Source organism: Actinocorallia sp. A-T 12471 (assembly GCF_033875155.1).
Taxonomy (GTDB): domain Bacteria; phylum Actinomycetota; class Actinomycetes; order Streptosporangiales; family Streptosporangiaceae; genus Actinocorallia.
In genome coordinates this window covers 54,012-110,908 of record NZ_JAWZTE010000005.1, presented here as the reverse complement: position 1 = coordinate 110,908, position 56,897 = coordinate 54,012, and the positions used below count along the sequence as shown (strand labels likewise).

The window sequence follows — 56,897 nt, the reverse complement described above, 5'->3', positions numbered from 1 at the left end:
AGGCGCTCGTCGGCGAGCGCGCGCTGGTCGCGCGGCTGAACGAGGTACGCGACACGCTGCCGGACCTCACCCACGTCCTCCTGCTCGAGGACGGGTCCGACGCCGAGGTCCCCGGAGCGCGCTCCTACGCCGACGACGTCGCCGCGGCCTCCCCCGAACGGGTCACGGTCGAGCGGTCCGGCGACGACCTGTTCATGCTCTACACCGGCGGCACGACCGGCCTGCCCAAGGGCGTCGTGTGGCGCGCGGAGGACATGTTCTTCACCGCGATGGGCGGCGGCAGGATGATCGGCGACCCCGTCACCCGCCCCGAGGAGGTCGGCGAGAACGCCGCGGCGGGCGGGCTGACGATCATGGTCAACGCCCCGCTCATGCACGCGGCGGGCGTCTGGATCTGCTGGGCGGCGCTCACCAGCGGCTCCAAACTCGTCGTGTGGTCCGAGCGCAGCTTCGACCCGGCAGGGGTCCTCGGCGTCGCGGCGGCCGAGGGCGCCCAGGTGATGTCCCTGGTCGGCGACGCCATGGCACGGCCGATCGCCGACCTGCTCACCGCCGACCCCAAGGCGTTCGACCTCACCTCGCTGCTGGTCCTGGCCTGCGGCGGCTCGGCGACGTCCCCCGACGTGAAGGCGCGGCTGCACGCCGCGCTGCCGACCCTGATGACGATCCTCGACGCGATGGGCGGCTCGGAGACCGGCGTCGCCGCGGCGGGCGTCGAGCCCGACGAGTTCGGCAACGCCCGCTTCGCCCCGCGTGAGGGCATGGCGGTGCTCGATGAGAACCTTCGCCCGATCACCCCGGGATCAGATGACATCGGGGTCTTCGCCCGCAAGGGCAGGATTCCAATCGGGTACTGGAACGACCCGGTGAAGACCGCCGCCACGTTCGTCACCGACGCCGACGGGGTGCGCTGGGCGATCCAGGGCGACATGGCCAAGGTCGACGCCGACGGCAACATGGTGCTGCTCGGCAGGGGCTCCACGGTGGTCAACACCGGGGGCGAGAAGGTCTACGCCGAGGAGGTCGAAACCGCCGTGAAAGCGCATCCTTCGGTCTATGACGCGCTCGTCGTGGGCGTTCCGGACGAAAGGTTCGGCCAGCGGGTCGCCGCGGTGGTCTCCACGAGCGGCGAGGTGACCGCCGAGGAGCTGCGGGAGCACTGCCGCAAGACCCTCGCCGGGTACAAGGTGCCGCGTGATGTCCACTTCGTCCCGGAAGTTCAGCGGACGCCGACGGGCAAGGCTGACTACAAGTGGGCGAAAGCCGCGGCCCTGGAAGCAGGCGCATGACGGACGCCGCTGCGTCACAATGATCTCCCAAAGGGCGATTTCCAAAGGGGCGATCTCCCGGAGAGCGGGTGGGGCAGTTGGACGACCTGCGGCTGTGGTGGCTCGCGCTTTCGGCGATCCAGGTCGAGTGGGGCGGCGGCGGCCATGACGCGCTGCGCATGGACGACGGCTCCCCCGACGCCTACCGTCGCGCGCTGAACGACAACTGGGGGATCACCTCGACGGCGGCGCTGCTCGACATGGCCCGATGGCTGACCACGTCGGGGCACGCGCGCGAGTACGAGCGGCATCTGGGCCGCGCCCCGTTCGCCTGGGACGCGGCCCGGCTCGTGTTCCTGGTCCGGGCCGCGCACGCGGCGGGGCTGCTGCCCGAGGAGGAGGCGGCCTGGGACCTGTGCGAGCGCCTGACGGTCCCTGTCCTGTGCCGCTACTCCTCCTGGGACGAGTACGCCGAGGACTTCCTGGCGGCCCGCAGGATCTGGGTGGGCGACGGGGTGCACGACCCCGAGCAGGCGGCGCGGCAGGAGGAGTTCGAGGGGGCGGCGGCGCGGCTGCTCGATCCGGCGAACGCCGACAGTCCCTGGCGGCGGGTACCCTTCGCCGCACCCGCCCCCTACCTCGTCGTCCGCAGGCCGGGGAGGCGCGCGGCCGCCGCATCCGTCGCGGAGAGCCCGCGCGAGGACCGCAACGCCGCGCTGCGCCGTGGTTTTGAGGTGCCCCTGCACTGACCGCTTCCTTGCGCGACACGAAATTTTGCGTATCGCGAAGATTTTCACCCTATAAATGATTGCGCACCGCGCAACAACATGGGTACGTTGTCCGGCGTGAACGAGGGACTCCGCGCGCGCAAGAAGCAGGCCACGCGCCGCGCGCTAGGCGAGGCGGCGCTACGCCTCGCACTGGAACACGGCCCCCAGAACGTCAGGGTCGAGGACATCGCCATGGCGGCCGGGGTCTCCACCCGCACCTACAACAACTACTTCGGCAGCCGCGAGGCCGCGATCTGCTCCGTCGCGGCGGACCGCGCGATCTGGCTCGCCGAGGCGCTGCGGGACCGGCCCGCCGACGAACCGCTCGCCGCGGCCTGCGTCAACGCCTTCCTCGACTACTTCCGTGGGCAGGAAGAGCCGGACCGCAAGGCGATGCTGATGATCTTCTCCCATCCGGCGCTCCAGGCCGAGTTCCAGCGGCACTGCGGGCCGAGAACCGGCCCGCTGGTCGAGGCGATCGCCGAACGCTGCGGGCTCGACCCGGAGACCGACATCTTCCCCGGGCTGTTCACCGACGCGCTCATGGTCGCCGTCCGCGCCGCGAACGCCCACTGGATGCGCGCCGACGACGACAGACCCTTCGCCGACGTCCTCGGCGAGGCCCTGGCGATCGTCGCGCCCGTCGCGACGGCGGTCACGCCACGTTAAGCGGTCACACCGCGTCAGTCCCTTCCCTGCTACCCCCGAGCGAGAGACCTTGCTGATCCGACTCGTCACCGCGACGCTGCGGCCCTACCGGCGCGACCTCGTCGTCCTCGTGGCGCTCCAGTTCCTCGCCACCCTCGGCATGCTGTACCTGCCGACGCTCAACGCCGACATCATCGACCGGGGCGTCGTCGTCGGCGACACCGGCTACATCATGCGGGCCGGGGGCATCATGCTCGCGGTCTCGGTCGCGCAGCTCGCCTGCTCGGTCGGCGCTGTCTACTTCGCCTCGCGGACCGCCGCGACGCTCGGCCGCGACCTGCGCGGCAGCCTGTTCCGCAGGGTGCAGGACTTCTCCGCCCGCGAGGTCGGCCAGTTCGGCACCCCGTCGCTGATCACCCGCACGACCAACGACGTCCAGCAGGTCCAGATGCTGGTCCTGATGGCGCTCACCATGGCGGTCGCCGCGCCGATCATGGCGGTCGGCAGCATCCTCATGGCGCTGCGCCAGGACGTCCCGCTGTCGCTGCTCCTGCTGCTCATCCTGCCGCTGCTCGGCGGGGTGCTGGCGTGGGCGCTGACCAAGATGCACCCGCTGTTCTGGAGCATCCAGGGCCGCCTCGACGACCTCAACCAGATCCTGCGCGAGCAGATCACCGGCGTCCGGGTCGTGCGCGCGTTCGTGCGCGAGAAGCAGGAGACCGACAGGTTCGCCGGCTCCAACGACGTGCTCCTCGACGTCTCCCAGCGGGCCGGGTACTTCATGGGCACCCTCTTCCCGCTGATCATGGCCGTGGTGAACATCGCGAGCGTCGCCGTCCTGTGGTTCGGCGGGCACCGGATCGCCGACGGCGGCATGGAGGTCGGCGCGCTGACGGCGTTCCTGTCGTACCTGATGCAGACGCTGATGTCGGTCATGATGGCGATGTTCATGTTCATGATGGCCCCGCGCGCGTCGGTGTGCGCGGGACGCATCCAGGACGTCCTCAGCACGCCCTCCAGCGTCGTCCCGCCCGCCTCGCCCGTCACCGAGACGGCGCTGCGCGGCACGGTCGAACTGCGCGACGTGGACTTCGGCTACCCGGGCGCGGAGGAACCCGTCCTGCGCGGGGTCGACCTCAGCGCGCGGCCCGGCGAGACCGTGGCGATCATCGGCTCGACCGGCAGCGGCAAGAGCACCCTGCTCAACCTGATCCCGCGCCTGTTCGACGCGACCGGCGGCACCGTCGAGCTCGACGGCGTCGACGTGCGGGAGCTCGACCCCGTCCGGCTGTCGCAGATCGTGGGGATCGTCCCGCAACGCCCGTACCTGTTCTCCGGGACGATCGCGTCGAACCTGCGCTACGGCAACCCCGACGCGACCGACGAGGACCTGTGGCACGCGCTGGAGATCGCGCAGGCCAAGGACTTCGTGGAGCGGATGCCCGAAGGGCTGGAGACCCCGGTCTCCCAGGGCGGCACCACGGTGTCGGGCGGGCAGCGCCAGCGGCTGGCGATCGCCCGCGCGCTCGTGCACAAGCCCGAGGTGTTCCTGTTCGACGACTCCTTCTCCGCGCTCGACTACGCGACCGACGCCAGGCTGCGCGCCGCGCTCGCCGCCGAGACGACCGACGCGACGGTGATCATCGTCGCCCAGCGCGTCAGCACCATCCGGCACGCCGACCGGATCGTGGTCCTCGACCACGGCCGTGTCGTCGGCGTCGGCTCCCACACCGAACTAATGGCCGGGAACGAGACATACCGGGAGATCGTGCTCTCCCAGCTCACCGAGCAGGAGGCGGCATGACCGACGAGAAGACCCCCGCCAAGCCCGCGCAAGGCGGCGGGCCCCGGGTCGGACCCGGGGCCTGGATGGCAGGACCGTCGCTGGAGAAGTCCTCGAACTTCGTCGGCTCGGCCAAGCGGCTGCTCGCCGACATGCGGCCGGAACGCGTGCTGATCATCGTCGGCGCGGTGCTCGGAGCGGTCAGCGTGGTGCTGACCGTCCTCGGCCCGCGCGTCCTCGGCGAGGCCACCGACCTGATCTTCGACGGGGCCGTCTCGGCGAACCTCCCGGCCGGGGCGTCCAAGGAGGAGGCCATCGAGGGGCTGCGCGCCTCGGGCCAGGACACCCTCGCCGACATGGTCGCCTCGATGGACGTCCTCCCCGGCACCGGCATCGACTTCGGCGCGGTCGGCAAGGTGCTGCTCGGCGTCCTGGCGATCTACCTCGTCGCGGCGGTCCTCGGCGTCTTCCAGGGCCGCGTCACCGCCGCCGTCGTGCAGCGCTCGATGCACCGGCTGCGCGCCCGCGTCCAGGCCAAGCTGTCGCGGCTGCCGCTCAGCTACTTCGACCGGCAGCAGCGCGGCGAGGTGCTGAGCCGCGTCACCAACGACATCGACAACCTCTCCCAGACGCTCCAGCAGACCCTCAGCATGGCGCTGAACTCGATCCTCACGATCGTCGGCGTGCTGGCGATGATGCTGTGGATCTCGCCGCTGCTCGCGCTCATCGCGCTGGTCACCGTGCCGCTGACGGTGTTCGTCACCGCCAAGATCGGCGCGCGGTCCAAGCCGCAGTTCATCCAGCAGTGGGCCAGCACCGGCAAGCTCAACGCGCACATCGAGGAGATGTACGGCGGCCACACCCTCGTCGCGGCGTTCGGCCGCAAGGAGGAGGCCGCCGAGACCTTCACCGAGCACAACGAGAGCCTGTACAAGGCGTCGTTCCGGGCACAGTTCATCTCCGGGCTCATCCAGCCCGCGACAATGCTCATCGGCAACCTCAACTACGTGCTCGTCGCCGTCATCGGCGGCCTGCGGGTCGCGTCGGGGTCGCTGTCGCTGGGCGAGGTGCAGGCGTTCATCCAGTACTCGCGGCAGTTCACCCAGCCGCTCACCCAGGTGGCGAGCATGGCGAACCTGCTCCAGTCCGGGATCGCGTCGGCCGAGCGGGTGTACGAACTGCTGGACGCCGAGGAGCAGAGCGCCGAGCCGAAGGCGTCGCCCGTCATCGCCGACCCGCGCGGCCGCGTCGCGTTCGAGGACGTCTCGTTCTCCTACGCGCCCGACAAGCCGCTCATCGAGCACCTGTCGCTCACCGTCGAGCCGGGCCAGACCGTCGCGATCGTCGGGCCGACCGGCGCGGGCAAGACCACGCTGGTCAACCTGCTCATGCGGTTCTACGAGGTGACCGACGGCCGCATCACGCTCGACGGCGTCGACATCGCCGAGCTCGACCGGGCCGACCTGCGCGCCCGCACCGGCATGGTGCTCCAGGACGCGTGGCTGTTCGGCGGGACCATCGCCGAGAACATCGGCTACGGCGACGTCACCGCGTCGCGCGAGCGGATAGTCGAGGCGGCCAAGGCCACCCAGGTCGACCACTTCGTGCGCACGCTGCCCGACGGCTACGACACGGTCCTCGACGACGAGGGCGGCACCGTCAGCGCGGGTGAGAAGCAGCTGCTCACCATCGCCCGCGCGTTCCTCGCCGAGCCCGCGATCCTCATCCTCGACGAGGCCACGAGCTCGGTCGACACCCGCACGGAGGTCCTGATCCAGCGCGCGATGCGCAACCTCCGCCAGGGCAGGACGAGCTTCGTCATCGCGCACCGCCTGTCCACCATCCGCGACGCCGACCTCATCCTCGTCATGGAGGACGGCTCCATCGTGGAGCAGGGCACCCACGACGAACTCATCGCCGCCAACGGCGCCTACCAGCGCCTGTACGCCGCCCAGTTCGCCGAAGCCCTGACCTGATCCCGGACACGAAAAGGGGCCTGCGGCACACGCCGCGGGCCCCTTCGCGCTACCAGGCGAACGCCTCCGGGCTTGGGCCCGGGCCGGGGAACAGGGTGTCGAGCTCGGTGAGGAGGTCGGCGTCGAGGGCCAGCGCCTCGGCCCTGACGCCCGAGTCGAGCTGCTCGAGGGTGCGGGGGCCGACGATCGGGCCGGTGACGCCGGGACGGGTCAGCAGCCACGCCAGCGCGACCTCGCCGGGCTCAAGGCCGCGGTCGGCGCACAGCGCCTCGTACTTCTCGATCTTCGCGCGGTTCGCGTCGTCCTCGAGATATGCGGCGCTGCGGCCCGTCTGGGACCTGCTGCCGCCGCCCTCCCGCTGCTTGCGCAGCACGCCGCCGAGCAGTCCGCCCGCGAGCGGCGACCACGGAATGACGCCGAGGCCATAGGCTTCCGCCGCGGGAATGACCTCCATTTCCGCACGCCTCTCGATCAAATTGAAATGACATTGCTCGCTGACGAGGCCGAGAGAACCGCGACGGGCGGCGCTTTCATTCGCCTGGGCGATCGACCATCCCGGGAAGTTCGAGGACCCGACGTAGAGGACCTTGCCCTGCTGGACCAGCACGTCGAGGGCCTGCCAGATCTCGTCCCAGGGCGTCGCCCGGTCCACGTGGTGGAACTGGTAAAGGTCGATGTGATCGGTCTGCAAACGCTTCAGCGAGGCGTCGCACGCGCGCCGGATATTGAGCGCCGACAGTTTGTCGTCATTCGGCCAGGGCTCCCCGTGCACGCCCATGTTGCCGTACACCTTCGTCGCGAGCACCGTCTTGTCACGCCGCCCGCCGCCGTTGGCGAACCACGTGCCGATGATCTCCTCGGTCCTCCCCCGGTTCTCCGCCCAGCCATACACATTCGCCGTATCGAAGAAGTTGACGCCGGCGTCGAGCGCCGCGTCCATGATCTTGTGGCTGTCCGCTTCGTTCGTCTCCGGACCGAAGTTCATGGTCCCGAGCACGATCCGGCTCACCTTGAGCCCCGTACGTCCGAGTTGTACGTAGTCCATGAGCCCAGTTAACCCCGCCGAACCCCGCGCGATCACCCCGGGGAGGGTCATGCGATGGGGTGATATCTCCGGCGGGGCGGGGTAGCCTGCCGCGATGAGGTGTGGGCAGTGTGGTGGTGAGGAGTTCGAGCCGGGGTTCGTGGAGGACGGGGGTGATCATTCCAAGGGGTTCGCGCAGTGGGTCCAGGGGGCGTTGGAGCGCGGAGTGTTCGGGGGCGCGCGGCGGTTCGGGCGGACCCGGTGGGAGATCGAGGCGTGGCGGTGCACGGCCTGCACGCATCTTGAGCTGTTCGCGCGCAGGCCGTCGTAGGCGTCACCAGCGCATTCTGACCTGTTCGGCCCAGCCGAGGAGGCCATCCACCTCGAGGGCGGGGCCGTCGGCGGGGTGGATCGTGCCCGCGTAGTGGCCGAAGAGCTGGTGGGTGTGGTTGGCGAGGAGCAGGGCGTCGGTCTTCACGCGGCGTTCGTGGAACGGGGTGAAGACGAGGTCGACGGCCTCCGGGGCGGAGATCCGCCAGGGGGCGCGGAAGTCGGCGGGGTCGTACTCCCACGCGAGGTCCGCGCCGATCTTGGTGAGGCGGCCGTCCACGAGCAGGGCGTTCTCGGTGAGGCCCGTGCCGTCGGTCCACTTGCCGCCGAACTGGAGGCCGACGGTGTGCCCGGCGCTGACGCCTGAGGCGGCTCCCCAGTTCCACAGGGTGTCGTGGGGCCAGCGGCCGCGTCCGTGGTCCAGGACCGCCCATGCGCCGTCGAAGGCGAACGCGCGGTCTCCGAGCGTCACGGTGCCCTCGGCGGGACGGGCGACCTGCTTCGAGGTGAACTGGTAGCGCCGCTCGTCCCAGGGGATGACGACGTTCAGGCTCTCGTGGCCGTCGGGGAGCGCGGCGAAGAGGTCTGCCGTAAGAAGACCTTCAGGGGTCTTGCAGGTAGCGCGCACACGGGTGCCGCCCTCTTCGCGCAGGATGGAGACACCCGCCTTGCCGGCGGAGACGGTGATGTCGGAGCCGTCGAGGCTGTCGGGCAGGCGTACGCCCGCGCCGAGGGGCGTCATCGTGTTCACCTCAAGCTCCGTGCCGCCGTACTCCAGGAAGTACACGCCGGTGAGGGCGAGGTAATCCAGGTGGCTGACGGTGAACGCCACAAGGTGGGTGGGCGTGGTGAAGCACCAGTACTCCCACTTCTTACGCCGCCCCCAACGCCCGGGTAGGGCGGTGTCGTGCAAGGGGCGGCGGGACCAGCCGACGGCCGCCGGGTCGAGGCGTCCGTCGGGACGGGCCAGCGCGACGGGCGCGGTGATCTCCCGCTCGTGGGTGCTCATGCGCGCGTACGGTACAGGGCCGACAGGAACCGGACGAGCAGGGCCTCACGCGTCTCGGCGGGAAGGGCGTCGAGGACCGCGTTGACCATGCCCATCTCCATGGGACCGTCGCCATCGAGGTCGGCCCCTACGGCCGCGAGCAACTCGGTGAAGCCCGCGTCGTCTACCGCGTCGAGGTCGAGTCCGCCCAGCAGGTCGACGAGTCCGTCGGGTATCTCGACGGGTCCCGCCTCGATCGCCTCGGCGGCGGCCTTGGCGAGGACGTCGAGGAGCGCGTCCACGCCCTGGAGGCTGACGCCGGTGAGGGTGAGGTGCACGTTCGCGGGGATGCCGGGGAAGCTCAGCTGTGGCTGGATGAACCATCCGTGGCCGCGTGCCTTGTCCGACAGCACGAACACGTCGAGGCGCGGGTCGTCCGAGGCGAGCGCGACGAGTGAGGCGTCCGGCGAGCCGAGGACGCGCAGGCCCGGGATGTCAGCGACGCCGTCGATGAGGCGGCGCGCGGCGGCGACGGCGTGGGAGGCGAGGTCGCGGTATCCGGCCGCGCCGACGGCGTGCAGGGTCGCCCACGCGCCGCCGAGCGGGCCCGCGCCCTTGCTGGACTGCACCGTCGAGTTGATGATCGTGTAGCCGGGCCAGGCGGCCGAGGCGAAGTACGCGTGGCGGCGCAGCGCCTCGTCGGCGAACAGGACCACCGACGCGCCCTTCGGCGCGTACCCGTACTTGTGCAAGTCGCACGAGAGCGAGGTGACGCCGGGGACGGACAGGTCGAAGGGCGGGACGGGATGGCCGTTGTCGCGCAGCCAGGGCAGCAGCCACCCCCCGACGCACGCGTCGACATGGCAGGGGATGCCGCGCGCGGCCGCGAGCGCCGCGATCTCGGGCACCGGGTCCACGACGCCCTGCGGATAGGACGGCGCGGACACCACGACGAGCACGGTCCGCTCGGTGAGCGCCGCCTCCATCGCGGCCGGGACCGCCCGGAACGTCCCGGTGTCCACCGGCACGGTGACGAGTTCGACGCCGAGGTAGTGCGCGGCCTTGTGGAACGCGGGATGGGCGGTGACCGGCACGACGATCTGGGGCCGGTCCACCCGCCGCGCGTCACGCGCCGCCTTGACCGCGAGGATGATCGACTCGGTGCCCCCGCTGGTGAAGATCCCCGGGGTGGCCGCGCCGCCGCCGAGCTTGGCCGCCACGGTGCCGACGACGTCCTTCTCCAGGGCGACGATGCTGGGGAAGGCCGTGGGGTCGAGCCCGTTGACCTCGAGCATCTCCATGTACGCGCGGGCGGCGACCTCGTGTACCTCCGGGCGTCCGGTGTCGTACACGTAAGCGGTGACCTTCCCTCCGCGCACGGGGAGGTCGGCTTCTTTCAGCCGTGCCAGTTCCGCCAGGAGGTCGGCGCTGCCGCGTCCGTCTTCAGCCAGCAAGGGGAACACCTTTCGGGGAGTCGTACCGGGCGGTGGCCTTAGGCCGCCGCGTCCTTGACGTTCTTGTGCGCCGCCGCACGTCGCGCGTACAGCACGAGGAGGGGGGCGCTCAGGGCGAGCAGCAGGGCGGGCACGAGGGTGAAGCCCGCGGTGAGCCCGCCAAGGGCGGTGCCGGTCTGCGCGACGGTCTCGTCGTCCGAGCTTGACACGAAGCCCGTGACGGCGAGGACGAGCGCGTAGACGCCGCTGCCCAGGGCCATCGCGCCGGTCTCGGCGGCCGTCCACACGCCGGTGAACGCGCCGGACTGGGCCTGCCCGGTGCGTCCCGCGTCGGCGTGGACGGTCTCGGGCAGCAGCGACAGCGGGAACAGCTGGAGGGCCGCGTAGCCCGCGCCGACCAGCGCGGTGAGCGCGAACGCCGGGAGCTTCGCCCCCGCGCTGAGCGCCGGGTACAGGCCGAGCGCGGCGGCGGTGAACAGGGCGACCGCCGCGAGGTAGCAGGGCACCGGGCCGAATCTGCGGCCGAGCAGGCTCCACACCGGCACCGCGACCGCGCTGAGGCCGACCATGCACACGAACAGGACGGTGGTCAGGCCGTCGTCGCCGAGGCGGTACTGGGCCACGTAGGGCGCGCCCGCGAGCATGACGGCGACCGCGAGGGACTGCACGGTGAACGCGCCGAGCAGCGCGAAGAAGGGCCGGTTGCCGCGCGCGAGCCGCAGCGCGGCGCGGAAGCCGAGCTGCTGCGGCCCCGGAGCGGAGCGAATCCACCGCGTCGAAAGCGACGAGCCGATGAGCGCCGCGGCGAGCAGCGCGCCGACGACGACGCCCATCAGCAGGTAGCCGCCCCTGCCGTCGCCTCCTGCCCCGACGAGCACGGGCGCAAGGCCGCCCGCGAGCAGGATGCCGAAGGTGAGCGCGACGATCCGCCACGCCATCGCGCGCGAGCGCTGCGCGGGCACGTCGGAGATCTCGGCGGGCAGCGCCACGTACGGCACCTGGAAGGCGGCGAACGCGCTCGCGGCGAGCAGGAACGCGGCCATCGCCCAGGCCGCGCCCGCTCCCCCGGTGAACGGCGAGGCGAACATCAGCGCGAACAGCACGGGAAGGGTCAGCGCGCCGAGCAGCAGCAGCCTCTGACGGCTTCCGGTGCGCACGGCCTCACGGTCGCTGAGCGCGCCCACCCACGGGTTGAGCAGGACGTCCCATGCCTTGGGCAGCACAAGCACGACGCCCGCTACGGCGGCGGGTACGCCGAGGGAGTCGGTGAGGTAGTAGAGCAGGAGCAGGCCCGGCACAGCGCCGAAGATGCCTGTGCCGACCGAACCGAGGGCATAGCCGAACAGCCGCCCGCGCGCTACGGGCTCTCCTGAAGCGCGCGGCGCGGGGACCGACCCGACGGGGGCGGCGGACTTGTCTGCGGTCATGGCATCACGTCCAGATCACGAGGGGGGTCGGGGAGGCGGCGCGCGACGTCATGGGGTGTGCTCCAGCGCGAGCAGGCCGGAGACGAGGCGGTGCAGCGCGGCGCGGAAGCGCTGCAGGGCCTCGGGGTCGTCGGTGCGGCGGCGTCGGCCCGACGCGTCGGGCACGCCGCCCCGCGCGAAGCCGTGCACGGTCCAGATGACCGACCACAGGGCGTACTCCACGTCGGCCCCGGGGGCGGCGACGGGACGGGTCAGCTCGATCAGACGGCTGACGAGGGGGTTGACGTGCGCGGCCTCGAAGACTGCGACGTCGTCGGCGTCGGACAGCCACCGGTGCATCCACAGCGCGGGGATCTCGGGGCGGGCGACGCAGAAGTCGAGGTAGCGGTCCACCACGAGGTGGACGTCGGCGGGCCCGGTGAGGCGGCCGGGTTCCGCGCAGGAGTCGAGGGCCGCCTCCAGGGCCGCCCGCTCGGCTTCGGCGGCCCCGGTCATGACGGCGAAGTACAGGTCGCGTTTGCCGCCGACGTGGTAGTTGACGGTCGCGATGTTGAGGCCCGCCGCCTCGGCGATGAGCCTTGTGGAGGCTCCGTCGAACCCGCGTTCGGCGAACAGCCGGGTCGCCGCGTCGAGGATGCGGGCGGTGGCGGGCTCGGATTTCATACCGAGAAGGTAGGAGAGAATCCCCGCCCGGTCAATCGTTTGATGGAGAAACCTAGAGCCGTTCGAGCAGCGTCGCGTTGGCCAGGCCGCCCGCCTCGCACATCGTCTGGAGCGCGTAACGGGCTCCGTGCCTGTGCATGGCGTGGACCAGCGTCGTCATGATCCGCGCGCCGCTCGCGCCGAGCGGGTGGCCGATCGCGATCGCGCCGCCGTGCGCGTTGAGCCGCGCGGGGTCGGCTCCGGTCTCCTGGAGCCAGGCCATCGGCACGCTGGCGAACGCCTCGTTGACCTCGTAGAGGCCGACCTCGTCAAGGGAGACACCGGTGCGGCGGAGCAGCTTCTCGGTCGCGGGCATGATCGCGGTGAGCATCATCAGCGGGTCAGCGCCCGCGACGGCGACGCCGCTCAGCCTCGCCAGCGGACGAAGGCCGAGCCGGGCCGCGGTCTCTCCGCTCATGATCAGCAGCGCGGCCGCGCCGTCGTTGATCGGGCTCGAGCTGCCCGCGGTCACCGACCAGGTGATCTGCGGGAACCGCTCGGTGTACTCCGGCCGCTCGAAGGCGGGCCTGAGCTTGGCGAGCACCTCGGGCGTGGTCGACGGCCTGATCGACTCGTCGGCGGTCACCAGCCCGGACGGGGTGCGCACCGGCGCGATCTCCGCCTCGAACCAGCCCTCGGCGGCCGCGTGGGCCGCCTTGGCGTGCGAGGCCGCCGAGTACGCGTCCATCGCCTCCCGGGTGAGGCCCCACTTGGCGGCGATGAGCTCGGCCGCGACGCCCTGCGGCACGAGGCCGTCGGGGTAGCGCTCGGGGATGCCGGGGCCGAACGGCACGCTGCCGGGCAGCACGTTGGAGCCCATCGGCACCCGGCTCATCGACTCAACGCCGCACGCGACCACGATGTCGTACGCGCCGGAGATGACGCCCTGGGCGGCGAAGTGCACGGCCTGCTGCGAGGACCCGCACTGCCGGTCGACCGTCGTGGCGGCCACCGATTCCGGCAGTCCCGCGGAAAGCCACGCGTACCGGGTGAGGTTCGCGGCCTGCTCCCCCACCTGGCTGACCGTGCCGCCGATGACGTCGTCCACGAGTTCTGGGTCGATGCCGCTGCGCGCGACGAGTTCGCGCAGCGTGTGCGCGAGCAGCGCGACCGGGTGGACGTCCGCGAGCGCTCCGCCCGGCTTGCCCTTGCCGACCGGCGTCCGTACGGCTTCGACGATGACCGCGTCCCGCATGGCCTGCTCCTCATCTCGGGTCATGTGGGGCGGAACCCCGCATGAGTTGGAAAACCCAACTCATTATGCGCCCGCCGAGTTGGATTCCACAACCCTCCAGGGTTGCCAACGAAACCCACTATTTACCGGCACGTCACACGATTCACGGCAGGTGCGGCGACCACGGTGGAACCATGGCGCCGGGCTTTCCGGATCGGAGGTAGCGGATGCCTTTCGACTTCTCCACCGTCGATTCCGGCGCCACCGCATGGGTTCTGGCCAGTTCGGCGCTCGTGCTGTTCATGACGCCGGGGGTGGCCTTCCTGTACGGCGGCATGGTCCGGGCGAAGAACGTGCTCAACACCATGCTCCAGAGCTTCACCGTCATGGCGCTCGTCGGCGTCACCTGGGTGTCGCTGTCCTACTCGCTGGCGTTCGGCGGGGGCAGCGAGGTCATCGGCGGACTGCACTTCGCGGGCCTGTCGAACATGGACGAGGTGGTCCCGGGGTTCACCGGCGACTCCGCCCAGTCGATCCCGCCGATCGCCTTCGCCATGTTCCAGATGATGTTCGCGATCATCACGCCCGCGCTCATCACGGGCTCCGCGGTCGAACGCTGGAGGTTCGGGGCGTTCGTGCCGTTCGTCATCATCTGGTCGATCGTCGTGTACGCACCCGTCGCGCACTGGGTGTTCTCACCGGACGGCTGGGCCTACAAGCTCGGCGCGCTGGACTTCGCGGGCGGCACCGTCGTGCACTGCAACGCGGGCGCGGCGGGCCTGGCCATCGCGATCGTGATCGGCCGCCGCACCGGCTGGCCGCGCGCCAACATGGCACCGCACAATGTCCCGTTCATCATGCTCGGGGTGGCGATGCTGTGGTTCGGGTGGTTCGGCTTCAACGCGGGGTCCGCGCTCAAGGCCGACGCCGTCGCGGTCTGGGCGTTCGTCAACACCAACACCGCGACCGCCGCCGCGCTGCTCACCTGGGTCATGGTCGAGCGCATCCGCTACGGCAAGCCGACCGCGCTCGGCGCGGCCTCCGGGGCCGTCGCGGGGCTCGTCGCCATCACCCCCGCCGCGGGCTTCGTGGACGTCAAGGGCGCGCTCGCGATCGGCCTCCTCGCCGGGTTCGGCTGCTGCCTCGCCGTACCGCTGAAGAGCAGGCTGAAGCTTGACGACTCGCTCGACGTCGCAGGACTGCACCTCGTCGGCGGCGTCATCGGCTCGGTCTGCGTCGGGCTGTTCGCCACGAGCGCCGTCAACCCCGCGGTGGACGGCCTGCTGTACGGCGGCGACCCGCACCAGCTCGTCCTGCAGATCGCCGTCGTCGGCGCGGTGACCGCCTACAGCTTCTTCGTCACCTACTTCATCGCGCTCGTCCTCGACAAGCTGCCCGCGCGCCGCAACCGCGTGTCGTCCCAGGACGAGGCCGTCGGACTCGACTTCGCGCTGCACGGTGAGACCGCCTACGAGACGCAGCGGGTGCCCGGCTCGTCGTGATGCCTCAGGTCCACGGCTCGCGGTAGTCGGTGTCGTCGCCGACCGGCACCGGCGTGGGCGGCTCGACGTGCGTCACGGGCTCCACCCGGGTCACGGGCTCGACGTGCGCGGCAAAGGGATCTGACCTGCGCCGCAGCACGACCGCGCGCACGCCGAACGCCAGCAGCGTCGCCAACGCGCCCGCCACGCTCGTCCACAGGATGATGCGCGGCAGCGGGTCGGTCGGGGACACCCCGGCGACCGCGGCGGGCGAGGGAACGGCCTCCTGGCCTTCCACCGGGGTCGGCGCGGGCGGCTGCTCGTCGCCGTCGGCGGGCTGCGAGGCGACGGCCAGGCCGTCCTCGCCCGGGGTCGCCGAGGAGGTCGGCGTCGAGGTCACCGGAGCGCCGCCCGGCGCCGCCCCGTCGCCCTGTCCCTGGCCTGCGCCGTCGTCGCCCGCCGGAGCCGGTGCCTGGGCCGCGGGCAGGACGAGCTTTGCCGCCCCCGCGCCCGAGTCGCCCGCGCCCGCGCGGTGCGCGACGACGGTCACGGTGAGCTCGCCCGAGGCCGAGGCGGGAAGCTTCAGCGCGGCAGTGCAGCGTCCGTCGGGACAGTCCGCACTCGCCTTGGCGCTTCCGCCCGCCGACGTCGCCACGGAGTACCCGGTGACGTCGGGCTCGGGATTGGGCTGCCAGACGACTGACAGGTTCCGTCCCGCCGCCACCGCGACGACCCCTGCGGGCGCGTAGGCGGGCACCGCCATACGGAACGTCGCCTTGCCCCGGTTGGCGCGGATCAGTCCCGTCATCTCCACGGTGTGCGTGCCGTTGGCGACGGCGTGGCCGTCGATCGTGAACGTCAGGGTCTCGCCCCTGCCGGACGCGCGCTGCTGTCCGTCGACGATGAGCGTCCCGCCGGTCAGGCCCGCCTTGGCCGACACCGTCACCGTGGAGTCGGTGACGACCGCGCCGTCGCCGGGGCTGATGTCCGGGGCGGCCGCGCCGCCGAGCAGGACGGGGAGAACGGCTGCCGCGGCCGCGTGCAAGACAGCCATCGTGTTCCTCTCGCTTCGCTGGGTGAGCGAGATCCTAGGGGTCGGGGAGGCTCGGGGGAAAGGGCCCCTGGTCCCGGGCGGTCCCGGGCGTCAGCGGAAGGACGGGCCGTCGGGGTCGAGGCGGGCGAGCATCGCGCGGCAGATCGCGCCGAGCTGCTCGGTCTGCTCGGGGGTGAGGAGGTCGAACAGGTTCTCACGCACGGCTTCGACGTGTCCGGGGGCCGCCTTGACGACCACCGCGTACCCCTCGTCGGTGAGGGTGGCGATGGTGGTGCGGGCGTCGTCGGGGTGCTTGTGGCGGCGCACCCAGCCGCTCTCCTCGAGCTTGCGCACCGCGTGGGACACCTTGCTCGGCGAGCCGCGGGTGACGCGCGCGAGCTCGGTCATCGTGCGGGATCGGCCGGGGGCCTCGGACAGCATCGCGAGCATCACGTAGTAGCTCTGCGGGATGCCGGACTCCTGCTGCATCTGCCGGTCGAGCGCCTCGTGCAGGAGTTGGGTGGACCACAGGTAGGCCCGCCACGTCTGCTGTTCCCCGTCGTCGAGCCACCGCGCCATTCCCCGATTCTAGGCAGCCCCGCGGCGTCGTCGGCTCACGGCGGCTCGACGGGCGGCGGCCCCTCCTCCTCGGTGAGGCGCGCGAACATGGTGAAGCGGGCGACCAGTTGCGGGTCGTCCAGGCGCAGGCGTTCTGCTATGTCGGCGAGAATCTTCCTTTGCCGGCCGGGGGTCATCATCGTGCACCTGCCCCAAGTCGTTTGATATCCGGATATACCCCAGCGGGTGGGTCTCGACTCGCCGAAATACCCCGGCGTCGGGCGATTCTCACATAAGTAACCCCTTACCTGAAGGGGCGTCGCGGGATTACCATGCGGGCACCCCGCCCGAGGAGGACGATCCATGGACGACGGCTTCTTCCCCGAGCACTCGGCGATCCGCCAGGTCTCCCGGGAGCCGCTCGGGCTCCTCGGCGGCGGCCCCGCCCTGCTGCTCCAGCTCGCCCACCCCAAGGTCGCGCGCGGCGTCGCCGAGCACAGCGACTTCCAGGCGGGACCCTTCGACCGCCTGCTGTCCACCCTCGACTACCTCGCGATGGTCGTCTTCGGCACCAAGGACGAGGCGCACCGCGTCGCGTGGTCGGCGATGCGCGCGCACGACGTCGTCAACGGGCCCGGCTACACCGCGCACGACCCCGAGCTCCTGCTCTGGGTGCAGGCGACCCTCTTCCAGGTCTCCCGCGACCTGTACGGGCGGATGCTCGGACCGCTGCCGCCCGCGCGCGACGAGGAGTACTACCAGCAGTCCGTGGCGTACGCCGAGCTCCTCGGCGCACCCCGCGAGGCACTGCCCCCGGACGCCGCGGGGTTCGACGCCTACTGGGCCGAGATGCTGCGCACCCTGCGCGTCGACGACACCGGACGCGAACAGGCGCGCGCGGTGCTCCACCCGGACAACCTGCCGGGCATCCTCTTCCCTGCGCTCGCCGTCTTCCGGCTCGTCACGACGGGTCTGCTTCCCGAGCCCATCCGCGAGCAGTACGGACTGCCGTGGACGCCGACGCGCAGGCTCGCGTTCGCGACGCTGATGGCCGTCCTCAAGGTGGCGATGAACTTTACGCCCACGCCGGTGCGCCACCTCCCTGCGCGCGTAACCGTCCCCGTCATGCGCAGGTTCCGGTGGCGGAAGTACCAGCGGCCGCGTCCCGCGCGCCGTACGCCCGCGCGGTGAGCGCATACGCGAAGGGCGTCGTCCCGGCGCACTCGCCGGGACGACGCCCTCGCAGACGGCCGGGCGCGCCCCGGCCGCCGGTCTCCTAGGCCCCCGGCTTGGCGGGGCCGCCCTTGCCGTCCGGCTCCGGCGTGACGTCCACGGCTCCGGCGAGCCCGGCGGCCGCGGCCTTGGCCTCGGCGGCAGCCTCGAGCTCCTCGGGCAGCTCGAACGTCTCGCGCAGCACCGGAGGACGCAGGAACAGCGTCGCGACGAGTCCGATGACCGCGACGCCCGCCGACACGAGGAAGATGTGGCCGGTGGCGTCGCCGTAGGCGGCGCGCACGATCTCCTTGATGGGCTCGGGCATCGAGGCGATGTCAAGGCTGCCGCCCTGCTCGCCGGTCACCGGGATGCCCGCCTTGGTCAGGCCGTCCTTGATGGAGGTCGCGACCTGCGAGGCGAGGACCGCGCCGAGGATCGACACGCCCATCGCGCCGCCGAGCGACCGGAAGAACGTCATCGCGCCGCTCGCCGCGCCTATGTCCCGCATCGAGACGCCGTTCTGCACGACGAGGACGAGGTTCTGCATGGACATGCCGACGCCGACGCCGACCGCGGCCATGAAGACCCCGAGCAGCACGAGCGGCGTCTCGTGGTCCATCGTCGACATGCCGACGAACCCGGCGAGCAGGACGACCAGGCCGGTGATGACGTGCGGGCGCACCTTCCCGGTCCGGGAGATGATCCGGCCGGAGACCGCCGAGGACACCAGGACGCCGAGCATCATCGGGAAGGTGAGCAGGCCCGCCTCGGTCGGGGAGTAGCCGCGGCCGATCTGGAAGTACTGGCCGAGGAACACCGCGCCGCCGAACATCGCCATGCCGACCGACAGGCTCGCGACGATCGCCAGGGCCGGGGTGCGCTGCGTGACGACGTGCAGCGGGACGACCGGGTGCGAGGCGCGCGCCTCGACGCGGACGGCGAGGGCGAGGATGACGATCGTGCCGCCGACCATCACCGCGCTCTGCCAGGACAGCCACGCGTACTCGTCGCCGACGAACGTCACCCAGATGAGCAGCAGGCTGACGCCCGCGGCGATGAGCGTCGCGCCCAGGAAGTCGATCTTGACGTCGGTCTGCTTCACCCGCTCGACGTGCAGCGAGCGCTGCAGGACGACGGACGCGACGGCGAGGAACGGCAGCATGATGAAGAAGCACCAGCGCCAGCCGAGCGGCGAGTCGGCGATGACGCCGCCGATGAGCGGGCCGCCGACCGTCGCCAGCGCCATCACGCCGCCGAGGTAACCGTTGTACTTGCCGCGCTCCCTCGGGGGGATGAGCGCGGCGATGACGACCTGGACGAGGATCTGCACCGCGCCCATGCCGATGCCCTGGATCGCGCGGAAGGCGATGAGCTGCTCGGTGTTCTGCGCGAGCCCGCACGCGACCGACGACACGACGAACAGCGCGATGCCGACCTGCAGCAGCGTCTTCTTGTCGAAGAGGTCGGCGAGCCTGCCCCAGAGCGGGGTCGTCGCGGTGGTGGCGAGCAGGGCCGCGGTGACGACCCAGGTGTACTGCGACTGCGTGCCGCCCAGATCCCCCAGGATCTGCGGCAGCGCGACCGACACGACGGTCGCGCTCAGCATGCCCACGCCGAGCACGGCGAGCAGCGCGCTGAAGGGCTTCATAATCTCCCGGTGGGTCATCCGATCCCCCGGTGCGTCGACGACTGTCAACTCGGTTCTCCTCCGCTGTGGTCAAGCGCACGGCAGCCTATTGCACGCGATGCAAGTTTGCATCATGTGCAGTTATTCCGCGACTGTGCGATCGAACACCCCTAGGATGTGCGCATGACCGGAACGCAGGGCCTGCGCGAGCGGAAGAAGGCCGAGACACGACTTGCCGTGTACCGCGCGGCCATGCGGCTGACCGTCGACAAGGGGTACGAGAACGTCACCGTCGAGGCCATCGCCGAGGAGTCCAACATCTCCCGGCGCACGTTCTTCAACTACTTCTCCGACAAGGCGGACGCGCTCATGTACGGCGAGGAGGAGCGGCACCGTCGGCTCATCGCCGCCTTCCGCGCGCGTCCCGCGGAGGAGTCCGGGTGGACCGCCCTTTCGTCGGCGACCCTCGAGCTGTTCGGCTCGATCGCCGAACCCGACCGCGAGTGGATCGCCCGCACGCTGCTCGCGCGGCGGCACCCCACCCTGCTCGCCCGTCAGCTCGCCAACCTCCTCGAGCTCGAACAGCAGCTCGCCGCGCTCATCGCCGAACGCGACGACGACTCGGGCGTGCGCCCGCGCGTCATCGCCGCGGCCCTGCTGTCGTCGATGCGCGCCGCGACCAACCTGTGGCTCGACGACGACCAGGCCCGCTCGCTGCCCGTGGTGATGAGCGAGGCACTCGACGCCCTCGCCTCGCGGTTCTGAGCCGCGCTCAGGCCCGCACAGACCGCCAGACGCGCTCGGGGAGCACACGCTCGGCCTCGGCGATGTCGATGCCGGGAGCGCCCGCCAGCCAGCGTCTGACGGTCTCGGCGACCGGGCCGATGAGCAGCATCTCGAGCAGCGCGGGCGACAGGTCGACCACCCGGCCCGCCGCGACATGCGGGGCCGCCCACGCGGCCATCCGCGCCAGCAGCGGCCCCTTCACCGCCGCGACGGTCTCGGCGTGCGCCGGAAGGAACGCCGCGTAGTCCGAGACATGGATGAACGCCATCCTGTCGCGCTGCTCGCGCGCGAACGCCAGATAGGCCGCGGGCACCGCGCGCACCCCGTCGGCGGCCTCCTCGCACGGCTCGAGCGCCGTGAGTATCGCCTCGAGCAGCTCGCCCATACAGCGCGCGTACAACGCCGCGGCGAGACCGTCGAAGCTGCCGAAGTGGTGGTACAGGCTGCCGCTGCTGACGCCGCTCTCCTTGATGACGGCGCTCATCGTGAAACCCTCGCGGCCCTCGCGCGCGAACACCGCGAGGGCCACCTCGAGCAGCCGCCCGACCGTCTCAGGTGTGGTGCGGTGCCTAGGCGACATCGAACGCCGCTGCGGCGTCGGCCCAGACCCGGCGGGCCAACGCGGTGTCGGTGGCGGGCGGCACGAGCTCCGTCGGCCGCTCCTCCTCGTAGTACAGCGCTGGCGACGGCTCCGCGACGAGCCGCGCGACGGTGCGCGCGCCCGCCTCGGGCGTCCCCCAGGAGCGCTTGACGAGCTTCAACAGCAGCCCGAGCGGTCCCGACCGGTCGCCCAGACCCGTGCGGATGACCCCCGGGTGCACCGCGGTAATCGTCACCCCGGCATCCTCCCACCGCTCGGCGAACAGCGGGACCGTCAGGAGGTTGGCGAGCTTGGTGTCGGCGTAGGTGCGCATCCCGCTGAAGTCGCGGCCTTGCGGGGTCCTGTCAGGGTCCATCTTCCCCTTCGGGTACAGGCCCGCCGTCACCTGCACCACGCGTGCGGAGTTCGCCTTGAGCACGTCCTCCAGCAGGTGGTTGAGCAGGAACGGCGCGAGGTGGTTGGTGAAGAACGCCTGCTCGTAGCCGTCGGCGTTGAGCACCTTCTTCGACGGCCAGATCCCCGCGTTGTGCACGAGCGCGTCAAGGTCGGGGAAGCGCGCGCGCAGCTCCTCGGCCAAGGCCGTCACACCCGCGCGGTGCGCAAGGTCGCCGACCACGAGCTCGGCTTCTTGGCCGACCTCCGCGCGCGCCGCCTCTCCCTGTTCCCTGCGCCGCGCGACCAGCACCACCCTGTCGCCGCGCGCCGCGAGCTCCTTCGCCGTCGCCAGTCCGATGCCGCGTCCCGCGCCCGTGATCACCACAGTCTTCGCCATGCCCCGCACCCTACGCATTTGCAGAGAGGTTCTCTAGAGACTATCTCTACAAAATTGTCACGGCTGACTCGCGGCGACGCGGCGCAGCAGTTCCGTCAGGGAGGCGCGCTCCCCCGCGTCAAGACCCGCGAACCACGACGCCTCGCGCGCCGCCTGGAGCTCGAACACCTCGCGCACCGCGACCTCGCCCTTGGGCGTGAGCGCCACCGGGACCGCCCGCCGGTCCGTCGCCGACGGACGGCGCTCGACGAACCCGGCACGCTCCAGCGTGTGCACCGCGTTCGTCACCGCCGCCCGGCTCGTCTTCGACAGCTCCGCGAGCCTCGCGGGCATCGTCGGGCCGAGCAGCCACAGCTTGAACAGCAGCCGGAAGCCGGGCAGCGTCAGGCCGCGCGGCCTGTGCACCGCGCCCTCCAGATCGTTGATGAGCTGGTAGGAGACGTGCAGCAGGTTGTAGGCGAGGGAGAACAGCTCGACGTCGGCGTCCGGCGCCACCCGGGGAATCCCCCGGCGAGCCAACTCCTCGTAATCCTCCACTTGCCCTCCACGGCGCCTGTGGTCCATATTGTTACGCCTGTAACAATATGGCCGAGATGAATAAGGGTCGTCCGATGCGCGTCATCATCGCAGGAGCGGGGATCGGGGGGCTCACCACCGCGTTGAGCCTGCACGCCGCCGGAATCACCGACGTCGTCATCCGTGAGGCGGTCCCCGAGCTGCGGCCCCTCGGCGTGGGGATCAACCTGCTGCCGCACGCCGTCCGCGAGCTCACCGAACTCGGGCTCGCCGAACGCGTCGCCGCGATCGGGGTGCCGCTGCGCGAACTCGTCTACGCCAACCGGCACGGGCACGTCATCTCCGCCGAGGACCGCGGCCTCGCCGCCGGATACCGGTGGCCGCAGTACTCGGTCCACCGCGGCGCACTCCAGATGCTGCTCCTGGCCGCCGTCGAGGAACGCCTCGGCCCCGACGCCGTCCGGCGCGGCGACCTCGTCAGCGGGCCCGAGCACGACGGCGACATCCTCGTCGCCGCCGACGGGATCCGCTCCACCGTCCGCGCCGCGTTCCACCCCGACGAGGGCGAGCCGATCTGGAACGGCCTCACCCTGTGGCGCGGCGTCACCCGCGCCGAGCCGTTCCGCACCGGCGCGAGCATGGTCATGGCGGGCGACGGCGCGAACAAGTTCGTCGCCTACCCCATCGGCCCGCCAGGACCCGACGGCCTCGCCCCGATCAACTGGATCGCCGAAAGGCCCACCGGCGAAGGCTCCGCCAAGGGCGACTGGAACCGCGAGGTCCCCGCCGCGTCAGTCGCCGCCGACTTCGCCGACTGGGACCTCGGCTGGCTCAACGCCCCCGCCCTCATCGCGGGCGCGGACAAGGTCTTCGAGTACCCGATGGTCGACCGCGACCCCCTCCCCCGCTGGACGCACGGCACCGTCACACTCCTCGGCGACGCCGCCCACCCGATGTACCCGATCGGGTCGAACGGCGCTTCCCAGGCCGTCCTCGACGCACGGGTCCTCGCCCGCGCCCTCGCCACGTCGCCCACGGTCGAGCAGGGCCTCGCCGCCTACGAGGCCGAGCGGCGGCCCGCGACCTCCGGCATCGTGCGCGCCAACCGGGGCATGGGACCCGAACTCGTCCTCAAGCTCGCGCATGAACGCGCCCCCGAGGGCTTCGACGACATCGAGAAGGTGATCCCGGAGGCCGAGCGCGCGGAGATCGCGCTGCGCTACAAGCAGGTCGCGGGCTTCGCCCCCGCCGACCTCAACGAGCGCGAGTCATGGTCCGTCGGTCCCACCGGCACACCCCCGAATCTCGTCCCGCTCGCCACCTTCCACGTCACCGTCGACCCGATCCTGCACCTCGGCCGGACCCCGCTCGGCGACCGTCGCGTCATCAACATCACCGGCGGCTCCTTCCACGGCCCGGGACTCAACGGCGAGATCCTGCCCGGCGGCGCGGACTGGCAGCTCGTCCGCGACGACGGCTCGGCCGCCATCGACACCCGCTACACCCTGCGCACCTACGACGGCGCCCTCCTCTACCTCCAGACCCGCGGCTACCGCCACGGCCCTCCCGACGTCATGGCCCGCCTCGCCGCCGGCGAGGACGTCCCCCCTTCCGACTACTACTTCCGCCTCACCCTCACCTTCGAGACCGCACACCCCTCCTACTCCTGGCTCACCCGCACCATCGCCCTTGCCACCGCCCACCGCACCCCCACCGCCGTCACCTACAACGCCTACACCCTCCCCTAACCCCCACCCACCCCTTCCACCCCCCTCCACCCACCCCCTTCACCCTTCCGCCCACAACTTCACCCACCCCGAACACCAACCCCACCCCGCCACCCCTACCACCCACACCACCCTCCGCCCGTCGCCCGCACCACCCCAACACCCGCCCGTGCCACACCCGACACTCGCATCACCCCTGACACCCACGCCGCCCCCGACACCCGTGCCACCTTGGCGCGCGTGCCACCCGGCACCCGCGCATCCCCACCGCTCCCATCGCCCCGACCCCTGTGCCAATCCCGACGCCCGGCCCGGATCCGGGGAGCCGGGGATCCGAGGGGCCGGGGAGCCGGGGAGCCCGGAGCACCCGTAAGCCCGGGTGCGCCGGAGCCGAACTCGGCCGAGTCCACCTCGCCCGCCCAGTCCGGGTGGGCGAACCAGGTGCGCGGCCAGGGAAGGCAAGCAGGGTGGGCGGGGCCTGGCGGGTCAGGCCCCGGGTGGGCGGGGACCGGAGGGTCAGGTCCCGGTGGGCGGGCACCGGAGGGTCAGGGGTCGGAGCGTCCGGGGTCGGAGGGTCGGGCCCGGGGTGGGCAGGGGCCGACAGGTCGGACCTGGGGTGGGCGGGGTGGGCCCGGGGTAGGCGGGGGCGGGGAACAAATCGCCGTAAGTGAGGAGATCTTCGATGGGTCAGCTCGACGTTCCGGTCCTTCCGGTGACGACAGTGCACGGACAGCCGATCACGATGCGGGACGGGACCGTGCTGCGCGCCTCGGTCCACTACCCGGCCGACGGACAGGGCCACCGAACGGTCCTGGTGCGCACCCCCTACGGTGAGCCGACGCTGCGCAGCGAGCCGGTGACCGCCTACCTCGAGGCGGGCCTCGCCGTGGTGCTCCAGCACTGCCGGGGCCGCGGCGACAGCGACGGCGAGTTCACCCCCTGGGTTGACGAGGGACGCGACGGCGCCGACACCGTCGCGTGGATCAGGGCGCAGCCGTGGTCGAACGGCGAGGTCGTGGCGACCGGCGTGTCCTACCTCGCCGGGTGCGCGCTCCAGCTCGCGGCCGAGCGGCCCGAGGGCCTGCGCGCGGTCGTGGCGACGATGACGCCCTACGACTTCTACGACGGCCTGAACTACCTCGGCGGCGCGTTCACGTTCGGCTCCGCGCATCAGTGGGCGGCCCTGCAGGGCATGCTCGGCGCGCTGCACGACGCGCGCTCCGGCGACGCCGCGGCCTTCGGCAGGCTCGGCACGGCCGCCCAGCTGATGACCGGTGTGCCGCCCGTCGACGTGCCGCCCGCCGACCAGCCGGTCGGCAAGGTGTTCCCGGCCTGGCGGGAGTGGGTGGACCACCCCGAGCGCGACGCCTACTGGACGGAGCTCGCCGAGACCCTGCGGCACGACAGGATCGACGTGCCCGTCCTGCACACCGCGGGCTGGTTCGACATCTTCCTCAAGGGCAACCTGGAGAACCACCGCCGCCTCGGCGGCCGCCTCATCGTGGGCCCTTGGACGCACCTGGGCCGCGACGGGACCGCGGGCGACCTGAACTTCGGGCCGCGCGCCTCCGCGCAGGCCGCGATGCTCGAGGCCGAGCACCTCGGCCATCTCCTCGGCAACGAGGGCGGCGCGCCGGTGAAGGTCTTCGTGATGGGCCGTAACGAGTGGCGCGATGAGCAGGAGTGGCCGCTCAAGCGTGCCGTGCCGACGGAGTTCCACATGTGCCCCGGCGGGGTGCTGTCCACCGAGCCCGCTCCGGAGGACGCGGCTCCGACGGTCTTCCCGCACGACCCGGCCGACCCGGTGCCGACGCTCGGCGGCAACCTCATGCTCGCCGACGGCCGCAACGTGGGCGCGCGGGTCCAGGAGACCGGTCACCCGGGAGTGCGCAGCTTCGTCACCGCGCCGCTCACCGAGCCGTTGGAGGTCACCGGCGAGCTGACCGCGGTGCTGCACGGCTCGACGACCGCGCCCGGCTCGGACTGGACGGTGAAGCTCATCGACGTGCACCCCGACGGCCGTGCCTTCAACGTGGCCGACGGGATCGTCAGGTCGCCGTCGGACGTGGTCCGCCACGAGGTCGACCTCATCGCGACAAGCCAGGTGTTCCTGCCCGGCCACCGCATCCGGGTCGACGTCGCCGCCTCGAACTATCCGCGGTTCGACGTACATCCCTCCCGGGTCGCCTCGACCCAGACCCTCGGGCACCCGTCTTCCATCACCCTGCCCGTCATCCCCGCCTGAGCCCGCCGTCAGCCGGGTCGTTCGCCGTACGCCCTCCGAGCGGGCGGCGAACGACCCGGCCTCCCCCGTTCGCGCCGGCCCGGCCGGGCCGCGCCGACGCCCGTCCCACCGGTGGTCCGACGGAACGTGTGCTCCATCTGTACGGGAGCCGGGCGGTCGACCGGTATCCCAGTTTTCTGTGAACATCTCTCCCGCGCTTCCTACGATGTGCGCATGGCCGCCCCCGCGCGTTTGGTGGAGTTCGAGGCCAGGCTCGCGCGCCAGCGCAGCGCCCTCGACGTCCTGACGACCACGGCCGCGGCGGTGCTCGACCGGTTGCCCTCCGACGTCTGGTGCACGGTCCTGCTCGATCCGGCCACGCTGCTGGACACCGGAGGCCACAACGACGCGGGTTTCCCCGATTCCTGTCTGCCCCGCCTGTTCGAGATCGAGCACGTCGAGGCCGACGACCCGGGCAACCTGCGCGACATGCACCGCCGCGGCGCGACGACCACGCTGCTCAGCCGTTCGGTCTCCGGCGACATGGAGGCCAGCAAGTACTACCGCGACATCCTGCGGCCGCAGGGGCTCGGCGACGAACTGCGCGTCGCGCTGCGCGACGGCCCGCATGTGTTCGGCCTTCTTGTGCTGTGCCGCGCCCAGGGCGCGCCCGCGTTCTCCCGGGCGGAGGAGGCCGCCGCCCACCGGCTCGCCAGGCCCGCGACCGCCGCGCTGACGCGGGCGCTGCTGCTGTCCGGCCGGGACACCGGTTCCCTGCCCGACGCCGCTGGCCTGCTGAAGACCGGCCCCGACGGCGAGGTGCGCTGGGCCTCGGCCACCGCGAGCACCTGGCTCGATCTCCTCCAGGACGGATCGCCCGCGGGTGCGCGCCCGCTGCGCGCCGTCGCGGCGGCCGCGCGCGCCTCCGGAACGGCCCGCTCGCGCGCGCTCACCAGGTCCGGCCACTGGGTCGCGTTGCAGGCATGGGCGACCGACGCCGAGGAGACCGTCGTCTCGCTCAGCCCGCCCGCCGCCGACGAGCTGACCCCGGTGATACTCAACGCCTACGGGTTGAGCGGCCGCGAGCAGCAGATCGCGCAGCTCGCGCTGCGCGGCGAGTCGAACAACGCGATCGCCGCGATCCTGAGCGTCAGCGTCAACACCCTGAACACCCATCTGCAGAGCATCTACGGCAAGACCGGGCTGCGCGACCGCAAGGAGCTGGTCTCCGACGTCTTCTACCGGCACTACGTGCCCCGGTTCGGGCAGGGCCCGCTGACGACCGACGGACGCCGTATTCCCGACGAGGGCGAGTAAACGCCGCACGCCGGTTCTCCATACTCCGCTGCCGATCGCGCGGATCCTCGACAGCCCGGCCGACATGTTCCGTGTGGTGCTTCGTGTGGCGCTCGTTCGTGCGCTGCTTCGCTGGTTCATGCGGCAAAACTAACCCGGCCCGCCGGCACCTCGAACACTTGTCCACAGCCGATAACCAGCGCTTCGTCGGCCTTCGCCCTGCTTTGCCCGAGGAATTTAACCCCTTACTTCGCGGTGACGCCTTCCTTACCCAACGGAGTCACGGCGACCATTCCTGGCGATATGCCGGATGCGTCGAGTATTGCGCGGCGAGCGTGCGCAGCAGCGGCCCGAGCAGGCCGAGTTCCGGCGCGGCCCGGCCGCGCAGCGCGTACTTCTCATAGGTCTCGACGATCGATCGGTGCGCGGCGACCGTGCTCAGCGCCCGCTGCGGACTCATCCGCGCGATGTGCTCGGCGTACGAGGCGTTCTCGGCCCGCGCCACGAATCCCAGCCGCTCCCACTCAGGCCGCGCCGCGGCGTCGGCGGGGCGCACCCGCACCGTGCCGCCCGCCCCCACGCTCCAGGGCGCGCCGGCACAGGCCCGTGCGACGGCCTCGTCCCGGTCGAGCCTTTCCTTCAGGAACCGCACGAGATCTTCCACGCTCACATCCTGCCTCCCAGCAGGCCGAATCATCGGCACAACACCGAACTTTCGGCCATCTCCGACTCGCCCGGGGACGCGGGCGACCCGCTGGGGCCGGTGGGTCGGGCTGCAATACGCTGGCGAACGCGAACCCCGAATCGAGAGGCACCCCCTTGCTCGCCGTCACGCTCGCCGATATCCGGCTCTTCCTCCACGTGCTCGCCGCCACCATCTGGGTCGGCGGCCAGATCACCCTCGCCGCGCTGGTGCCCATCCTGCGCGGCTACGACGGCCTCACCAAGGTGACGGCTCGGCGCTTCAACCAGATCGCGTGGGCCGCCTTCGGCGTCCTGCTCGTCACCGGCGTGTGGAACATGCTCGAACTGCCGGAAGACTACCCGTCCGAGGCGCAGACCACGCTGCACGTCAAGCTCGGTTTCGTCGTCCTGTCCGGTCTCGCGGCGTTCCTGCACACCCGCGCCAAGAGCAAGGCGGGGCTCGCCGCGTGGGGCGCGATCGGCGTCGTCACCGCCCTCGGCGCGCTGTTCTTCGGCGTCCAGCTCGGCTGACGCCGCAGCGCCCGTCGCCGCGCCCGCCGCTCCGCCCGCACCCCCCGGGCGGCGGCGGGCGCGACGCGTTCCGGGGCGTCCGCCGACCGCTCATAACAGAAGAGGTCAGGACGGAGTGCGGGTGAGGCGCGCGTCCAGCCGTGCCGGATCGGGCCAGCGGACGTCGTGGGCAAGACCGAGCCGTTCCAGGAGCCGGATGAGCCCCGCGCTCGCGTCAAGCTGGCCCTTGAGCACGCCGTGCCGTGCGCAGGTCGGGTCGGCGTGGTGCCAGTTGTGCCAGCCTTCGCCGAAGGTCAGCAGCGCGACCCAGCCGATGTTGGTCGACCTGTCGCGGGTGGTGAAGTCGCGGTGGCCGAAGCGGTGTGCGACGGAGTTCACCGACCAGGTGACGTGGTGGACGACCGCGTAGCGCACGAGCCCGCCCCAGAACAGGGCGGTCCAGAACCCCGCCCACGACCACGAGAGAAGCCCGCCGAGCGCGGCGGGCAGCAGGAAGGACGCGACGGCGAGACAGAGGTAGGCGCGGTCGATGCGGCGGATGTCGGGATCGGCGAGCAGGTCGGGCACCCAGTGCGCGCGGCTTGAGCGGCGGCGTTCGGTGTAGAACCAGCCGACCTGCGCGTGCAGCAGCCCGCGCAACGGCCCGAGGCCCTTTTCGCCGTGTGCCCAGGGCGAGTGCGGGTCTCCCGGCATGTCGGCGTATTTGTGGTGGCGGCGGTGCTCGGCGGCCCACAGCGAGGGCGGGCCCTGCAACGCGAGCGCTCCGCAGACGACGAGCACGGCGCGCACGGGCCTGGGGCACTTGAAGGACCGGTGGGTGAGCAGCCGGTGATAGCCGACGCTGATCCCGAAGATGTTCACCGTGTAGAAGAACGCGGCGATCAGCAGGTCGCGCGGCCCCAGACCGTGTCCCCAGGCCATGACGGCGCCGGCCGCGAGCGCGGCCAGGGGCAGGACGACGAGGACCACGAGGTAGGCGTGGCGGCGGGCCGACGAGACCGGGACGGTCCCGCGCACATCCGGTTCTGAGCTGACGGACACGGGACCTCCCGGTACTGGTTCGTCCCCATTGGACCGAGATCATGTGACCCTGGGTAGTGACCTCGGGGACAGGAATCACTCACCCTGAGAGGCGATTCGCGTACTCTGCGCGATATCTCCCTTGCTAGCGGCGCGATCTTCTGCCTACGCTGCGAGTCCGGCCGATCACTCCCCCTCGCGTGGAGGCCCGATGGACACCGACGGTTACCTCGCCAAGTACGACGCGCTCCAGCAGAGCGATCCCGGCGCCGCGCTCGCGCTGCTCGCGGGCTGGCTGCGCACCGACTGGCGGCCGCTGTTCGCCGAGCTGCGGGCCCGCAGACCCGTGCTCGTCACCCCGGCGTTCGCCCTCGTCACCCGGTTCGCCGACGTCACCGAGGTGCTGTCGCGGCCCGGCTCGTTCACCGTCGCGGCCTACGCGCCGCCGATGGAGGCCGCCCTCGGCTCGCCCAACATGCTGACGCGCGACGCGACGCCGCTCAACTGGCGCGAGAAGGGCCTCATGCAGGTCATGCTCGCGCCCGAGGACGTGCCGGCGCTGCGCGCCCTCACCGGGTCGCTCGCCGACGACGTCCTCGACAAGGCGGGCGGCTCACTCGACGTCGTCGCCGAGCTGTTCCGGGCGGTGCCGCTCGGGGTCTGCGCGCGTTACTTCGGCTTCCCCGGCCCCGACCAGGCGACGCTCTCGCGCTGGTCGCGCGCGGTGATGACCGACGTCACCGCCAACCTGCCCGGTGATCCAGCGGTGCGGGCGGCGTCGGTGGAGGCGGGCAAGGAGATGATGGCCTACCTGCGCGCGCTGGTCGCCGAGCGCAAGGCCGGCCCGGAGGGCTCCGACGTGCTCGGCAGGCTGGTGCGCACCCGGCTGCCCGCCGAACTCGGCTTCGACGACGAGCGCGTCGCGGTGAACACCGCGGCGCTGCTGCTCGGCTTCGTGGAGAACGCGGCGGGTTCGATGACTAACGTGCTCGGCCATCTGCTCGCGCATCCGCCGCTGCTCGCCCGTGCCGCTGAGGCGGCCCGCGATCCCGAGCGGTTCGAGCCGTTCGTCTGGGAGGCGCTGCGCTTCGACCCTTTCCTGAAGATGATCATCCGCTATCGGGCGCGGGACCATGTGCTCGCCTCCGGGGCGCACCTTCCGGGGGGCGGCCTTGTGCTCGCCTCGGTCGCGTCGGCGATGTTCGACGAGACCGCCGTCCCCGCGCCCGAGGAGTTCAGGCTCGACCGTCCGGCGCACGCCCAGCTGCACTTCGGGCACGGTCCGCACGGCTGCCTCGGGGTGCACGCGGGCCGCACCGTCATCGTGGAGACCCTGCGGCGGCTGCTGCTGCGGCCCGGTCTGCGGCCCGGGGGCGGGGTCCTGCGCGACCGCGGCGTCTTCCCCGACAGCCTCCCGCTGCACCTTGACGCCCCCGCGTGGAAGGAGCCTCGGGTATGAGCCGCCGCAGCGCGCGCGGGATCGCCTCCGACGGCGCGGTCAACCGCCTGCGCTTCCTCGCCCTCACCCACGCCAGGCCGCTGTGGCGGCTCGCCGAGACGTCGCCGCCGCTGCGGCGACGGCTGAACGCCACGCTCATCGACCAGGCGGTGCGCGAGATGCCCGCGCGCCCCGAACCGCTGAGCACCCTCGCCCCCTACGCCTCCTGGACGTCGCTGACCGACCGCACCTACGCCGGACGCCACCTGCCGCCGGTCGCGGACGCCGAGCGCGGACGTCCGTCGGTGGACAAGGCGGCGGATCTGTTCACCCGCGAAGGCCCGATGGACCCCTGCCCCCGGTCCACCGTGCTGTTCGCCTACTTCGCGCAGTGGTTCACCGACGGGTTCCTGCGCGGGGAGTCCACCGAGCCGCGCGACCCGCGGCGCAGCACCTCCAACCACGAGATCGACCTCAACCCGCTGTACGGGCTCGACGAGCGGGCCACCCACGCGATCCGCGCGCACGAGGGCGGCCTGTTGAAGAGCCAGCTCATCAACGGCGGCGAGTTCCCGCCGTACCTGTGCCAGAACGGTGAGGTCAAGCCGGAGTTCGCCGCGCTGTCCGCGGTGCGGATGGAGATGCTGCCGCCCGAGCGCCGCGACACCCTGTTCGCGCTGGGCGGCGACCGGGCGAACCTCCAGATCGGGTTCACCCTGATGACCGTGCTGTTCCTGCGCGAGCACAACCGGGTCGCGCGGCTGCTCGCCGAGCACAACCCGGGCTGGGACGACGAACGGCTGTTCCAGACCGCGCGCAACATCGTCATCGTGGAGGTCATCAGGATCGTTGTAGAGGAGTACATCAACCACATCACCCCGTACCACTTCCGGTTCCTGCTCGACCCGGGGCTCGGCCGCTCCCTGGCGCGGGCGCCCTGGCACCGGCAGAACTGGGCCTCGGTGGAGTTCAACCTCGTCTACCGCTGGCACAGCCTGATCCCCGGCTCCCTCGACGTCGGCGGGCGCGAGCTCCCCATGGCCCAGACCCTGTTCGGGAGCGCGTTGATCCCGGGCCCCGGCCTCGGCCGCCTGTTCGAGGACGCGTCCGAGCAGCGCGCGGGCAGGATCGGGCTGTTCAACACCGATCCCGCGCTGCGGGACGTCGAGGTGTCCTCCATCGCCGACGGACGCGCGCTCGGGCTCGCCGCCTACAACGACTACCGGGAGCACTGCCGCTTCCCGCGCGTGCGCCGCTTCGACCAGGTCTCCGGCGATCCGCGCGTCCACGAGGCGCTGGCCGACCTGTACGGAGACGTCGAGGACCTCGAGCTGTACGTGGGGCTGTTCGCCGAGGAGCCGGGGTCGGCAAGGGCGATCCTGCCACCGCTCCTCACCAAGATCATCGCCATCGACGCCTTCTCCCAGGCGCTCACCAACCCGCTGCTCGCCCCGCGCGTCGCCAACGCCGCGACGTTCACCCGGCTCGGAATGGAGATCATCGGCGGCACCCGGCGGCTGTCGGACGTCGTCCACCGCAACGTCCCGGAGGACCCCGGGCCGAGGTTCGTCAGCATGACCTGGCGGGGGGCCGCACCATGAGCGACCTCGAGGATGACGCCGACACCAGGCTCAGGACCGCGGCGCGCGAGCTCGCCGAGATCGCGCACACCCTGCGGGAGGCCGCGGGGCTGGCCACCGCGGTGCTCGGCGACCCCGCGCTCACCGCGTCACTGCGCCGCTCCCCCGGCAGCGGGCTCCGCGCGCACCGCGCACTGCTGCGCGCCGTCACCGACCGGCGCGGGCTCGGCTGGGCGGTCACCGGAGGGAGGGCCGGCACGCTCGGCGCGAAGCTCGGCGGCCTCGTGGAGGCGGGAAACCTCCCGATCCGGGTCATGACGACGTCGCTGCGGCTGCGAATCGCGGCCGTCGCGCGCGACCATCCCGAACTGGCCGACGACCCGCACCTGCGCAGGCTGCTCGACGCCGTCGCCGCCGACAGCGATCTCGCCGCCGGACGCGCGCTCTACGCGCTGGTCAAGGACCGGGGGGCGGCGAGCGCGCTGTCGGGCGTCGCGCCCGTCTTCGGGGAACTGCTGGCGCTGCGGGCGCTGCTCGACCGCAACCCGCTGAACGACGCCACGGCCTGGCTGATCGCCACGGGCATGGGCACCGCCACCGCCGATCCGCTCACCGGCATGAGCAACCGCGTCGTGGCGAGGCTCGACCGGGGCCGGGGCGCCGCCGTCCCCGTCGAGCCCGCGCCGCACGAGGCGGCCCGGCTCAGCGCCGACGGGTCGTTCTTCGACTACCTGGAAGATCTGCTGGTGATCAGGCCCACCGGGCGGGCGCTGGTGCTGACCGTGCGCGGGCCTGACGGCGTCGAACGGTACGTGGTGCTCGCGCCCGGGATGCGGATCGGCCGCCCGCAGACCGACCACCCGGCCGACCTCCTCGGCGCGTTCAGCAGCACGGTCATGGACTCCGGGCCCTACAGCAGGTCCCTTGCCGCCGCCATAGCCGAGTACGGCGTCCCCGAAGGGGCCCAGATCGCCTTCGTCGGGCACAGCGCGGGCGGCTCGGCGGTGATGAGCCTCGCCCAGGACCCCGAGTTCAACGCCAGACACGTCCTCACCGACGTGATCGCGATCGGCGCGCCGATCGACTTCAAGCAGCCGGCCTCGCCCACGACCCGCGTCTCCAGCGTCACCAACCAGCACGACATCATCCCGACCCTCGACGGCCAGGGCGCGGGCAACTGCTTCGCGCTGCACCCCGACTGGTACGTCGTCGACTACACCGACGGAACCCATCTCTTCCCCGCCTGCCACGCGCTCGAGCAGTACGCGGCGAACCTCCGCGACGACCTGCCCGAGGCGCGCGCCAGGCTTGAGGCGCAGCTCGCCGCCTACACCGGCCCGGTCGTCCGCCGCCGCCTCTACCGCCTGCTCGACCACGCGCCGGTGCCACCCGGCTTCCCGTTCCTCACCGTGCCCACCCACCGGGTGACGGGCCCGGCCGGGCCCGTCACGGTCCCGCTGCTCACCCGGGAGGCCACTGCCGTGTCGGCCTGGTTCGCCGTCCCGTCCGGGCCCGCGGCCGAACTGCTGAACGGAACGTCGCTGCTGCCGGTCGCCGTAGGGGCCCGCGCGCTCGCGGTCCTGCACCTGACCGACCACCGGGAGGGAACCCTCGGCCCCTACCGGGAGATCACGCTGAGCCTCGCCGTGCACTCGCCGCTGCGGCCGCACCGGCGCGCACTGGGCCGGGACGCACTGCGTCCGCCCGCGCTTCGGCACGCGGGCCTACGGCCGGTCGCCTCGCTCGTCACCACCCGCGAGGCGCTCGACGCCGCGGCGCTGTGGGCGCATCCCGTCCGGCTGGCCGAATCCGACATGACGGTCACCGCACGCTCGATCTCCGCCGCCGCGTCCGACGGGGGTCTTCCGCTGCTGTCCTTCGCCGGGCCCTTGGGCCCACGTGTTCCCGCGAGGGCGGCGGCGTGCGCTTCTTACACCGGAGAGGCGGCCGACCGTTCCGTCAGGCATGTCCTGGCTCGGGGTGCGGTCGCCCACCCGCTGGCGCAGGTCAGGCTGCACGTGAGCACCGCGACCCATCCTTTTGTCTCCGCGGCGCGTGCCCTTCACCTTGACGGCGTCCGTCCCCTGCTCGTCCGGGTCGCGCCGCGGGCCCGGCTGCGCCGGGACGCGCCGGCTCCCCTGCACGTCACCGTGGAGGCCCTCCGATGAGTTCCGCTCCCCTGTCCGCGCGCGCCGTCGAGTTGGGCGAGGCCGCCGCGTCCGTCGCCGAGTGCGCCGCCCGGCTGCGCGCCTTGGCCGCCCGGCTGCGCGCCGATCCCGCCGCACCGGCCTGGCTGGCCGCCGCCCTTGACGCCCATCTCACCGCCTGCACCATCGCCGCGCACCACCTCGCCGAGTCCTCCGCCCTCCTCATCAGCCACACCGCACAACAACCCTGTAAGCCCTTAAACCTCCGTCGGCTGCTCCGACTGAACCCCGCGACGGCCGGGGAGAAGAAGGCATCGGCGGGGGCCAGCTCGGACGCCCGCGCGGCCTCGTTGTGGGGGCGTCCCGGCAAGCCGTGCCGCGGTTCGCGGGACGGCACGCGCTGCGCGGATGTCCGCTGAGGCTCCGGTTCGCGGGGCGCTCCTGGGTGGGCGCGGGGATGGGCGGAAAGGGTCAGGGAGCGGGGGGTTCTTCGGGCGGACGGCCTGTGTCGGGGTCCTGCGACGGTGCCGGGCCTGGCTCGGGGTCTTGTGGGCGCGTGGAGTCCGGGTCCTCGGCTCGCTGCGAGGTCTGGTCCGGGTCGGGCGGCGGCTTGGGGTGAGCCGTCGGATCCGTGGTCGGGTGGTGGTTGTGCGGGGTGGGCGTGGTGAGGGGGTGGTCCTCGACCTTGTAGCGGCGGACATAGGTGGTGAGGAAGGCTTGGAGGGTCGCGCCCGCGGGCAGGGCGAGGACCGCGCCGGGAGCGCCAAGCAGGGACGCGCCGGCGATGACGAGGCCGAACGCGACAGCCGGGTGCATGTCCATGCTCGCGGCGGTGACCTTCGGCTGCAGCACGTAGTTCTCGAACTGCTGGTAGGCGATGATGAACAGGAGCACCCACAGCGCCGTCGAGGGGCGCTGGGCAAGCGCGACGAGCACGGGCACCGCGCCCGCGATGTAGGTGCCGACGGTCGGGATGAACTGCGACACGAGGCCGACGAAGAGCGCGAGGGTGATCGCGTTGGGGACGCCGAGGAACTGCAGCGCGAAGAAGTGCGCGACGGCCGAGAAGATCGCCAGGACGAGGCGGGAGTACAGGTAGCCGCCGGTCTTGGTGATGGCGATCTCCCAGGCGCGCAGGACCTCGCGCTGCCTGGCGGGCGGCAGGACCGCGCAGACGGTGCGCCGGAAGCGCGGCCCGTCGGCGCACAGGTAGAAGGTGAACAGCGCGACGCCGAAGGACTGGAAGAGGATCGAGGCCGCGCCGGTGCCGATGCCCCACACGTTGCCCGCCACCGAGGTGAAGTAGCGGTCGATGTTGGAGCGGACGTTCAGCAGCTCGTCGGTGATGTCGGACGTCGACAGGTCGAGCCGGAACGTGTGGTTCGCCCAGCCGATGATGGCGTTCGCGCGGGCCGGGAAGTCGTTGACGAGGTTCTGGGCCTGCTCGACGAGCAGGCTGCCGAGCAGCGCGACGAACGCCGCGAACGCCGCGAGCAGCAGCAGGAAGATCAGCCCGGTGGACAGGCCGCGCGGCCAGCCGAGCGCGGCGAGCCGGTTCACCGCGGGTTCGATCGCGAACGACAGGAACAGCGAGACGAGAAGGAGGATCAGCAGGCCCTGGAGGCGTTCGAGTACCCACAGCCCGGCGAGGAAGCCGAGCACCGTGAGCGCCGCCAGCGCGAAGGCCCGCGGCAGCCAGACCGGCATCCGCTTGTCCATCTGTCCAACCTAACCCGGCGGTCTTGGCGGTATCGGGACCGACCCCGGCAACTCCCCGCGCGGGCGTCGGCGATTGCCTACAGTGGGCGTTCGTCATGCTTTGGTGGTGGACCCGGCTACCGGGCGGCGATGGGCGGTACGGGAGGATGTGTGCCCCGCCGTCGCCATGACCGGGGAAGGAGCACAGGTGAATCGCCGACTGCTGCGCGTGGGCGTGCGGCTGCACCCGGAGAAGGGCATGTTCCGCGTCCACGACCTGGGATCGGACCCGTCGAGCCTCCAGGCGCCGCCGCCTCCCGGCACGGCCCTGGTGAGCGTCGGCTACGACCAGATGTGGGTCGGCAGCCTCCAGGACGACGTCGCCATCACGCTCCTGCTCGAGGAGTGGGACGCCGAGCCGCCGTCGTCGCCGGGGCCGTGGGAGCAGGAGGCGTTCAGCGAGCTGTACCTGCGCGGGGCCGTCGCGGTGGCGACCGCCACCGGCGAACCCGTGCTGCACGGGGTCCGCCTGACGGGCGGGGTGGGCCGTTACCATCTTGCGGTCCGCGCCAGGCACCGCGCCGAGATCGCCCGCCTGTACGACGATCTGCTCGACAGGTTCCGCGACGGTTTCAACGCCGAGTTCCAGGCCGCGTTGAGGGCGTTGGAGGGGGTCGAGCACTACCTCGTGCAGATCTGGCCGGTTCAGCCGACCGGCCCGCTGCGCGTGGTCGTCGACTCCCCGATCTGAGGCTCAGGGGGTGGGCCTCGGGGCCCGCTCGGTCAGGTCGGAGCAGATCGAGCGTGCGCCGAGGTCGAAGTCGCTGGGGGTGGCGACGCACGCCGCGGCGGCCGGTGACCCGGTGCCCTTGGCCGCCTCGATGCGCTCACGCGTCATGGTGATCGTGCAGGTCTTGGCGAGGGGTCCGGCGTCGCAGCCGTACCAGACGGGGGTCCGGTCGATCGCTGCGTCCTCGAGGTAGCGGCCCTTCGCGGGGATCTGACCGCTGACCGTGGCGGTGAGGGTGACGCTCTGGCCGACGGCCAGAGGGAACTCGCCGCAGCGGCGTCTGCCGGTGATGGGGTCGGTCTCGCCGATCTCGTCGGTGTCGTGGCGGCACACGACGGGCGCGCCCTTGATCTCCACCCGCCACTGGGTGGGCGCGCGGAGGGTGACCAGGCCGGTCGGGCCGCCCTGCGCCGTTGCGTTGTTCGCGGTGAGCGCCTCGCACTCCTGGCGTGCCGCGGCGTCGCGCGGGCCGCTCGTGGTGGCGCAGACGACGTGGTCGCGCCGGGCGGTCACGGTGCACGTGGACGCGGCGGGACCCTCGTCGCAGCCCCAGTACCGCAGCGCGACGCCCCGGGTGGCGCGGTCGCCCACCGAGACGGGCGTGGGCTCGTCCTTCTCGGCCTTCAGGAGGGTCGTGCAGGCGGTCCCCTTGTCGCCCGGCGAGCACGCGGGCGCGCCGGGAAGCGTCACCGAGACGACGTCGCTGCGGACCGTCAGCCGGACCGGCACCGTGTCGGAGGACGCGGCGCTCACCCCGGCGTAGCCGCCCGCGATCGCCGCGACGGCGAGCCCTCCGGCGAGGAGGAGTTTGAAGCGGCGTCCCGACCCGGGCACCGCGTGGCGCGCCCTGCCGCCGCCCGTGCGGCGCGGTGCGGGGGCGGGCTCCTCGCGGGGCTCGGCGGGCCGCGGTCTGACGGGCTCGGCGCGGGCCTGCCGCTTGGGCTCCGGCGGCGTGGGCTCGGCGTGCAGGTCGGCGACGGACGCGCCGTGCCGCAGCGCCTCGCGGGCGTCGTCGGTGAGGCCCGCGCCGACGGGGTCGCCGAGCTCACGCCACAGGACCGCAGCCGCCGCGAGCGCGGACGCCGACGCGGCGCGGCGTCCGCTGAGCAGCAGCCGGACGCCGTCCTCGTGCAGCAGGTGCGCGAGGGTGCGGCGGTCTCCGGCGCGCTCGGCGGCGGCCTTGCCCTGCTCAAGGACGCGTCCCCACGCGCCGAGCCGCAGCGAGCGGGCGGCTCCCGCGCACGCCGCGTGGGCCAGCAGGCCGCCGGACTCGGGGTCGCCGGTGCGGGAGGCCGCGGCGACCACGGCGGCGATGAGGTCGGCGTGCGCGGCGACGTCCTGCGGGGTGCGGTCCGGCGCGCCGGCCCACGCGCGCAGCACGCGCGCGGTGGCGCGGATGTCGGACGCGCCGGGGTTGGGGGCGGCGACCGGGCCTGGCGCGACCCGGTAGCCGTCGCTCGTCTCGACGGCCAGGCCCATTCTCGTGAGCCTTTCCGCGCCGGACGAGCCGAGCGGGACGAGGTCGTCGAGCACCTCGGGGCGGACCGCGCCGCAGCCGGGCAGCGCGAGCAGGGTCAGGACGCGCGACGTCGACTCGTCAAGTGACTCGATGAGGGCGGGGACCAGGTCGGCGACCCGTCCGGGCGGGGGCAGTTCGCCAGAGACCGTGCTCGCGGCGGCGCGCAGCAGCGCCAGCGGCTCGCCCGCGGTGGCGCGCCACAGCGCTTCGGCGGCGGCCGCCTCGGTGTCGCCCGGGTCGCGGCCCAGCACGCCGCGCAGGAGTGCCAGGGCGGACGCGCGGTCGAGGCCCTCGAGCTTCAGGACCGCCTCGTCGTCAAGGGGTGAGCGGGCGGTGCCGGAGAAGATGACCGAGCCCGACGGGACCGCGTCGAGGAGCCGGTCCACCGCGCCGGGCGCGAGGTCGTCGACGATCAGGCGGACCGGGACGTCGGCGAGCAGCTTGCGCGCCTCGGCCTCGGCGGGGCGGTGGCCCGGGGCGTCGAAGCACGCCTCGAACACGTCCTGGAGCAGGTCGCCGGTGTCGCGGCCGGTCGCGTCGAGGTAGACGAGGCCGGTGCCGCCGTGCAGGTGCGCGGCCTTGCGCAGCAGGCTGCTCTTGCCGACGCCCGCGCCGCCGCGCACGTGCAGGGTCTGCCCCGCCTCGATCGCGCGGACGAGCGCCGTGGCCTCGCCGTCACGGCCGTAGAGGAGAAGCGGAGCCTTGGGGAGGTTCCCAGTGATCGCGCGCAGCCTCGTCGGGGGTTGCTCGCCTTCGGGCAGGACGGCGACCTTCGACCCCTCGGCCGACACCGTCACCATGTGCTCGCCGAAGACCATCGGCACGCCGACTCCCCGCACACTCTTCACGCCGCCCATCAGCCCTCCGGAGGGTAGGAGAAACACAGGAGAAACCGCGCGGAATATCCAGCCCCTCATCCGTCCATAAAGGGCAGTCCGTCCACCTGACCCGCGCACGCCCGGCTCGGACGTGCCCAGAGAATAAGCCGCCCCTCACCTCCAGATCCCCCCTTTTCCACTTTTGATCTGCCCGCAAAATTCCTACCTACGACACCACCGCAATTGCCTCAAACCACAGAAACCGCCAATTCCGGCCACCCGGAGGACCCGCTCCACGCAGGACATATAGCCGACAGACCCCGGACGCGCACCGCCGTCGCCGCGCTCCGGGGGCCACATCGCGACACGCCCGGCGGGACCAACCAGACCAAACCGACTAATCTTCCCTAGGCCACAGTTCGGGAATGCCCAGAGGAACGTGATGCCAAAGAATAAGAAAGACTAACCTGACAAATATCAACTAAGCCGCATTCCGGGCAACTGTAACACCCGTAACATGTGCGAATCCGGGTCGGCGGGCGGGCCGCCTGGGGCGGGGGCTCCGATTTGGCCGCGCACGACGCGGGCGGCGCGAGGTCGTGCGGCACCGGCAACCCGACCGCGCGCCGGACGGCGAGCCCGCCGAACCCGACCGGATGAGTGCCGAGGCATCATGGCTCGTGCCGCTCAGGTCGCCGTTCGGCGGTGGGCGCACGGGCACAGCGCGCCGCCCGTGCTGCGCAGCGGGGGGCTCGCCCGTTCGTCCGTGGGCGCACGGGCACTGCGGTGGGCAACCCCTGCGCACGGGGTCGGGCCGGGGTCTTGGGGTCGGGGTCAGCGGGGGAGTTCGGAGGCTATGCCGGTGACGTCCTGGGGGGTGAGGCGGAAGCCGGGGTCGCCGAGGACGGAGAGGGTGTCGTCGGCGGTGCCCAGGTGGCGGGTGCAGGCGCGGTCGAGGAACGCCTCGACAAGGCGGGCGTTGACGAGCCTGCCGCGCCCGCCGAGCTGGGCGAACTCGCCCCGGATGATCCGCCATGCCTCGTCGTCGATGGTGACGAAGCGTTCGGCGGCCAGGAGGGCGAGGAGGTTGAGGCGGACCTCGTCCTTGTCCAGGTCGGGCAGGCGGACCGTGCGGAAGTCGGTGATGAGTTCGGGGTGGGCGGCGGCGAACTCCTCGAAGCGCTCGGGCCGGACCGAGGCGATGAGGGTAGTCGTGGTGACGCCCTCGGCCCGGACCCGGTAGAGGGCGCGGGCGTAGGCGTCGCCCTGGCCGTCATCAAAGACGAGCTCGTCAAGGCCCTCGAGGAGGACGGTCTCGCCGGCGTGCGCGTCGAGGACGGCGGTCAGGCCGTCGGGGCCCGCCTCGCGGACCTGCTCGAGGTGCAGGTTCCGCAGCCTGTCGCCGCTGAAGCCGACGTCGGAAAGCGCGCGCGCGATCATCCTGCCGAGACGGCGCTGTCCGGTGGACGGCGCGCCGACGAGCAGGACCGCGGGGGCCGACGCGCTGGAGACCTCCTGGCCGCGCAGCTGCTGCGCCCACTTGCCTCGGCGGCGGACCTCGGTGAGCATCCGCTCGATGTCGTCCGCGCCGCACAGGAACCTGATGCCGTATGCCTCCACGACGGTTCCGCCCGAGGGCGCGGCCTGCTGCCCGTGCGCGTCGGACGGCCGCGCCTGCGGCGGCGCGGGCGGCGCCTGCCCGGCGAAGGTCGGCAGGTACGGGGCCGTGCCGTCCGGGACCTGGCCCGATCCGGTGAACTCGGGCCGGTACGGCGCGGTCGCGTCGACCTGTCCGGCCTGCGCGCCGGAGGACACGGGCTGCCCGTAGGCGTCGTACGCCTGGGCCTCCCCTTCCCGCCCCGACGCGCCGCTCCCGACCAACTGCCCGTAGGCGTCGTAAACGGGCTCAGCGCCCTGCCCTGACGGGTCGTAGGGCGGGATCCCGCTGCTCTCGGAAGCGGCGTGCCCGTGGGCGGGCTGCGCGGAGGGGTCGTAAGGCGGGATACCGCCGCCCTGTCCGGACGCGGGCCGCGCCGACGGGTCGTAAGGCGGAACGCCGCCCTCGGAGCCGTGGCCGTGTGCGGGCGACGCCGTCGGGTCGAAGGGCGGGGCCGCGCCGCCTCCGGCGGAGCCGTGGCCGGGACGCGCGGACGGGTCGTAAGGCGGCGGGACCGCTCCCTGCCCGGAGGCGGGACGCGCGGACGCGTCGTAGGGCGGCGGCGCGCCGGCCTCGGAGCCGTGCCCGTGGACGGGTGAAGCTGACGGGTCGTACGGCGGGACCGCGCCGCCGGAGAGGGGCTGCGCGGAGGCGTCGAAGGGCGGGACCGCGCCGCCCGGCCGCGCCGACGGGTCGAACGGCGGCGGCGCGCCGCCCTCACCGTGCGCGGGAGAGGTGGAGCCGTAGGGCGGCACCGCGTTGCCCTGCCCGGGGACCGGCCGCGCGGACGGGTCGTAGGGCGGGACCGCGTTGTTCTCCCCAGCACCCTGACCGTGGGCGGGCGAAGCCGAGCCGAACGGCGGGACCGCGTTACCCTGCCCGGAGGGACGGGCCGAGGGGTCGTAAGGCGGGATCGCCCCTGCCTCAGAAGCGCCCTGTCCCTGGGCGGGCGAGCCGTAGGCACCACCGTGGTCCGAAACGGGCCGCGCTGAGGGGTCGAACGGCGGCAGCGCGCCGCCCTCGGAAGCGCTTTGCGCCTGACCGGAGGACGCGGGCGACCCGTAACCGCCCTGATCCGAGACCGGCCGCGCGGACGGGTCGAAGGGCGGGGGCGCGCCGCCGTCAGCAGCGCCCTGCGCCTGACCGGAGGACGCGGCCGAACCGTAACCGCCCTGATCCGAGGCAGGGCGCGCGGACGGGTCGAACGGCGGCGGCGCGCCGCCGCTTTGTGCCTGAGCGGAGGGCGCGGGCGAACCGTAAGCGCCCTGGTCCGAGGCGGGACGCGCGGAGGGGTCGAAGGGCGGGGGCGCGCTCGCGTCGGAGCCGCCGTGGCCGTAAGCCGGGGACGCGTAAGGCGCGGCATCGCCGCCCTGTGCCGAGGGGGCGTAGGGCGAAGACGCGCCGCCCTCCGAAGCGCCCTGCCCGGGCGAGCCGTAGGGCGGGGCCTCGCTGGCGTGTGCGGAAGCGGGCCGTGCGGAGGGGTCGTAAGGCGCGCCTGCGTCCGGAGTCGCCTGGCCGTAGGGCGCGAAGGGCGAGGCTTCGCCGCCCTGGGCGGAGCCGGGACGTGCGGAAGCGTCGAAGGGCGGGGGCGCGCCGCCTTCGGAGCTGCCCTGGCCGTAGCCTGCGGGTGAGCCGTAGGCCGGGACTTCGCTGCCGTGCGCCGAGGCGGGGCGGGAAGACGGGTCGTAAGGCGGGGGCGCGGTGCCCTCCGAAGGGCCCTGGACGTGGGAGGACGCGGGTGCGCCGTAGGGCGGGGGTGCGTTGCCTTCCGGAGTTCCCTGGCCGTAGGGCGAGGGGGCGTTGCCTTCGGAGCCGCCCTGGCCGTAGGGCGTGGGTGCGCCGTGTTGCGGGGGCTCGGCGGCGTGTGCGGAGGCGGGTGCGCCGGACGCGTCGAAGGGTGAGGAGCCGGACTCCGACGTGCCCTGGCCGTGGGGTGCGGGCTGGGAGGGGGAGGCGAAGGGGTTGGAGGGGGGAAGGGTGCCGGGGCGGGTAGCGAAGGGGTCGTCGTCGTGGGGCAGGGGGGCCGGGGAGGGCGGGGGCGCGGAAGGCGGAGTCGCGGGGGTGGGGTTGGACTGGGTCGCGCCGCGTTCGTCGGCGAGGTGGCGGCGGGCCGCGTTGATGATCTCCCAGGCGGAGGGTTCGCCGGTGCTCTTGGGGCGGCTGAGGGCCGGGGTGCCGAGTTCTGCGGCGCAGGCGGCGGGGACGATGAACTCGAGGTGCTGCGGGGCGGTCTGGGCGAGGCGGCAGGCCGTCATGGCGAGCGTGTGGGTGAGGGCGAGGAGCGCGCGGACCTTGCCCGCGTCGGTGCTGCTGAGGCCCGGTGGCAGCCGGACGCCCTGCGGGAACAGCTCGCGCAGCGGGTGCTGTGCCTGGGCGAGGACCTCCTGGACGGTGCGCGCGGACTCCGGGTCGAGCCAGGGCAGGACGGCGGGGACCGCCTGCGGGATCGTCTGGAGGTCGGCGGCGAACACCGCGGCCGCGGCGCGGCGCAGCTCGGCGGGAGGCCGTGAGGTGCCTTCGGTGAGGTCTCCGTACAGCAGAGCGAGGTCGTACAAGGCGAGCCGCAGGTACTCCCCGGGGGACGCCTCGCGCACGATGGGCGCCGCGTACTCGGCGGGGCAGCGCCGCAGCCACTCCTTGGCGACGGTCGGCGCGCCGTAGGCCATGGCCTGCTGGTCGGCCTGGACGTACTGGAGGGTGGTCGCGCAGATGGCGGCGAGCGCGGACGCGCCGGGCTGGAAGGCGCGGTCGGTGGCGAGGGCCGCGGCGAGTTCGCCCATCATCCTGACGACGAAGGCCGCGCCGACGGGGTCGCGCGCGCCGAGCCTGTCGGTGTAGTAGACGGCCAGGCGGGTGAGGTCGGGCGCGATCATCCAGCGCAGGTGGTGGGCCTGGACTGTCAGGTAGGGCGCGAACATGGCGACGAGCGGGTGTTCGCCCAGCACAACGGGGGTGCCCGCGCTGAACAGCACCGCGCCCCACAGGGCGGCGACGGTCGTGGGGGTGCCCGGCTGGAACGCGGGGTCCTGCATCGCGAACTGCTGCGGGTCGACCGCGATCGCGGTGACGAGGGTCTGCTGCACCCGTGCGACGAGTTCGGCGGACGGCCCCTCGGACAGGAGTCCCGCGCCGGCCATGAGCCCCGCGCCGATGTCGTGACCTGTCGGGATGAGCTGGGGCGGAACCGGCGGGTTGCCCACTCCTGGCGGCGCGGGTGCGAGGACGCGGCGCTGGGCGAGGTCGGCGGGCGGCGGGCTCGGGTGCCAGTGGCCGTCGAGGCCGCAGCGGTACCAGCGGCCCCATGCCCCGTACAGCCACCACTCCCCCGGCCCGGCCAGGAGCCGGGAGACGACCTGTTCGGCCCGCTGCTGCGGCGCGGCGGTCTGCCACCACGCCGAGGAGGTCATCGCGCGGACGTCGGCCTCTGCCTTGGCGAAGGGGTCATCTGCGGGGGCGCCGCCGGAGGTCTGCCAGTTCACACTTTCGGATCCTAGTCGGGTTCGGCGACGCTTCGCCGGGCCCGGGAGCAGCCTCCCGCCCCTCCGTGCACACCCCCTCCCCGAAGACTCCGTTCCCGCGACGGGCCCGTGCCGCTCCCCCGGGCGGGCCCTTGCGGGTCAGGACGCGAGACTGCTCAGGACCCGCGTGAACCAGACGGTCTTGCCGTGCGGCTCGGTCCGGCATCCGGAGTCGGCCGCGAGGGCGGCGACGAGCAGGAGCCCGCGTCCGTCCTCGGCGTCGAATTCGCGTTCGCTGCGCGGCTCTGGCGGTGCCTCGAAGGACTCGTCGGTGATCTCGCCGCGCAGGAGGAGTCCCTCGAGCAACAGGCAGAGATGGATCGGCCCCTTGCCGTGCACGACGGCGTTGGCCACGAGTTCGTCGACCATGAGGACGACCTCGTCGATGTCGGACTGGTCGGGTACCCGCCAGGCCGCCAACTCCCCCCGAGTGAGTTCCCGTGCCCTGCCCGGTGCGCGCAGGTCCGGGGACAACTCCCATGCCGCGGCGCGGGCGTCGGACCTGCCGACCAAACCCAGGCGCGGTGCTTCCACTGCCCGTCTCCTCCCGTACGACGTGCGTTGCGATGGCGGCCGAGGCCCCCCGGCCCTCATCTTCGGATGTTCCCCCTCCGGCGACGGAAAATTGCCGTCCGGCGACGGTATGGCCGAAACGGCACTGTTTCGTGCCGGGTCCGCGTCATGTCCGGCCGGGAGTTGACGTTCCGGCAATGGCCCCTCCTCGCTGGATAACCGGTATATCTCTACATTTGCGACGCCCCAGGCCGCGCCCCGGAGTACGTGACGCGTATCACAGCGCGCAGAAACGCCCCGGAAGCGGGACGGGAGGGGCGCGGTGCGCGGGACACCCGACGGGAGCCGTTAAGCTTGCTGTGCCGGTGTGGCCAGTGTCCCCGGGCCGCATCTAAAGCCTTCACGGAATACCGTTCGGCTGGAGCCGTGTTGTGCCATCCGCCGAGAGGCGACCACCACACCGGCACTTAAGCACCACGAAGGCCCCGGCGCTCAGCGCCGGGGCCTTCGCCGCGTCCCGTCCCTCCTCGAGGCGGGCGCGGGCGGTTCAGGTGAAGAACACCGCGATGGCCGTGCCCACCGCGGACACCAGGCCGAGTACCGCGATCACCACGGCGGCCGCGATCCGCCGTGCTCTGGTCCGGCGCGCCCTGCCGAACCTCTCCAACCTCTGGGCCAGGGCGGGGTCCTCCCGGCTGAGCCGGGAGGCGATCTCGGTCAGGATTCGCTCTTCGTCCATCGAGAGAGCCATCGCGCACCTCCGGGGGTCATTGGGGTCTTCTTCCCCCGTCCCGGGCCGTTCTATTCGCCCCCGGGTGATCTCGGTCACTGCCGGTTTTCGACGTCAGGGAGCGCGCGTCGCGGCGGCTCCGGGAGCGCTCTCGTGCTGGTTGCGGTCGAGGGCGGTGACCCGGTACGTGTAGGCGCGTCCCGGCGTGGCGGAGGCGTCGGTGAACTCGGTGCCGCGCAGGGTCGCGACGAGGTCCTGCGGACGGACCGGCGCGCAGCGCTGCCCCTCTCCCGCGGTCCGGTAGACGGCGTAGGACGTGGCGTCGCCCTTCCACGTCACCTTGACGCCGCCGCCCTCGGTGGCCGCCTTGACGCCCGTGGGCGCGGCCGGGACCTTCCCCGTCTGCCACGGCGGGATGAGGGCGGGCCGCCGGTAGTGGTCGCGCAGGATGGCGCTCATGAACCCGCCCTTGTCGCGGGCGACGTCGGCGGAGCTGAAGTAGACGTCGCCGCGCACCTCGGGATATCTGCGGTTGAGGGTGAGGTGGCGGCTGATCTCGTCGGGCTTCTTCCAGACGGAGTCCGCGCCGACGCGGTACGCGCCCTGGCCGATGAACAGCCTGACGTCGGTGCCGCGCACGACGTTCGACCACCACGGCACCAGGACGCGGTAGTCGGCGCGCGGGTCGCCGATCGGCCAGTACAGCTGCGGGACGACGTAGTCGAGCCAGCCCTGGCGGATCCACTTGCGGGCGTCGCCGTAGATCGAGGCGTAGGAGTCGAGGCCGTTGGTGTCCGATCCGGCCGGGTCGCCCGACTTGTTGCGCCAGATGCCGAACGGGCTGATGCCGAACCGCACCCACGGCTTGGCCGCGGCGACCTCGGTGTGCAGCCGCTTGACGAGCTTGTTGACGTTGTCGCGCCGCCACGCGGCCTTGGTGGGGTAGTCCGCGCCGAACAGGCGGAAGGTCTTGTCGTCGGGGAACTCGCCGTCCGACGGGTAGGGGTAGAAGTAGTCGTCCATGTGGACGCCGTCCACGTCGTACTTGTCGACGACGTCCATGACGGCCGAGACGGCGAGGTCGCGGACCTGGGGAAGGCCCGGGTCGTACCAGAGGTACTTGCCGTACTTGTGCGCCCAGCTCGGGTTCTTGGCGGCGGGGCTGTCGGGCGCGAGCTTGGCCCGGTCGTTGTCCTCGCCGACGCGGTAGGGGTTGAACCAGGCGTGGAACTCGAGGTTGCGCGCGTGCGCCTCGGCGACCATGAACTTGAGCGGGTCCCAGCCGGGGTCCTTGCCCGCCTTGCCGGTGAGCCAGACCGACCAGGGTTCGATCTCGGAGGGGTAGAAGGCGTCCCCCGCGGGACGGATCTGGACGAACACCGCGTTCAGGCGCGCGGACTCCGCCTTGTCGAGCAGCGTGCGGAAGGCGGCCTTCTTGCGCTCGACGGGCAGCTTGGGGTCGCCGGGCCAGTCGCCGCCGTAGACCGTCGCGATCCACATGCCGCGCAGCTGCTTGGCGGGGTCGTCGGGGGTCGGTTTCAGGTCGGTGCACTCGGCCCCGGCCTGGGCGCTGCGCTCGGGCACCGCGATCTCGGCCTTGGCCTTCGGGGCGGGCGCGGGGTCGATCCCGCCTGCCGTCGAACACCCGGCGGCCAGGGCGAGCCCCGCCGCCGCCGTCACTGCTGTGCGCGCTCCACCCATATTTTGTGAGGCTACCCGGTCCGCCCGGCGCGGGCCCGCCGATTCTGTCGGACCCCCGTGCTGGTATGGGTCCATGGCTACCTGGAACGACGTGATCGAGACGGCCCCGGAGTTCGCGGCGGACGCCCGCGCCCTGTTCGACGCGCACAAGCACAAGACCATCGCCACGCTGCGCAAGGACGGCGGGCCGCGGATCAGCGGGATCGAGCTGGAGCTGGCCGGGGGCGAGGCGGTGTTCGGCATGATGCCGCAGTCGCTGAAGGCGCGCGACATCCGCCGGGATCCACGGGTGGCGGTCCACTCGGGCTCGGCCGATCCCGACCCGGAGAACCCCACGGCCTGGCCGGGCGACGCCAAGATCTCCGGACGGACGGTCGAGGTCGCCGACCGTGAGCTGGCGCGTGCGCTGTTCAAGGCGATGGGCGCGCCTGAGGAGGTCTGGGAGAGCCCGATCTTCGTGCTCGACATCGCCGAGGTCGTGGTGACGCGGGTGGCTCCGTCGGCCGAGTACCTTGACGTGCTGCTGTGGAAGGACGGACATGTCACGACATTCCGGGCCGAGTAGCCCTTCCCGTTTATTGACAAGTTGTCTACTATTGCGGCGTGCTGAAGGAGACACCGCCCTCCGACCGTCTCGTCCTCGGCGCGCGCGACGTGCGCTTCGACTGGTCGGACCTGCCACGCCACTGGGTGCCGGACGAACCCCTGGCGACCCACCTCATGAACGTGCTGCACCTGCTGCTGCCCGCCGGGGAGCGCTGGTTCGTCGCGGTCTTCCAGCAGGCGCTGCCGTTGATCACCGACGAGGAGCTGCGCCGCGACGTGCTCGGCTTCATCGGCCAGGAGGCGCTGCACGCCCGCGCCCACCAGGAGGTGCTCGACCACTACACCGCACAGGGCCTGGACTGCCGTCCGTTCACCGACCAGATGGAGTGGTTCTTCTCCGTGCTGCTCGGCGACCGGCCCCGGCTGCGCGGCAGGGCCGAGTCCGAGTGGCTCGTCTCGCGCCTGGCCATCATCGCGGCGATCGAGCACATCACCGCCTTCATGGGCGACTGGATCCTCAACGCCGAGGGGCTCGACCGGGCGGGCTGCGACCCGACGATGCTGGATCTGCTGCGCTGGCACGGGGCCGAGGAGGTCGAGCACCGCTCGGTCGCCTTCGACCTGTACCGGCACGTGGACGGGCGCCACCTGCGCAGGATCGAGGCGATGGTGCTCGTCGCGCCGATGCTGTTCGTGCTGTGGCGCAAGGGCGTCAGGTTCCTGTACTCGATCGACGGTGAGCTCGCCGGAAGGCCGCTGCCCCGGGTGCGCGACGTGCGCGGCCCCGCCTCGCGCGGGGTCACCCCCGCGCTGTCGCACCTCGGGCGCAAGGTGCTGCGGTACTTCTCGCGGTCCTACCACCCGTCGATGGAGGGCGACACCGACCAGGCGGTCGCCTACCTCGCGGCGTCGCCCGCCGCGCGGGCGGCCGAGGGGCGGGCGGCCGAGGGGCGGGCGGCATGAGGCTGCCGTCGGAGCTGCGCGGCAGGGGCGGCCCGGACGCCCTGTTCGCGCTGCTCGCCAGGATCTCGGCGGTGCCGCCCGCGATGGCGGCGCTGAACGGCCTGGGCCGCCGCCCGGCGCGTCCGGTGGAGCGCTCGCGGGTACTTGTCGTCGCCGAGGCGCGGCGGGAGGCCGAGGGCGTCGTCGGGCTCGCGTTCGCCGATCCGGCGGGCGCGCCGCTGCCGCCGTGGACGCCCGGCGCGCACCTCGACGTGCGGCTGCCTTCCGGGGCCGTGCGGCAGTACTCGCTGTGCGGGGATCCGGCCGATCGGCGGGCCTACCGGATCGCGGTCCGGCTCGTCCCGGACGGCGGGGGCGGCTCGGCCGAGGCGCACACGCTCGTGCCGGGGTCCGTCGTGCGGGTGTCCGAGCCGCGCAACGCGTTCCGGTTCACCGGGCGCGGCCCGTTCCTGTTCGTCGCGGGCGGCATCGGCGTGACGCCGATCCTGCCGATGGTCAGGGCCGCCGCGCGGCTCGGCGCGGACTGGCGGCTGCTCTACACCGGCCGCGACCTCGCGTCGCTGCCGTTCCTCGACGTGCTCGCCCGGCACGGCGACCAGGTGACGGTCCGCACCGACGACGTCGCCGGCCTGCCCGGCCCCGGCGTCCTCGACGGCCTGCCGGTGGAGGGCCGCGCGGTCTACTGCTGCGGCCCCGCGCCGCTGCTCGCCCTGGTCAGGGCCGAGTCCGGCGCGGCGCGCGAGTTCCACGCCGAGCGCTTCGCGCCCGAGCAAGTCGCCGACGGACGGCCGTTCTCGGTGCGCCTGGCCCGCACCGGCGTGACCGTCGAGGTGCCCGCCGACCGGACCATGCTCGACGCCCTCCGCGAGGCGGTCCCCGACGTCGCCTACTCCTGCCGCCAGGGCTTCTGCGGCACCTGCCGCGTCACGGTCCTCGACGGCGGCGTCGACCACCGCGACCGCCTCCCGCACCCTCCCACCAAGACCGGAACACCAACGCTCGAACCCCACGACACCACCGACAACACGCATGTCCCGGCACGTATCGACACCCCGGGCACACGGACCCCCGAAGCCCACAACACCGCCACGGAAACCCGCGTCGCGGGACGTACCGACGGTTCCGGGACACCAGCGCTCGAAGCACCCGCAAGCGGCGCGGACACCCGCGTCGCGGGGCGAGGTGGTCGTCACGGGATGCAGGAGGTCGAAGCGCCCACGGGTGCTGAAGAGACTCGTGTTCCTGCGCTTGGAGGGGATTCCGCGGGACGGATGCCCGGGGATGCCCGCGTACCGGGCAGCGACGGCGGGGCCGGAGGACTCGGGGACGGCGGGGACGGCCGCGTGCCGGGGGGTGACGGCGGGGCCGGAGGACTCGGGGACGGCCGCCTGCCGGGGGGTGACGGCGGGTTCGGGGCGGCTGGGGGTGCTTCGGGTCCGGGGCGGGTGGGCCGGGAGAATGAGATGATGCCGTGCGTCTCCCGCGCGTCGGGGGACCACCTTGTCATCGACCTTTGACCAGCCCCGGGAAGGGCCGTATGCCCACGACCGACAGAGAAGCCGCACCTACCGCCCCCCGGCCCCGCCGGATGTCCCCCGAGAACCGCAAGCAGGCGCTGATCGACGCGGCGCTCGAGCTGTTCGGCAGCGCAGCGCCGGAACGCGTCACAATGGAGGACGTGGCGGCGCACGCGCAGGTGTCGCGGGCGCTGGTGTACCGGTACTTCTCCAACATCGAGGAGATCCATGTCGCGGCGTTGCGCACGTCGGTGGACGACCTCGTCGCGCGGATCAGGCGTGAGCGCGACGGCGACCTGCTGACGCAGCTGCAGGACACCATCGGGGAGTTCGTCGCGTTCGCCGAGGACCATGCGGCGGGGTACATCGCGCTGCTGCGCGGCGGCTCGGTCATCGCGACGTCGGAGACCGCGGCGATGGTGGACGAGGCGCGGCACGCGGCCGTCGACGAGGTGCTGGTCAGGCTGGAGATCGCCGACCCGTCGCCGTTCCTGCTGCTGACGCTGCGCTGCTGGGTCGCGGCGTGCGAGGGCGCGCTGCTCACCTGGCTCCAGGAGCGGACCCTGGCCCGCGAGGAGCTGGTGCCGTGGCTGTCGGGGCAGCTCGTGGCGATGATCGCCGCGACGGCGGGACACGACCCGGCGATCGCCGCGTTCATCGCGAAGCTGGAGAGCCTGGCCTAGCCGCTCAGCCGTCGAGTGCGGCGCGCATGACGCCGAACTTGGCGCGCGCCTCGGCGATCTCGGCGGCCGGGTCGGAGTCTGCGACGATGCCGCAGCCGGCGAACAGGCGGGCGCGGCGGCCGTCGAGCTGGGCGCAGCGCAGCGCGATCCCCCACTCGCCGTCTCCCCGGGAGTCGACCCAGCCGACGGGCCCGGCGTACCTGGAGCGATCCATCTCCTCGAGCTCGCCGATGAGGTCCATCGCGGCGGCGGTCGGGGTGCCGCAGACCGCGGGGGTCGGGTGCAGCGCCTCGAGGACGTCGAGGACCGAGCGTTCGCCCGCCAGACGGCCGCGCACGGGCGTGGCCAGGTGCTGGACGTTGGCCAGGCGCAGCAGCTCGGGTTCGGCGGGCACCTCGAGTTCGGCGCACATCGGGGCGAGCGCGTCGCGGACCATGTCGGCGGCGTAGGCGTGCTCGTGGCGGTCCTTGGCGGAGGCGAACAGGGCCTCGCCCAGCGCGCGGTCGGCCGCCTCGTCCGCGCCGCGCGGGGTGGTCCCGGCCAGGACGAGCGAGGCGATCTCGCCGCCGATCCGGCGGACCAGCAGCTCGGGGGTCGCGCCGACCAGGCCGTCGACGGCGAAGGTGTAGCAGTCGGGGAAGCGCGCCGACAGGCGGCGCAGCAGGACGCGGGGGTCGATGGGCTCGTCGGCCTCGGCCCACAGGTCGCGGGCCAGGACGACCTTACCGAGCTCGCCCTGGCGGATGCGCGCGGTGGCGGTGCGGACGGCGTCGGCCCAGGCCGCGTCGCCGAGCGCGCCGCCGCGCCAGCTGACCCCGGACGGCGGCCGCGGCGGGTTGAGGGCGGCGCGCGGGTCGGCGTCGTCGCCGATGACGGTGTGCCAGGCGCGGCCGTCGCGCCAGCCGACGACGGCGCGCGGCACGATGAGGACGGAGTCCTGGCCCGCCGGGTCGAAGCCGAACGCGCCGAAGGCGACGGGCCCGGAGCCTGGCACGCCGACGGCGTCGTCGACCTCGGCGTCCGCGAACAGGGCGGCGAGCGCGGCGCGGGCGCGGGCGAACCTGTCGGGCCCGCCGGGGATCGGGACGCGGGCGGCCTCGCCCCAGCCGACGAGCCCGCTGTCGTGCCTGATCCAGGCGAGCGCGGCAGGATGCGGCAACGCCGCGACGAGGTCGACGGGGCCGGGGGCGGGTAGGGTCCGCACCGTCAGCCGCTCGGAGGTTCCCAGCAGTGCGCTCACGGGGCCACAGTACAGCGGAGTTGAACCCGTTCAAACCACACGTGTCGCTGCTCACACCGCGGCCGTCGCCGTGTCGGAGGAGACGGGTAGGCTCCCGATCATGCGGAACCGCTGGATAACCCTCGAAGGCGCCGTGAACGTCCGCGACCTCGGCGGGCTGCCCACCGACGGCGGCGGCGTCACCCGGTTCGGCCGGGTGCTGCGTTCGGACAACCTCCAGGACCTCACCGAGGCCGACGTGTCCCTGCTTGCGGGCGAGCTCGGCATCGGGCACGTGCTGGACCTGCGCACCGAGGCCGAGGTGCAGCGGGAGGGCCCCGGGCCGCTGACGCTCGCGGGGGTCGCGCACCACCACCTGTCGCTGTTCAGCGCCGAGGACGACCCCAAGGAGGTCGACGTCGACGCGGTGCTGCCGTGGCAGAAGCGCGACGCGCGCAGGGCAGAGGGCGACCGCTCCCTTGCCTCCTACCAGGGCTACCTGCGCGACAGGGCCGACTCGGTGCTGGCCGCGCTGCGCGTCATGGCGCACGAGGAGGGCGGCTCGATCGTGCACTGCGCGGCGGGCAAGGACCGCACGGGCGTCATCTCGGCGCTTGCGCTGTCGGCGGCGGGCGTGCGGCGCGAGGCGGTCGTGGCCGACTACGCGCTGACGGCCGAGCGCCTCGACGCGATCCTCGACCGGCTGATGGCCTCGGCGACCTACCGGCAGAGCCTGAGCGGCCGTCCCCGCGAGACGTACATGCCGAGCACCGACGTCATGGTCCGCTTCCTCGACGGCCTCGACGCGTCCTTCGGCGGCCCGCTCGGCTGGCTCGACGCGCACGGCTGGACCCGCGACGACACCGGCGCGCTGCGCGCCCGCCTCGTCGGCTGAACCCGGCTCCCCGAGTGGGATAAAACACTCCGGACGGCAGAAAGAGCACAGCTTGCCGTATTCTTCACTTTTCCGGTATGAATTACCTAGAAGTGGAGGCCGGATGCGCAGGATGTTCGTGTTGCTGGGGGCGCTGACGTCGGCCGGACCGCTCGCCATCGACCTGTACCTGCCCGCCCTCCCGCAGATCGCCGCCGACCTCGGCACGAGCCCGACGGCCGCACAGCTGTCCCTCACCGCCTTCATGGTCGGGCTCGGCACCGGCCAGATCGTCGTCGGCCCGCTCAGCGACGCGTTCGGACGGCGTCGCCCGCTCCTCATCGGCCTCGCCGCCTTCGCGGTGGTCTCGGCCTCGCTGACCGTGGTGCGCGAGGTCGAGGTGCTCATCGCGCTCCGGGTCGTGCAGGGCCTCACCGCCGCGACGGGCGTCGCGCTCACCAAGGCGGTCGTGCGCGACCTGTACAGCGGGGTCGAGGCCGCGCGGTTCTTCACCATGCTCATGCTGGTCACCGGCTTCGTGCCGCTCATCGCGCCGGTCGCGGGCGCACAGCTGCTGCTCGTCGCGCCCTGGCCTGGGCTGTTCGCCGCGATGGCCGCGATGGGCGCGGCGCTGTGGCTCGCGGCGCTGCTCGCGCTGCCCGAGACGCACCCGGCGCGGGCGCGGGTGGCGGCGTCGACGCGCGCGGTGCTGCGCTCGATGGGCACCGTCGCGAAGCACCGGACCTTCCTCGCGTTCACCCTGACGGCGGGCTTCGCGAGCGGCGCGATGTTCTGCTACCTGTCGGGCTCGTCGTTCGTCCTGCAGGGCGTGTACGGGCTCAGCCCGCAGTCCTACAGCGTCATGTTCGCGGTGAACTCCGTCGGCATGATCATCGGCGGCCAGACCGTGGGACGGCTCGCCGGACGGGTGCGCATGGGCGTCCTGCTGGGGGCGGGTCTCGGCCTGTCGGCGGCGGGCGGGCTCGCGGTCCTGGGCGGGGTCGTGACGGGGGCCGGCCTGCCCGTCATCGCGCCCGCGCTGTTCGTGCTGATGACGGGTCAGGGCGCGGTCTACCCGATGGCGCTCACGCTCGCGATGTCGAGCCAGCCGACGCATCGGGCGGGCAGCGCCTCGGCGCTGTTCGGACTCGTCCAGTGGACGGCGGGCGGCCTCGCCGGACCGCTGGCCGGGGCGTTCGGCACCCAGACCGCGCTGCCGCTCGCCCTCGTCGTCGCGGTGCTGGGCGTCGCGGCGTGCGTCAGCGGCGCGGTGTTCACCAGGGGCGCGGCGGGCGGCCCGGCGCCGGCCTGACGCTCAGTCCAGCAGGGACCTGGCCAGGCCGTAGGCGTCGGTCAGAGACTCGCCCCGGTAGGACAGGGCGGCCAGGTCGGCGAGGTGGTCGTCGGCGTTCACCGCGACGGTGTGCTCGAGGTGCCGGAACAGTGGCACGTCCGAGAGCGAGTCGCCGTAGGCGACGACCCGGGAGACCGGCAGCCCGTGCCGTAGCCGCAGGTCCTCGGCGGCGCGCACCTTGGACTCGGGCAGAAGGATGCCCGCCGGGTCTACCGGAGCGCGGAAGGGCACGGCGGGGAAGCGCGACGCGACGACCTCGTCGACGCCGAGCCCGCACAGGTGCGCGGCGAAGAAGTCCGGCGAAAGGGTGATGACGGCGGTGCGCCCGCCCCGCGCGCGGATGTCGGCGCAGACGTCGCCGATTCCGGCGAGCCAGGGGGACGCGGCGAACGCCTCCACGACGTGGTCGGGGGTGAGGGCGTGCCAGAGCGCGCGGATGCCGACGGCGAAGCCCGGGCCGTCGATGCGGCCGGAAACGAAGTCGGCTTCGAGCGCGGCGAGTTCGGCGGCGACGCCGAGGACCGTGGCGAGCTCGCGGCTCGCGGTGGTGCCGCGCAGCAGCGTGCCGTCCATGTCGAAGAGGTGCAGTTCGCTCACGGGTCCATCCCAGCATGCGCTGCGCGGCGCGCACACCTGGTTTTCCGCGCGGGCCGGTGTGGTGAACATCGCTCACTGGTTTCTTGTAGAACGAGACATCGGCTAATGACACATAGGGAAGTGATGCGTTACGGTGCCGGGGATTCCGAGCAGTAGAGGAGGGCAACGTGGGCGTTCTCGCCGAGGAACTGAAGCCGGCCGGAGGGGCCGCGCTCGACCAGGTGTTCATCGCCAGCGGGGCGGGCGTGGTGCTCGCCGTCGTGCTGCTCGCGCTCGGCTGGGGCCACCGGACGGGCAAGCTGACCCTGCTGACGTCGGTCGCTTCACTGACCACCCGGGGCGGCAGACTGGGCATTCCGGGATGGGCCGCGCTGCCGTCCATGGTCTCCCTGGTTTCCCTGCTTACGGCACTGCTCGGGATGTACTGGGATATCTCCCTGCACATCACCCGAGGCCGTGATGAAGGGCCGCTCGCGAACATCGCGCACTACCCCATCCTCATCGGACTGTTCGGCATCTTCGCGGCGGGCGTGCTCGCGCTCGTGCTGCCGCTGAACGAGAAGCCGGGACCCGCGCCGGTGCGCATCACCAGGAACTGGTACGTACCGGCCGGAGGCGTCCTCGTCGCGGGGGCGGGCTTCTACGCGCTGCTGGGCTTCCCGCTGGACGACGTCTGGCACCGCATCTTCGGCCAGGACGTGACGCTGTGGGGCCCGACCCACCTGATGCTCATCGGCGGCGCGGGCCTTTCGCTCGTCGGGATGATGGTCCTCGAGCGCGAAGGACGCGTCGCGGGGACGTCCGGCGACAAGGTGATCAGCTACCTGCGGCGCGGCAGCATGGCGGGCGGCCTGCTCGTCGGGCTTTCGGTGTTCCAGGCCGAGTTCGACTTCGGCGTCCCCCAGTTCCGCCTGGTGAACCAGCCTTTCCTCATGGCCCTCGCGGCGGGCTGCGCGCTCGTCGTGGCGCGGCTGTGGGTCGGCAGGGGCGGCGCGCTCATGGCCGCCGCCTTCTACCTCCTGGTGCGCGGCGGCGTCTCGCTGCTCGTCGGCCCGGTCATCGGCGAACTGACGGCCGCGGTGCCCATGTACCTCGCCGAGGCGCTGCTCGTGGAGCTCGTCGCGCTCGCGCTCATCCGGCGGCCGTACGCGTTCGCGGTGGTCTCCGGCCTTGTGGTCGGCACAGCCGGGTTCGCCGCCGAGTACTTCTGGACGGGCGTGGCCTACCGGCTGCCTTGGACGCCCGACCTCGTGCCGGAGGGCGTCGCCATGGCGGTCGCCGGAGGGCTCGCGGGGGCGGTCCTCGGCGTCCTGCTCGCCGAGGGGCTGGCCGGGCGGCTCCCCCGCCCGGCCGTCGCCCACGGCATGTTCGCCGGGGCGCTCCTGGTGATCGCCGGATGCGTCGCCAACGGGCTCGTCGC

48 protein-coding genes (2 of these 48 cut by a window edge) are annotated in these 56,897 nt (G+C 72.5%); 25 read left to right on the top strand and 23 right to left on the bottom strand.

Going from position 1 to position 56,897, the window contains the following annotated elements:
- From R9X44_RS15975 to R9X44_RS15955, 5 genes are all read left to right on the top strand, one after another.
- Nucleotides 1-1,289, top strand: the 3' portion of a protein-coding gene (locus R9X44_RS15975) for an AMP-binding protein (RefSeq protein WP_319814947.1). It extends 307 nt beyond the left edge of the window; only the last 1,289 of its 1,596 coding nucleotides appear in the window; its start codon lies beyond the left edge, outside the window; the stop codon is at nt 1,287-1,289.
- A 68-nt stretch (nt 1,290-1,357) separates the two neighbouring features.
- Nucleotides 1,358-2,017: a DUF1266 domain-containing protein gene (locus R9X44_RS15970; RefSeq protein ID WP_319814946.1), complete on the top strand. Its 660-nt coding sequence runs from the start codon at nt 1,358-1,360 to the stop codon at nt 2,015-2,017.
- Between the two features lie 96 nt (nt 2,018-2,113).
- Nucleotides 2,114-2,707: a TetR/AcrR family transcriptional regulator gene (locus R9X44_RS15965; protein WP_319814945.1), complete on the top strand. Its 594-nt coding sequence runs from the start codon at nt 2,114-2,116 to the stop codon at nt 2,705-2,707.
- 49 nt (nt 2,708-2,756) lie between these two features.
- Nucleotides 2,757-4,490 (top strand): ABC transporter ATP-binding protein, encoded by a 1,734-nt coding sequence (locus R9X44_RS15960; RefSeq protein ID WP_319814944.1) that lies wholly within the window; start codon nt 2,757-2,759, stop codon nt 4,488-4,490.
- A complete protein-coding gene (locus R9X44_RS15955; protein WP_319814943.1) occupies nt 4,487-6,445 on the top strand; it encodes an ABC transporter ATP-binding protein in 1,959 nt (652 codons plus the stop codon). Before R9X44_RS15960 ends, R9X44_RS15955 begins: the two co-directional genes overlap by 4 nt.
- A 49-nt stretch (nt 6,446-6,494) precedes the next feature.
- Here R9X44_RS15955 and R9X44_RS15950 read toward each other — a convergent pair whose 3' ends face one another.
- Nucleotides 6,495-7,490, bottom strand: a complete 996-nt coding sequence (locus R9X44_RS15950) for an aldo/keto reductase (RefSeq protein ID WP_319814942.1) — start codon at nt 7,488-7,490, stop codon at nt 6,495-6,497.
- A gap of 94 nt (nt 7,491-7,584) precedes the next feature.
- On the opposite strand from R9X44_RS15950, the gene R9X44_RS15945 reads away from it, so the two are divergent.
- Nucleotides 7,585-7,800, top strand: coding sequence for a hypothetical protein (locus R9X44_RS15945; protein ID WP_319814941.1), 216 nt, complete (start codon nt 7,585-7,587; stop codon nt 7,798-7,800).
- Nucleotides 7,801-7,803: 3 nt separating this feature from the next.
- Here the strand turns inward: R9X44_RS15945 and R9X44_RS15940 are convergent, their stop codons facing one another.
- Genes R9X44_RS15940 through R9X44_RS15920 form a run of 5 tightly spaced genes read right to left on the bottom strand, consistent with a single transcriptional unit; the run spans nt 7,804 to nt 13,565 of the window.
- Nucleotides 7,804-8,808: a DUF2804 domain-containing protein gene (locus R9X44_RS15940; protein ID WP_319814940.1), complete on the bottom strand. Its 1,005-nt coding sequence runs from the start codon at nt 8,806-8,808 to the stop codon at nt 7,804-7,806.
- The gene (locus tag R9X44_RS15935; protein WP_319814939.1) at nt 8,805-10,241 is read right to left on the bottom strand and encodes an aspartate aminotransferase family protein; all 1,437 of its coding nucleotides are present in this window, start codon (nt 10,239-10,241) and stop codon (nt 8,805-8,807) included. Before R9X44_RS15935 ends, R9X44_RS15940 begins: the two co-directional genes overlap by 4 nt.
- A 38-nt stretch (nt 10,242-10,279) precedes the next feature.
- Nucleotides 10,280-11,668, bottom strand: a complete 1,389-nt coding sequence (locus tag R9X44_RS15930) for an MFS transporter (RefSeq protein ID WP_319814938.1) — start codon at nt 11,666-11,668, stop codon at nt 10,280-10,282.
- A 48-nt stretch (nt 11,669-11,716) separates the two neighbouring features.
- Nucleotides 11,717-12,331 (bottom strand): helix-turn-helix domain-containing protein, encoded by a 615-nt coding sequence (locus R9X44_RS15925; RefSeq protein WP_319814937.1) that lies wholly within the window; start codon nt 12,329-12,331, stop codon nt 11,717-11,719.
- Nucleotides 12,332-12,383: 52 nt separating this feature from the next.
- Entirely contained in the window at nt 12,384-13,565 is a 1,182-nt protein-coding gene (locus tag R9X44_RS15920) for a thiolase family protein (protein ID WP_319814936.1), read from the bottom strand.
- A gap of 206 nt (nt 13,566-13,771) precedes the next feature.
- On the opposite strand from R9X44_RS15920, the gene R9X44_RS15915 reads away from it, so the two are divergent.
- Nucleotides 13,772-15,046 (top strand): ammonium transporter, encoded by a 1,275-nt coding sequence (locus R9X44_RS15915; protein WP_319814935.1) that lies wholly within the window; start codon nt 13,772-13,774, stop codon nt 15,044-15,046.
- A 4-nt stretch (nt 15,047-15,050) separates the two neighbouring features.
- Here R9X44_RS15915 and R9X44_RS15910 read toward each other — a convergent pair whose 3' ends face one another.
- The 3 genes from R9X44_RS15910 to R9X44_RS15900 all read right to left on the bottom strand — a co-directional run bounded on the left by R9X44_RS15910 (nt 15,051) and on the right by R9X44_RS15900 (nt 16,816).
- The gene (locus R9X44_RS15910; protein ID WP_319814934.1) at nt 15,051-16,079 is read right to left on the bottom strand and encodes a hypothetical protein; all 1,029 of its coding nucleotides are present in this window, start codon (nt 16,077-16,079) and stop codon (nt 15,051-15,053) included.
- Nucleotides 16,080-16,169: 90 nt separating this feature from the next.
- Nucleotides 16,170-16,637 (bottom strand): MarR family winged helix-turn-helix transcriptional regulator, encoded by a 468-nt coding sequence (locus tag R9X44_RS15905; RefSeq protein WP_319814933.1) that lies wholly within the window; start codon nt 16,635-16,637, stop codon nt 16,170-16,172.
- 35 nt (nt 16,638-16,672) lie between these two features.
- Nucleotides 16,673-16,816 (bottom strand): hypothetical protein, encoded by a 144-nt coding sequence (locus R9X44_RS15900; protein WP_319814932.1) that lies wholly within the window; start codon nt 16,814-16,816, stop codon nt 16,673-16,675.
- 163 nt (nt 16,817-16,979) lie between these two features.
- On the opposite strand from R9X44_RS15900, the gene R9X44_RS15895 reads away from it, so the two are divergent.
- Nucleotides 16,980-17,807 carry an oxygenase MpaB family protein gene (locus R9X44_RS15895; protein WP_319814931.1) on the top strand — a complete coding sequence of 276 codons (828 nt, stop codon included), beginning with the start codon at nt 16,980-16,982 and terminating at the stop codon, nt 17,805-17,807.
- An 85-nt stretch (nt 17,808-17,892) separates the two neighbouring features.
- On the opposite strand, the gene R9X44_RS15890 is transcribed toward R9X44_RS15895, so the two are convergent.
- On the bottom strand, nt 17,893-19,479 hold the full coding sequence (locus R9X44_RS15890) for an MDR family MFS transporter (RefSeq protein ID WP_319814930.1): 1,587 nt from the start codon (nt 19,477-19,479) through the stop codon (nt 17,893-17,895).
- Nucleotides 19,480-19,641: 162 nt separating this feature from the next.
- On the opposite strand from R9X44_RS15890, the gene R9X44_RS15885 reads away from it, so the two are divergent.
- On the top strand, nt 19,642-20,223 hold the full coding sequence (locus R9X44_RS15885; protein ID WP_319814929.1) for a TetR/AcrR family transcriptional regulator: 582 nt from the start codon (nt 19,642-19,644) through the stop codon (nt 20,221-20,223).
- A 7-nt stretch (nt 20,224-20,230) separates the two neighbouring features.
- On the opposite strand, the gene R9X44_RS15880 is transcribed toward R9X44_RS15885, so the two are convergent.
- From R9X44_RS15880 to R9X44_RS15870, 3 genes are read right to left on the bottom strand one after another with little or no spacing between them, the layout of a single operon-like run.
- Nucleotides 20,231-20,824, bottom strand: a complete 594-nt coding sequence (locus R9X44_RS15880) for a TetR/AcrR family transcriptional regulator (RefSeq protein ID WP_319814928.1) — start codon at nt 20,822-20,824, stop codon at nt 20,231-20,233.
- On the bottom strand, nt 20,814-21,617 hold the full coding sequence (locus R9X44_RS15875) for an SDR family NAD(P)-dependent oxidoreductase (RefSeq protein ID WP_319814927.1): 804 nt from the start codon (nt 21,615-21,617) through the stop codon (nt 20,814-20,816). The genes R9X44_RS15880 and R9X44_RS15875 overlap by 11 nt, the downstream gene beginning before the upstream one ends.
- A 57-nt stretch (nt 21,618-21,674) precedes the next feature.
- Entirely contained in the window at nt 21,675-22,154 is a 480-nt protein-coding gene (locus tag R9X44_RS15870; protein ID WP_319814926.1) for a MarR family transcriptional regulator, read from the bottom strand.
- 74 nt (nt 22,155-22,228) lie between these two features.
- Here R9X44_RS15870 and R9X44_RS15865 point away from each other — a divergent pair, with 74 nt between their 5' ends.
- From R9X44_RS15865 to R9X44_RS15855, 3 genes are all read left to right on the top strand, one after another.
- A complete protein-coding gene (locus R9X44_RS15865) occupies nt 22,229-23,881 on the top strand; it encodes a DUF3237 family protein (protein ID WP_319814925.1) in 1,653 nt (550 codons plus the stop codon).
- 661 nt (nt 23,882-24,542) lie between these two features.
- Nucleotides 24,543-26,105 (top strand): CocE/NonD family hydrolase, encoded by a 1,563-nt coding sequence (locus R9X44_RS15860; protein ID WP_319814924.1) that lies wholly within the window; start codon nt 24,543-24,545, stop codon nt 26,103-26,105.
- A 213-nt stretch (nt 26,106-26,318) separates the two neighbouring features.
- Nucleotides 26,319-27,401 carry a helix-turn-helix transcriptional regulator gene (locus R9X44_RS15855; protein ID WP_319814923.1) on the top strand — a complete coding sequence of 361 codons (1,083 nt, stop codon included), beginning with the start codon at nt 26,319-26,321 and terminating at the stop codon, nt 27,399-27,401.
- Between the two features lie 259 nt (nt 27,402-27,660).
- On the opposite strand, the gene R9X44_RS15850 is transcribed toward R9X44_RS15855, so the two are convergent.
- On the bottom strand, nt 27,661-28,050 hold the full coding sequence (locus R9X44_RS15850; protein WP_319814922.1) for a DUF6221 family protein: 390 nt from the start codon (nt 28,048-28,050) through the stop codon (nt 27,661-27,663).
- A gap of 149 nt (nt 28,051-28,199) precedes the next feature.
- Between R9X44_RS15850 and R9X44_RS15845 the strand changes: the two genes are divergently transcribed.
- Nucleotides 28,200-28,595, top strand: a complete 396-nt coding sequence (locus R9X44_RS15845) for a CopD family protein (RefSeq protein ID WP_319814921.1) — start codon at nt 28,200-28,202, stop codon at nt 28,593-28,595.
- A 105-nt stretch (nt 28,596-28,700) separates the two neighbouring features.
- Here R9X44_RS15845 and R9X44_RS15840 read toward each other — a convergent pair whose 3' ends face one another.
- Nucleotides 28,701-29,636 carry an acyl-CoA desaturase gene (locus R9X44_RS15840; protein WP_319814920.1) on the bottom strand — a complete coding sequence of 312 codons (936 nt, stop codon included), beginning with the start codon at nt 29,634-29,636 and terminating at the stop codon, nt 28,701-28,703.
- Between the two features lie 190 nt (nt 29,637-29,826).
- Here R9X44_RS15840 and R9X44_RS15835 point away from each other — a divergent pair, with 190 nt between their 5' ends.
- From R9X44_RS15835 to R9X44_RS15820, 4 genes are read left to right on the top strand one after another with little or no spacing between them, the layout of a single operon-like run.
- A complete protein-coding gene (locus R9X44_RS15835) occupies nt 29,827-31,074 on the top strand; it encodes a cytochrome P450 (RefSeq protein ID WP_319814919.1) in 1,248 nt (415 codons plus the stop codon).
- Nucleotides 31,071-32,654: a peroxidase family protein gene (locus tag R9X44_RS15830; RefSeq protein ID WP_319814918.1), complete on the top strand. Its 1,584-nt coding sequence runs from the start codon at nt 31,071-31,073 to the stop codon at nt 32,652-32,654. The genes R9X44_RS15835 and R9X44_RS15830 overlap by 4 nt, the downstream gene beginning before the upstream one ends.
- Nucleotides 32,651-34,801, top strand: coding sequence for a hypothetical protein (locus R9X44_RS15825; RefSeq protein WP_319814917.1), 2,151 nt, complete (start codon nt 32,651-32,653; stop codon nt 34,799-34,801). Before R9X44_RS15830 ends, R9X44_RS15825 begins: the two co-directional genes overlap by 4 nt.
- The gene (locus R9X44_RS15820; protein WP_319814916.1) at nt 34,798-35,199 is read left to right on the top strand and encodes a hypothetical protein; all 402 of its coding nucleotides are present in this window, start codon (nt 34,798-34,800) and stop codon (nt 35,197-35,199) included. The genes R9X44_RS15825 and R9X44_RS15820 overlap by 4 nt, the downstream gene beginning before the upstream one ends.
- Nucleotides 35,200-35,251: 52 nt before the next feature.
- Here R9X44_RS15820 and R9X44_RS15815 read toward each other — a convergent pair whose 3' ends face one another.
- Nucleotides 35,252-36,499: an AI-2E family transporter gene (locus R9X44_RS15815; protein ID WP_319814915.1), complete on the bottom strand. Its 1,248-nt coding sequence runs from the start codon at nt 36,497-36,499 to the stop codon at nt 35,252-35,254.
- A gap of 187 nt (nt 36,500-36,686) precedes the next feature.
- On the opposite strand from R9X44_RS15815, the gene R9X44_RS15810 reads away from it, so the two are divergent.
- Nucleotides 36,687-37,229 (top strand): hypothetical protein, encoded by a 543-nt coding sequence (locus R9X44_RS15810; RefSeq protein ID WP_319814914.1) that lies wholly within the window; start codon nt 36,687-36,689, stop codon nt 37,227-37,229.
- A 3-nt stretch (nt 37,230-37,232) separates the two neighbouring features.
- Here the strand turns inward: R9X44_RS15810 and R9X44_RS15805 are convergent, their stop codons facing one another.
- From R9X44_RS15805 to R9X44_RS15785, 5 genes are all read right to left on the bottom strand, one after another.
- Nucleotides 37,233-39,644 carry an ATP-binding protein gene (locus R9X44_RS15805; RefSeq protein WP_319814913.1) on the bottom strand — a complete coding sequence of 804 codons (2,412 nt, stop codon included), beginning with the start codon at nt 39,642-39,644 and terminating at the stop codon, nt 37,233-37,235.
- Between the two features lie 795 nt (nt 39,645-40,439).
- Entirely contained in the window at nt 40,440-44,741 is a 4,302-nt protein-coding gene (locus tag R9X44_RS15800) for a hypothetical protein (RefSeq protein WP_319814912.1), read from the bottom strand.
- 138 nt (nt 44,742-44,879) lie between these two features.
- The gene (locus R9X44_RS15795) at nt 44,880-45,314 is read right to left on the bottom strand and encodes an ATP-binding protein (RefSeq protein WP_319814911.1); all 435 of its coding nucleotides are present in this window, start codon (nt 45,312-45,314) and stop codon (nt 44,880-44,882) included.
- A 526-nt stretch (nt 45,315-45,840) separates the two neighbouring features.
- A complete protein-coding gene (locus R9X44_RS15790; RefSeq protein WP_319814910.1) occupies nt 45,841-46,044 on the bottom strand; it encodes a DUF3040 domain-containing protein in 204 nt (67 codons plus the stop codon).
- A 93-nt stretch (nt 46,045-46,137) separates the two neighbouring features.
- Nucleotides 46,138-47,724, bottom strand: coding sequence for a glycoside hydrolase family 10 protein (locus tag R9X44_RS15785; RefSeq protein ID WP_319814909.1), 1,587 nt, complete (start codon nt 47,722-47,724; stop codon nt 46,138-46,140).
- A gap of 73 nt (nt 47,725-47,797) precedes the next feature.
- Here R9X44_RS15785 and R9X44_RS15780 point away from each other — a divergent pair, with 73 nt between their 5' ends.
- From R9X44_RS15780 to R9X44_RS15765, 4 genes are all read left to right on the top strand, one after another.
- Nucleotides 47,798-48,289 carry a pyridoxamine 5'-phosphate oxidase family protein gene (locus R9X44_RS15780; protein ID WP_319814908.1) on the top strand — a complete coding sequence of 164 codons (492 nt, stop codon included), beginning with the start codon at nt 47,798-47,800 and terminating at the stop codon, nt 48,287-48,289.
- Nucleotides 48,290-48,327: 38 nt separating this feature from the next.
- Nucleotides 48,328-49,233 carry a metal-dependent hydrolase gene (locus R9X44_RS15775; protein ID WP_319814907.1) on the top strand — a complete coding sequence of 302 codons (906 nt, stop codon included), beginning with the start codon at nt 48,328-48,330 and terminating at the stop codon, nt 49,231-49,233.
- Nucleotides 49,230-50,750 (top strand): PDR/VanB family oxidoreductase, encoded by a 1,521-nt coding sequence (locus R9X44_RS15770; RefSeq protein ID WP_319814906.1) that lies wholly within the window; start codon nt 49,230-49,232, stop codon nt 50,748-50,750. The genes R9X44_RS15775 and R9X44_RS15770 overlap by 4 nt, the downstream gene beginning before the upstream one ends.
- A 71-nt stretch (nt 50,751-50,821) precedes the next feature.
- Nucleotides 50,822-51,433: a TetR/AcrR family transcriptional regulator gene (locus R9X44_RS15765; RefSeq protein WP_319814905.1), complete on the top strand. Its 612-nt coding sequence runs from the start codon at nt 50,822-50,824 to the stop codon at nt 51,431-51,433.
- A gap of 4 nt (nt 51,434-51,437) precedes the next feature.
- Here the strand turns inward: R9X44_RS15765 and R9X44_RS15760 are convergent, their stop codons facing one another.
- Complete coding sequence (locus R9X44_RS15760; RefSeq protein ID WP_319814904.1) at nt 51,438-52,673, bottom strand: isochorismate synthase; 1,236 nt, start codon at nt 52,671-52,673, stop codon at nt 51,438-51,440.
- Nucleotides 52,674-52,773: 100 nt separating this feature from the next.
- Here R9X44_RS15760 and R9X44_RS15755 point away from each other — a divergent pair, with 100 nt between their 5' ends.
- Both R9X44_RS15755 and R9X44_RS15750 read left to right on the top strand, forming a co-directional pair.
- Nucleotides 52,774-53,547, top strand: a complete 774-nt coding sequence (locus R9X44_RS15755; RefSeq protein WP_319814903.1) for a tyrosine-protein phosphatase — start codon at nt 52,774-52,776, stop codon at nt 53,545-53,547.
- A 103-nt stretch (nt 53,548-53,650) separates the two neighbouring features.
- A complete protein-coding gene (locus R9X44_RS15750; RefSeq protein WP_319814902.1) occupies nt 53,651-54,838 on the top strand; it encodes a multidrug effflux MFS transporter in 1,188 nt (395 codons plus the stop codon).
- A 3-nt stretch (nt 54,839-54,841) separates the two neighbouring features.
- On the opposite strand, the gene R9X44_RS15745 is transcribed toward R9X44_RS15750, so the two are convergent.
- Nucleotides 54,842-55,477, bottom strand: a complete 636-nt coding sequence (locus tag R9X44_RS15745) for an HAD-IB family phosphatase (protein WP_319814901.1) — start codon at nt 55,475-55,477, stop codon at nt 54,842-54,844.
- Between the two features lie 167 nt (nt 55,478-55,644).
- On the opposite strand from R9X44_RS15745, the gene R9X44_RS15740 reads away from it, so the two are divergent.
- A protein-coding gene (locus R9X44_RS15740; protein ID WP_319814900.1) for a hypothetical protein crosses the window boundary here: on the top strand, nt 55,645-56,897 show its 5' portion. The gene runs 502 nt beyond the window's last position; 1,253 of the gene's 1,755 nt are visible here — the first part of the coding sequence; it begins with the start codon at nt 55,645-55,647; its stop codon lies off the right edge, out of view.

Coding starts and splice junctions, on each gene's coding strand:
- R9X44_RS15940 (WP_319814940.1), bottom strand. CDS start 8,808: ATGAGCACCCACGAGCGGGAGATCACCGCGCCCGTCGCGCTGGCCCGT.
- R9X44_RS15805 (WP_319814913.1), bottom strand. CDS start 39,644: ATGGGCGGCGTGAAGAGTGTGCGGGGAGTCGGCGTGCCGATGGTCTTC.
- R9X44_RS15910 (WP_319814934.1), bottom strand. CDS start 16,079: ATGGCTGTCTTGCACGCGGCCGCGGCAGCCGTTCTCCCCGTCCTGCTC.
- R9X44_RS15865 (WP_319814925.1), top strand. CDS start 22,229: ATGCGCGTCATCATCGCAGGAGCGGGGATCGGGGGGCTCACCACCGCG.
- R9X44_RS15770 (WP_319814906.1), top strand. CDS start 49,230: ATGAGGCTGCCGTCGGAGCTGCGCGGCAGGGGCGGCCCGGACGCCCTG.
- R9X44_RS15905 (WP_319814933.1), bottom strand. CDS start 16,637: ATGGCGCGGTGGCTCGACGACGGGGAACAGCAGACGTGGCGGGCCTAC.
- R9X44_RS15835 (WP_319814919.1), top strand. CDS start 29,827: ATGGACACCGACGGTTACCTCGCCAAGTACGACGCGCTCCAGCAGAGC.
- R9X44_RS15915 (WP_319814935.1), top strand. CDS start 13,772: ATGCCTTTCGACTTCTCCACCGTCGATTCCGGCGCCACCGCATGGGTT.
- R9X44_RS15875 (WP_319814927.1), bottom strand. CDS start 21,617: ATGGCGAAGACTGTGGTGATCACGGGCGCGGGACGCGGCATCGGACTG.
- R9X44_RS15815 (WP_319814915.1), bottom strand. CDS start 36,499: ATGGACAAGCGGATGCCGGTCTGGCTGCCGCGGGCCTTCGCGCTGGCG.
- R9X44_RS15855 (WP_319814923.1), top strand. CDS start 26,319: ATGGCCGCCCCCGCGCGTTTGGTGGAGTTCGAGGCCAGGCTCGCGCGC.
- R9X44_RS15895 (WP_319814931.1), top strand. CDS start 16,980: ATGGACGACGGCTTCTTCCCCGAGCACTCGGCGATCCGCCAGGTCTCC.
- R9X44_RS15825 (WP_319814917.1), top strand. CDS start 32,651: ATGAGCGACCTCGAGGATGACGCCGACACCAGGCTCAGGACCGCGGCG.
- R9X44_RS15950 (WP_319814942.1), bottom strand. CDS start 7,490: ATGGACTACGTACAACTCGGACGTACGGGGCTCAAGGTGAGCCGGATC.
- R9X44_RS15885 (WP_319814929.1), top strand. CDS start 19,642: ATGACCGGAACGCAGGGCCTGCGCGAGCGGAAGAAGGCCGAGACACGA.
- R9X44_RS15780 (WP_319814908.1), top strand. CDS start 47,798: ATGGCTACCTGGAACGACGTGATCGAGACGGCCCCGGAGTTCGCGGCG.
- R9X44_RS15955 (WP_319814943.1), top strand. CDS start 4,487: ATGACCGACGAGAAGACCCCCGCCAAGCCCGCGCAAGGCGGCGGGCCC.
- R9X44_RS15900 (WP_319814932.1), bottom strand. CDS start 16,816: ATGATGACCCCCGGCCGGCAAAGGAAGATTCTCGCCGACATAGCAGAA.
- R9X44_RS15925 (WP_319814937.1), bottom strand. CDS start 12,331: ATGAAATCCGAGCCCGCCACCGCCCGCATCCTCGACGCGGCGACCCGG.
- R9X44_RS15820 (WP_319814916.1), top strand. CDS start 34,798: ATGAGTTCCGCTCCCCTGTCCGCGCGCGCCGTCGAGTTGGGCGAGGCC.
- R9X44_RS15830 (WP_319814918.1), top strand. CDS start 31,071: ATGAGCCGCCGCAGCGCGCGCGGGATCGCCTCCGACGGCGCGGTCAAC.
- R9X44_RS15930 (WP_319814938.1), bottom strand. CDS start 11,668: ATGACCGCAGACAAGTCCGCCGCCCCCGTCGGGTCGGTCCCCGCGCCG.
- R9X44_RS15920 (WP_319814936.1), bottom strand. CDS start 13,565: ATGCGGGACGCGGTCATCGTCGAAGCCGTACGGACGCCGGTCGGCAAG.
- R9X44_RS15890 (WP_319814930.1), bottom strand. CDS start 19,479: ATGAAGCCCTTCAGCGCGCTGCTCGCCGTGCTCGGCGTGGGCATGCTG.
- R9X44_RS15790 (WP_319814910.1), bottom strand. CDS start 46,044: ATGGCTCTCTCGATGGACGAAGAGCGAATCCTGACCGAGATCGCCTCC.
- R9X44_RS15750 (WP_319814902.1), top strand. CDS start 53,651: ATGCGCAGGATGTTCGTGTTGCTGGGGGCGCTGACGTCGGCCGGACCG.
- R9X44_RS15945 (WP_319814941.1), top strand. CDS start 7,585: ATGAGGTGTGGGCAGTGTGGTGGTGAGGAGTTCGAGCCGGGGTTCGTG.
- R9X44_RS15860 (WP_319814924.1), top strand. CDS start 24,543: ATGGGTCAGCTCGACGTTCCGGTCCTTCCGGTGACGACAGTGCACGGA.
- R9X44_RS15765 (WP_319814905.1), top strand. CDS start 50,822: ATGTCCCCCGAGAACCGCAAGCAGGCGCTGATCGACGCGGCGCTCGAG.
- R9X44_RS15755 (WP_319814903.1), top strand. CDS start 52,774: ATGCGGAACCGCTGGATAACCCTCGAAGGCGCCGTGAACGTCCGCGAC.
- R9X44_RS15785 (WP_319814909.1), bottom strand. CDS start 47,724: ATGGGTGGAGCGCGCACAGCAGTGACGGCGGCGGCGGGGCTCGCCCTG.
- R9X44_RS15880 (WP_319814928.1), bottom strand. CDS start 20,824: ATGTCGCCTAGGCACCGCACCACACCTGAGACGGTCGGGCGGCTGCTC.